Origin of the sequence: Deinococcus humi (assembly GCF_014201875.1) — a bacterium.
Classification (GTDB): domain Bacteria; phylum Deinococcota; class Deinococci; order Deinococcales; family Deinococcaceae; genus Deinococcus; species Deinococcus humi.
In genome coordinates this window covers 111,375-157,926 of record NZ_JACHFL010000010.1, presented here as the reverse complement: position 1 = coordinate 157,926, position 46,552 = coordinate 111,375, and the positions used below count along the sequence as shown (strand labels likewise).

46 protein-coding genes, 1 other RNA gene and 1 pseudogene are annotated in these 46,552 nt (G+C 63.1%); 18 read left to right on the top strand and 30 right to left on the bottom strand.

Features of this window, described 5'->3' with window-relative positions; all coding sequences use genetic code 11:
• The 3 genes from HNQ08_RS17505 to topA all read right to left on the bottom strand — a co-directional run.
• A partial coding sequence (locus tag HNQ08_RS17505; protein WP_244977198.1) for an IS5 family transposase occupies positions 1 to 648 on the bottom strand: 648 nt, incomplete at its 3' end.
• Between the two features lie 31 nt (positions 649 to 679).
• Positions 680 to 853, bottom strand: a complete 174-nt coding sequence (locus HNQ08_RS17500; protein ID WP_184134943.1) for a hypothetical protein — start codon at positions 851 to 853, stop codon at positions 680 to 682.
• 121 nt (positions 854 to 974) lie between these two features.
• A complete protein-coding gene (gene topA / locus HNQ08_RS17495) occupies positions 975 to 2,978 on the bottom strand; it encodes a type I DNA topoisomerase (RefSeq protein ID WP_184134940.1) in 2,004 nt (667 codons plus the stop codon).
• Between the two features lie 163 nt (positions 2,979 to 3,141).
• Between topA and HNQ08_RS17490 the strand changes: the two genes are divergently transcribed.
• Positions 3,142 to 3,459, top strand: coding sequence for a hypothetical protein (locus HNQ08_RS17490; protein ID WP_342355707.1), 318 nt, complete (start codon positions 3,142 to 3,144; stop codon positions 3,457 to 3,459).
• A 26-nt stretch (positions 3,460 to 3,485) separates the two neighbouring features.
• Here the strand turns inward: HNQ08_RS17490 and HNQ08_RS17485 are convergent, their stop codons facing one another.
• Positions 3,486 to 3,734, bottom strand: coding sequence for a hypothetical protein (locus HNQ08_RS17485; RefSeq protein WP_184134936.1), 249 nt, complete (start codon positions 3,732 to 3,734; stop codon positions 3,486 to 3,488).
• 880 nt (positions 3,735 to 4,614) lie between these two features.
• Here HNQ08_RS17485 and HNQ08_RS17480 point away from each other — a divergent pair.
• The 6 genes from HNQ08_RS17480 to HNQ08_RS17455 all read left to right on the top strand — a co-directional run bounded on the left by HNQ08_RS17480 (position 4,615) and on the right by HNQ08_RS17455 (position 10,675).
• Positions 4,615 to 5,163 (top strand): hypothetical protein, encoded by a 549-nt coding sequence (locus HNQ08_RS17480; protein WP_184134933.1) that lies wholly within the window; start codon positions 4,615 to 4,617, stop codon positions 5,161 to 5,163.
• 58 nt (positions 5,164 to 5,221) lie between these two features.
• Positions 5,222 to 6,016, top strand: a complete 795-nt coding sequence (locus HNQ08_RS17475; RefSeq protein WP_184134930.1) for a DUF3846 domain-containing protein — start codon at positions 5,222 to 5,224, stop codon at positions 6,014 to 6,016.
• 145 nt (positions 6,017 to 6,161) lie between these two features.
• Entirely contained in the window at positions 6,162 to 6,473 is a 312-nt protein-coding gene (locus tag HNQ08_RS17470) for a hypothetical protein (protein WP_184134928.1), read from the top strand.
• A gap of 315 nt (positions 6,474 to 6,788) precedes the next feature.
• Positions 6,789 to 7,013: an antitoxin VbhA family protein gene (locus tag HNQ08_RS17465; RefSeq protein ID WP_184134925.1), complete on the top strand. Its 225-nt coding sequence runs from the start codon at positions 6,789 to 6,791 to the stop codon at positions 7,011 to 7,013.
• A gap of 41 nt (positions 7,014 to 7,054) precedes the next feature.
• A complete protein-coding gene (locus HNQ08_RS17460; RefSeq protein WP_184134923.1) occupies positions 7,055 to 7,933 on the top strand; it encodes a Fic/DOC family protein in 879 nt (292 codons plus the stop codon).
• Between the two features lie 1,359 nt (positions 7,934 to 9,292).
• The gene (locus HNQ08_RS17455; protein ID WP_184134920.1) at positions 9,293 to 10,675 is read left to right on the top strand and encodes a replication initiator protein A; all 1,383 of its coding nucleotides are present in this window, start codon (positions 9,293 to 9,295) and stop codon (positions 10,673 to 10,675) included.
• Between the two features lie 66 nt (positions 10,676 to 10,741).
• On the opposite strand, the pseudogene HNQ08_RS27510 reads toward HNQ08_RS17455, so the two are convergent.
• A pseudogene (locus tag HNQ08_RS27510) lies at positions 10,742 to 11,065 on the bottom strand (hypothetical protein); the annotation flags it as partial.
• A gap of 148 nt (positions 11,066 to 11,213) precedes the next feature.
• On the opposite strand from HNQ08_RS27510, the gene HNQ08_RS17450 reads away from it, so the two are divergent.
• On the top strand, positions 11,214 to 11,654 hold the full coding sequence (locus tag HNQ08_RS17450) for a hypothetical protein (RefSeq protein ID WP_184134919.1): 441 nt from the start codon (positions 11,214 to 11,216) through the stop codon (positions 11,652 to 11,654).
• Between the two features lie 8 nt (positions 11,655 to 11,662).
• Positions 11,663 to 12,346, top strand: coding sequence for a hypothetical protein (locus HNQ08_RS17445; RefSeq protein WP_184134918.1), 684 nt, complete (start codon positions 11,663 to 11,665; stop codon positions 12,344 to 12,346).
• Here HNQ08_RS17445 and HNQ08_RS17440 read toward each other — a convergent pair.
• Positions 12,321 to 15,269, bottom strand: a complete 2,949-nt coding sequence (locus HNQ08_RS17440) for a MalT transcriptional regulator family protein (RefSeq protein ID WP_184134917.1) — start codon at positions 15,267 to 15,269, stop codon at positions 12,321 to 12,323. The genes HNQ08_RS17445 and HNQ08_RS17440 overlap by 26 nt on opposite strands.
• Positions 15,270 to 15,382: 113 nt before the next feature.
• Here HNQ08_RS17440 and ssrA point away from each other — a divergent pair.
• Positions 15,383 to 15,739: a transfer-messenger RNA gene (gene ssrA / locus HNQ08_RS17435) on the top strand.
• Between the two features lie 345 nt (positions 15,740 to 16,084).
• Here the strand turns inward: ssrA and HNQ08_RS17430 are convergent.
• Entirely contained in the window at positions 16,085 to 16,732 is a 648-nt protein-coding gene (locus tag HNQ08_RS17430) for a hypothetical protein (protein ID WP_184134916.1), read from the bottom strand.
• Between the two features lie 562 nt (positions 16,733 to 17,294).
• Between HNQ08_RS17430 and HNQ08_RS17425 the strand changes: the two genes are divergently transcribed.
• Positions 17,295 to 18,569: a hypothetical protein gene (locus HNQ08_RS17425; RefSeq protein WP_184134913.1), complete on the top strand. Its 1,275-nt coding sequence runs from the start codon at positions 17,295 to 17,297 to the stop codon at positions 18,567 to 18,569.
• A gap of 33 nt (positions 18,570 to 18,602) precedes the next feature.
• Positions 18,603 to 20,264, top strand: coding sequence for an MBL fold metallo-hydrolase (locus HNQ08_RS17420; RefSeq protein WP_184134911.1), 1,662 nt, complete (start codon positions 18,603 to 18,605; stop codon positions 20,262 to 20,264).
• Positions 20,265 to 20,356: 92 nt separating this feature from the next.
• Here HNQ08_RS17420 and HNQ08_RS17415 read toward each other — a convergent pair whose 3' ends face one another.
• From HNQ08_RS17415 to HNQ08_RS17400, 4 genes are all read right to left on the bottom strand, one after another.
• Positions 20,357 to 20,824, bottom strand: a complete 468-nt coding sequence (locus HNQ08_RS17415) for a putative iron-sulfur cluster-binding metallochaperone (protein WP_184134910.1) — start codon at positions 20,822 to 20,824, stop codon at positions 20,357 to 20,359.
• 33 nt (positions 20,825 to 20,857) lie between these two features.
• Positions 20,858 to 21,277 carry a MerR family DNA-binding protein gene (locus HNQ08_RS17410; RefSeq protein WP_184134909.1) on the bottom strand — a complete coding sequence of 140 codons (420 nt, stop codon included), beginning with the start codon at positions 21,275 to 21,277 and terminating at the stop codon, positions 20,858 to 20,860.
• A 281-nt stretch (positions 21,278 to 21,558) separates the two neighbouring features.
• Positions 21,559 to 22,848, bottom strand: a complete 1,290-nt coding sequence (locus HNQ08_RS17405; protein ID WP_184134908.1) for an Nramp family divalent metal transporter — start codon at positions 22,846 to 22,848, stop codon at positions 21,559 to 21,561.
• Positions 22,845 to 23,519, bottom strand: coding sequence for a metal-dependent transcriptional regulator (locus tag HNQ08_RS17400; protein WP_184134907.1), 675 nt, complete (start codon positions 23,517 to 23,519; stop codon positions 22,845 to 22,847). Before HNQ08_RS17400 ends, HNQ08_RS17405 begins: the two co-directional genes overlap by 4 nt.
• A 198-nt stretch (positions 23,520 to 23,717) precedes the next feature.
• On the opposite strand from HNQ08_RS17400, the gene HNQ08_RS17395 reads away from it, so the two are divergent.
• Positions 23,718 to 24,869: a multicopper oxidase domain-containing protein gene (locus HNQ08_RS17395; RefSeq protein WP_184134904.1), complete on the top strand. Its 1,152-nt coding sequence runs from the start codon at positions 23,718 to 23,720 to the stop codon at positions 24,867 to 24,869.
• Entirely contained in the window at positions 24,866 to 26,059 is a 1,194-nt protein-coding gene (locus HNQ08_RS17390; protein ID WP_184134896.1) for a ZIP family metal transporter, read from the top strand. Before HNQ08_RS17395 ends, HNQ08_RS17390 begins: the two co-directional genes overlap by 4 nt.
• A 149-nt stretch (positions 26,060 to 26,208) precedes the next feature.
• On the opposite strand, the gene HNQ08_RS17385 is transcribed toward HNQ08_RS17390, so the two are convergent.
• From HNQ08_RS17385 to HNQ08_RS17310, 16 genes are all read right to left on the bottom strand, one after another.
• Positions 26,209 to 26,640 carry a hypothetical protein gene (locus tag HNQ08_RS17385; RefSeq protein WP_184134893.1) on the bottom strand — a complete coding sequence of 144 codons (432 nt, stop codon included), beginning with the start codon at positions 26,638 to 26,640 and terminating at the stop codon, positions 26,209 to 26,211.
• Positions 26,627 to 26,989 (bottom strand): ArsR/SmtB family transcription factor, encoded by a 363-nt coding sequence (locus HNQ08_RS17380; RefSeq protein WP_425321357.1) that lies wholly within the window; start codon positions 26,987 to 26,989, stop codon positions 26,627 to 26,629. Before HNQ08_RS17380 ends, HNQ08_RS17385 begins: the two co-directional genes overlap by 14 nt.
• A 441-nt stretch (positions 26,990 to 27,430) precedes the next feature.
• Complete coding sequence (locus HNQ08_RS17375; RefSeq protein WP_184134890.1) at positions 27,431 to 28,084, bottom strand: SCO family protein; 654 nt, start codon at positions 28,082 to 28,084, stop codon at positions 27,431 to 27,433.
• A gap of 203 nt (positions 28,085 to 28,287) precedes the next feature.
• A complete protein-coding gene (locus HNQ08_RS17370) occupies positions 28,288 to 28,902 on the bottom strand; it encodes a DUF305 domain-containing protein (RefSeq protein WP_229790083.1) in 615 nt (204 codons plus the stop codon).
• Positions 28,899 to 29,396: a thioredoxin-like domain-containing protein gene (locus tag HNQ08_RS17365; protein WP_184134888.1), complete on the bottom strand. Its 498-nt coding sequence runs from the start codon at positions 29,394 to 29,396 to the stop codon at positions 28,899 to 28,901. The genes HNQ08_RS17370 and HNQ08_RS17365 overlap by 4 nt, the downstream gene beginning before the upstream one ends.
• Positions 29,393 to 29,644, bottom strand: a complete 252-nt coding sequence (locus HNQ08_RS17360; protein WP_184134885.1) for a hypothetical protein — start codon at positions 29,642 to 29,644, stop codon at positions 29,393 to 29,395. The genes HNQ08_RS17365 and HNQ08_RS17360 overlap by 4 nt, the downstream gene beginning before the upstream one ends.
• Before the next feature lie 86 nt (positions 29,645 to 29,730).
• Complete coding sequence (locus HNQ08_RS17355) at positions 29,731 to 30,339, bottom strand: M23 family metallopeptidase (protein WP_184134882.1); 609 nt, start codon at positions 30,337 to 30,339, stop codon at positions 29,731 to 29,733.
• A gap of 526 nt (positions 30,340 to 30,865) precedes the next feature.
• The gene (lnt, locus tag HNQ08_RS17350) at positions 30,866 to 32,203 is read right to left on the bottom strand and encodes an apolipoprotein N-acyltransferase (protein ID WP_184134880.1); all 1,338 of its coding nucleotides are present in this window, start codon (positions 32,201 to 32,203) and stop codon (positions 30,866 to 30,868) included.
• A 54-nt stretch (positions 32,204 to 32,257) separates the two neighbouring features.
• Positions 32,258 to 33,145, bottom strand: a complete 888-nt coding sequence (locus HNQ08_RS17345; RefSeq protein ID WP_184134877.1) for a cation diffusion facilitator family transporter — start codon at positions 33,143 to 33,145, stop codon at positions 32,258 to 32,260.
• A 157-nt stretch (positions 33,146 to 33,302) separates the two neighbouring features.
• Positions 33,303 to 34,199, bottom strand: coding sequence for a cation diffusion facilitator family transporter (locus tag HNQ08_RS17340; protein ID WP_184134874.1), 897 nt, complete (start codon positions 34,197 to 34,199; stop codon positions 33,303 to 33,305).
• Positions 34,192 to 34,797, bottom strand: coding sequence for a DUF305 domain-containing protein (locus HNQ08_RS17335; RefSeq protein WP_229790084.1), 606 nt, complete (start codon positions 34,795 to 34,797; stop codon positions 34,192 to 34,194). Before HNQ08_RS17335 ends, HNQ08_RS17340 begins: the two co-directional genes overlap by 8 nt.
• The gene (locus tag HNQ08_RS17330; protein ID WP_184134871.1) at positions 34,779 to 35,258 is read right to left on the bottom strand and encodes a thioredoxin-like domain-containing protein; all 480 of its coding nucleotides are present in this window, start codon (positions 35,256 to 35,258) and stop codon (positions 34,779 to 34,781) included. Before HNQ08_RS17330 ends, HNQ08_RS17335 begins: the two co-directional genes overlap by 19 nt.
• A complete protein-coding gene (locus tag HNQ08_RS17325; protein WP_221284265.1) occupies positions 35,255 to 35,785 on the bottom strand; it encodes a signal peptidase II in 531 nt (176 codons plus the stop codon). Before HNQ08_RS17325 ends, HNQ08_RS17330 begins: the two co-directional genes overlap by 4 nt.
• Positions 35,782 to 36,540, bottom strand: coding sequence for a ZIP family metal transporter (locus tag HNQ08_RS17320; RefSeq protein WP_229790085.1), 759 nt, complete (start codon positions 36,538 to 36,540; stop codon positions 35,782 to 35,784). The genes HNQ08_RS17325 and HNQ08_RS17320 overlap by 4 nt, the downstream gene beginning before the upstream one ends.
• Complete coding sequence (locus HNQ08_RS17315; protein ID WP_179164965.1) at positions 36,537 to 36,785, bottom strand: glutaredoxin family protein; 249 nt, start codon at positions 36,783 to 36,785, stop codon at positions 36,537 to 36,539. The genes HNQ08_RS17320 and HNQ08_RS17315 overlap by 4 nt, the downstream gene beginning before the upstream one ends.
• 3 nt (positions 36,786 to 36,788) lie before the next feature.
• On the bottom strand, positions 36,789 to 39,077 hold the full coding sequence (locus HNQ08_RS17310) for a heavy metal translocating P-type ATPase (protein WP_184134868.1): 2,289 nt from the start codon (positions 39,075 to 39,077) through the stop codon (positions 36,789 to 36,791).
• 100 nt (positions 39,078 to 39,177) lie between these two features.
• Here HNQ08_RS17310 and HNQ08_RS17305 point away from each other — a divergent pair, with 100 nt between their 5' ends.
• Entirely contained in the window at positions 39,178 to 39,423 is a 246-nt protein-coding gene (locus tag HNQ08_RS17305) for a DUF2171 domain-containing protein (protein WP_179164963.1), read from the top strand.
• 405 nt (positions 39,424 to 39,828) lie between these two features.
• Positions 39,829 to 40,164, top strand: a complete 336-nt coding sequence (locus HNQ08_RS17300) for a PIG-L family deacetylase (RefSeq protein ID WP_184134866.1) — start codon at positions 39,829 to 39,831, stop codon at positions 40,162 to 40,164.
• On the opposite strand, the gene HNQ08_RS17295 is transcribed toward HNQ08_RS17300, so the two are convergent.
• From HNQ08_RS17295 to HNQ08_RS17285, 3 genes are all read right to left on the bottom strand, one after another.
• Complete coding sequence (locus HNQ08_RS17295; protein WP_184134864.1) at positions 40,136 to 41,488, bottom strand: peptidoglycan D,D-transpeptidase FtsI family protein; 1,353 nt, start codon at positions 41,486 to 41,488, stop codon at positions 40,136 to 40,138. The two genes, HNQ08_RS17300 and HNQ08_RS17295, sit on opposite strands and share 29 nt — an antisense overlap.
• A gap of 659 nt (positions 41,489 to 42,147) precedes the next feature.
• Positions 42,148 to 42,717 carry a cytochrome c-type biogenesis protein gene (locus HNQ08_RS17290; protein WP_184134862.1) on the bottom strand — a complete coding sequence of 190 codons (570 nt, stop codon included), beginning with the start codon at positions 42,715 to 42,717 and terminating at the stop codon, positions 42,148 to 42,150.
• A 23-nt stretch (positions 42,718 to 42,740) separates the two neighbouring features.
• Positions 42,741 to 43,310, bottom strand: coding sequence for a TlpA family protein disulfide reductase (locus tag HNQ08_RS17285; RefSeq protein WP_179164959.1), 570 nt, complete (start codon positions 43,308 to 43,310; stop codon positions 42,741 to 42,743).
• An 842-nt stretch (positions 43,311 to 44,152) separates the two neighbouring features.
• On the opposite strand from HNQ08_RS17285, the gene lnt (HNQ08_RS17280) reads away from it, so the two are divergent.
• On the top strand, positions 44,153 to 45,616 hold the full coding sequence (gene lnt, locus HNQ08_RS17280) for an apolipoprotein N-acyltransferase (RefSeq protein ID WP_229790086.1): 1,464 nt from the start codon (positions 44,153 to 44,155) through the stop codon (positions 45,614 to 45,616).
• A 109-nt stretch (positions 45,617 to 45,725) separates the two neighbouring features.
• Complete coding sequence (locus tag HNQ08_RS17275) at positions 45,726 to 46,364, top strand: VTT domain-containing protein (protein ID WP_184134860.1); 639 nt, start codon at positions 45,726 to 45,728, stop codon at positions 46,362 to 46,364.
• The last annotated feature ends 188 nt before the right edge of the window (positions 46,365 to 46,552 follow it).

The window sequence follows — 46,552 nt, the reverse complement described above, 5'->3', positions numbered from 1 at the left end:
AGTGCATGGAGCTGTTGGTCGGCGGCTTCGCTGATCTCGATCTGTCGTGCGGGACGACCCATCCCTAATTCTACTTCTTATTCGCGATCTACTTAGTTTTCCGGTGTATCCCGCGTCAGCCCACACGTGCTGCATGCGCGGAAACACGTTAGGAAGATCCCGCAGGAGCAGGATCGCACCGGTGCGATCCTGGATGTCCGCCTCATGCACCTTGATCGCCATCACCAGTCCCAGGGTGTCGACGGGCAGATGTCGCTTCCGTCCACTGACTTTCTTGCCACCGTCGTATCCGCGAGGCCCACCAGCTGCTGTGGTCTTGACGGATTGACTGTCGATGATCGCCGCGCTGGGGGTCGCTGCGCGGCCCTCACGCTGACGCACCCATTCCCGAAGGATGGTGTGGAGTCCCTCCCAGATGCTCTGAAGTCTCCATAACCGATGGTAGTGATAGATCGTCTGCCACGGGGGAAAGTCGTGGGGCATCGCTCGCCAGGCAATCCCACAGCGGAGGACGTAGGAGATGCCATCCAGGATTTCCCGTAGCGACCACTTGCGGGGACGGCCAACCGCAGCTTCTGGAGGAAGCAGCGGGAGAAGGACATTCCATTCGGCGTCTGTGAGATCGTTTGGGTACGTAGGCCGAGTCATGGGCGCACCACCTCCGACCGATCGTGCACTTTCAATGCCCAGGGAAAACCTTCGCCAGCACGTTTTTCAGACGCGCTTTAACGCTTGCAGCGGGCTGCGTGTCGCCCAGAAGGGCCGCCGGGTCACGCTCAGTTTGCAGCGCCGTCAAAGGCGGTCCCTGCTGCCAGTTGGCCTCCCAGGCAGCGCGGGCGGGGTCTCGTGGCATGGGCCAGTCAGCTCCAGGGCTAGCCCGGCTCCGTGCCGCGCTCCCAGCAGGAGCGTGATCTGTTGCCTTACGTCCCTGGCACTTTTGCATGCCTCAACGTGTGCCGTGGACCTGCCAGCGCCTATGACGCCTTCTTCTTTCTGGCTGGACTTTTCCGGGCCTTGCCTTTGGCCGATGACGCAGGCCCGCGAGTTTCACGCGGCCTGACTGTTTGCCCCGCCATAATCCTCTCCACCACCTCAGGCGTGAGGGTGTCCGGCACCACATCCAGCCCCAGCGGTACCGCCTTGCCATCCCGGAGCATGACGATCTGCTCCTGACGCGCCGTCACCACCACCCCGGCAAACTTGCCCAGGACCAGCGCCGGAGGCCCATGCCGCGCGGCCCGAATGGTCTGCGCCAACCCGTTCGTCCAGAACTCGGTCAGGTACGCCTCCCGCTTCAACTCCCCCGCCGCAATCCGGTCCAGATCCTTCTCCATTTTGACTGTGAATGCCAGGTCCACCAGCGCCGGAAACTGGTCTTGCAGGTACGCTGCCACCACCAGCCCCAGCCACGTCACATACAACTGCCCCCCCGACAGCGCCGTGTACTGCCGGTTTTTCAGCACCTCAATGATGTTCGCGTAGGTGGAGGGCCGCCCCACCCCCGCACTCTCCAATGCCTTGATCAGCGACGCCTCAGTGAAGCGCCCCGGTGCCGGCGTCTTCTTCACTTCAGCCCTGGCGTCCTTGACGGGGAGGGACTGGCCCTCGGCGACGTTCGGCAGCTGCTGCTCGTCCTTTGTGTCGGTGTCATCGTGGTAGAGCCGGGTAAAGCCGGGGTCCAGCACCACTTTTCCCGACGCCTGCAGTCCCACACCACCGCTTTTCAGGTGCAGCACCGTCTTGCTGCCCTGAAGGTCCGTCATCTGACTGGCGACCGTCCGAGTGAAGATCAGGCGGTAGAGCGACAATTCCTCCCCCGCAAGGCCCGTCTGGTCAGGCGCGACAAAGACCTTGCCCGCAGGCCGGATGGCCTCGTGCGCTTCCTGGGCGTTCCCTTTCGCTGCGAAGGTGCGGGGGGCAGCCGGGATGCTTCCCGCATCGAACAACCCCACCGCCACCGCACGGGCGGCCTCTGTGGCCTCCTCAGACAGCGCCGGGGAGTCGGTCCGCATGTACGTGATGCGCCCCCCCTCGTAGAGCCGCTGAGCCACGTCCATCGTTCGTTTCGGCCCCATCTTCAGCGCCCGGCTCGCGGCCTGTTGCAGCGTCGAAGTGGTAAACGGTGCAGGCGGTTTGGTGGAGTACGCCGAGGTCTCTACCCGCGCCACCTTCACGCCGCGTTCCTTGAGGAAGGCCACGGTCTGCGCGGCCTGCTCGCCCGTGATCGCCAGCGCCGGGGAATCGGCTTTCAACTGCCCGTCCGCACCGAAGTCTTTGGGACCGGCCAGCGGCTGCCCCTTGATGCTGACCACCACCGCGGTAAAGGGCTGAGCGCCCTCTCCCTCCGGCATGATCTGGGCCAGCACGCGCCAGTAGTCTGCGGGGACATGGTCCATGCGCGCCCGCTCGCGGCGGGCCAGGGCGGCCAGCGCCGCCGACTGCACCCGGCCCGCGCTGAGACCCGAACCGATGCTCTGCCACAGGGCTGGAGAGACCCCATACCCGCACAGGCGGTCCAGGATGCGCCGGGATTCCTGGGCGCCCACCAGGGCATAATCCAGCGGGCGCGTGTTCTGGACGGCCTTCCGAATGGCGTCCTCGGTGATCTCGTGGAACACCATCCGCTTGAAATTCCTCTTGAGGCCCAGCGCCCGGACGAGGTGCCACGCAATGCCCTCCCCTTCCCGGTCCCCATCGGTGGCCAGCAGCACCTCGTCAGCTTCCCCGGCCAGCTTCTTCAGTTCTGCAATCACGGCCTTCTTGTCTGCGGGAATGATGTAGAGCGGTTGAAAGCCCCCCTGCACATCAATCCCCAGACGCGCCCAGGCTTCCCCCTGGTATTTCTTAGGGATGTCCTCTTTTTTGGCTGGAAGATCCCGGATATGACCGAAACTCGCCTTGACCTTGTAGCCGTTGCCAAGGTAACCCTGGATCTTCTTCCCTTTGGCGGGGGATTCAACAATAACGAGTGTTTTCATCTTTCCCCCAGATCATTGAATGATACTTGTTCTAATCCTGGAAATCGTGCCATGCTCGGCCATGGTCTACCGTAAATTGAGTGAACTCGTGATTAGCTTAGAAAGCCCACAGCAGTCTGATACGTTTGTCAAGTTATTTAAAGCGGCGGTCAGGGATGGCCGTGTGATTGCAACGGATTTGCCTGAACGGTTCACGCTGCCTAAGAACCACGTCCGCAGAGGCGCTGAGGGCACCTATCAGCGGGACACGCGCGAGATGGTGTACGAGGTCACGCCGAAGGTGGAGCAGTGGGTACAGGAAACCCAGGCAGCGCTCGCTCAGGTCCGGACCCGAACACGGAAGGTCAAACTGACGTCAGAAGCTGTCGAGGCCGGCGAGGTGGACTTCCAGGCCCTGGCTGCCGAGACCCGGCGCAAGATGCAGGCCAAGTACGAGAAAGGGCAAAAACCCAGTCAAGGGAAGAGCCGCAAGAAGAGGTAGGGGAGAGGAGAGCGGCGCAGTCAACATCAAGGGGGTTGCTGTTCTGCCCCCAAACCCTGACTTGTGGACCTGGAGAGGGAGACACACCCCACCGCCGTCTCTTTGCCCCAGACACGCCACGCCACCGTGCCAATCGCCACCGAGGCCATCAACAGCGCAAGGATGAAGGCGTTGGGATCGTCAACCATCCTGTCGTTCAGGATCAGGCCGCCGCCCGCGCAGATGCAGGTGAGGATCGCCGCCCACATCGGGGGGCGCTCAGGGCGTGGAGGCATGGCAACAGCATGGTAGATCCCAGGACGGGGTCAGGGCAGACGTTGTCCACCCTTCTGGCGACCTGTGGTCTGATGCGCCGTTGGCGCGGCCTTCCATGCGGTTTTCCCGGCCAGAAGTGCCAGGAAACCAGAAATCCAAAGACGGCGGCATTTCTCCCGTCATGCCGCTGGATTTCTGACCGCATTCCAGTCCCTTTCTGCGCTGGAAGGGGGGCAGGCCAGGTGCCGCTGGAAGGCGCAACAAAGCTGTAAGTCACCCGTTGGGTGATGCTGCCGCAGGCCGTACCATCCCCTGACGGGGCTGTGACTGCGGTCCAAAAGGTGGGCTGAAGAAGACGGAGCGGCCCAGGGGCCGCACAGCGTCTTTACCCGCCGTCCCGCTGGTCACGGCGGGGGCCGCGCCCGTCGTCGGCTTTGGGGCGGCCCGGCAGCCGAGCCGGGCGTGGAAAAACAAAGTGAGGTGTCCTCGCCGGACAGGCATTCGCCAAAGAAAAATGTCAGGTGAAGCGCGAACATTTTTCTTTGGCCTGCGGCCTCCAGGGTGGCAGGGCGCACAGAGAGCTGTCAAACCCGGCAAAGTGCGCCGGGTTGCGGCTGTGGGCCGACAAGCGGCCCAGCTTGACAGCAGCCAGAGCGAGAAGCAGGGGTGAAGGGCAGCCCCAGATGGGCGGGCTCCACGACGGCGAACGCGAACCCAGTCAAGCTGCTAGGGGCGGCACACGACGCCCGGAGAGGACGACATGTCAGGCGGGCGCGAAATGAGAGAAAAGTCGACGGGTGCGATAAAAAGCAGGTCTATCTTTTGCTCTAAAGAATTGACAATAACTAGTAAATATTATATATTGTCAATACCTCAGACAGAGGGAAAGGAGTGCTAAAAATGACCCAGACCGCCCGCACCAAAGTCACGAACTTCACCCGCACGTGGAAGGTGGACCTCTACGGCAGTTGGGGTGAAGGCCCAAGCGCGAGCCTGTGCATTGGAAGCCACATCATCACCTTGACGGCGGACCGTCACGACGACCTCACTGCGATCATTGACGGCGAGAATCAGGCCAGCATTGACCGCGCCGTGCGCTACCTCATCTGGGGCAGGGAAGCGGGCAGCCACCTGGAAGTGCTGCGTGAAGGCCCCACCGAGCCGCCCACCGCGCCCGTGTCCATCATGTTGGCGGTGCCGCGGATCGGCAAGGGCCGTGCCCACACGCTGCACAAGATCATGGGGACAGCTGGACTGCCCCGCGCCCAGCATTACAGCCTGGCCGCCGCGGCGCTGGGGGAACCGTGGCCTCTGGAGACCCTCTCGGACCTCACCGAGCAGGAGGCGGGGACCGTGTGGGCGCATCTGTGCAGCGTCTACCCCAGCGCCCGCGAGATCGCGGAGCGCGTCAGGGCAAAGGCCGCGCCCGCCCAGGCCCAGGCCGCTTAAACCGAGTGGGGCCACCGCGCCCCCCTTCCATCCCCCTCAAGACAAGGAGCGGAAGCTGATGCAACCCACCATGCGCGTGATTCACCCCGACGGACGGCAGGAGAGCCACCCCCTCACGCCGGAGACCGACACCTACGAGCTGCTGAAAAAACTGGTTGGCGGCTGGCTGGAATACGTGCCCGCGCACTATCACGCCTTGCAGGATCATGAGGCAGTCATTGACGAGGAAGGGCTGCTCAAAGCCCTGCCGCCCAACTGGGCGGGCAGCCGCCTGATTGGGCTGGACCTGACCCAGTACCCACCCTTGCACGGTCCCATCGTGATCGTTCCCCATAACCCGGAGGACGGCCCCAGCCCCGCGCAGCAGCGTCAGCACGCGGCCAGCGGAAACAATCTGGTCAGCGTGTACGTCCGTGCCCTGAAGGGAGACGCCGAAGCCCTGGCGACTCTGGGCGTCCGCAGTCCCGACGAGATCACCGTGATTGACGGCAGGATGGCGGCCCCGCGTCACCTGTATCTGATTCACCCGGACGGCCAGGCCGAGCGGTTCACGGCGGGCAGCGACGACGAGGGCCGCAGGTGGATTGAGGGCAAGCTGGGCCAGGCATACCGCTTTTCCCCGCACGAATGCGGCGTGCAGGCTTACGCCGTGATCTACAGCGCCGCGCCGACAGACCAGCGCCCCAATGGCCCAGCTCAAAAAGCCGCCGCACTTGGGGCCACCCCCTGCGGGCCGGTGGTTCTGATCCCCACGGGACAGCCGGACCCCTCGCCCACCCACCAGCGCCTGGACGAAGCCCTTAACGGCAGTGCAGCGGCCCGCGCCGAGCTGGGCTTGACCGCTGGATGGTGAGACCAACGCCCCGCCCGCTCTCATTCCACCGCCCCGGCCCCAGCAATGGGGCCACCTTAACCCAGAGGAGCGCCGCCCATGCAGGAGAGCACAACCCTGGCCACCACCCAGAGGCCCCCGCGCCGAACTGAGCACCCTGTTGGAAATGTTGCGACAGTTTGATGACGTGACCGCCGAAGACATGAAGGACGTGCGGGCCGACTCTGAAAAGCAACTGGCTGCTGAGCTGCGCCGCCGCGAAGTGCTGGCTGAGCTGTGGCCGGGCGCGCCCGCCGCATGCTGGATCTCCGCCCGTTTCGTGCGCCCGTTCAGCGAGTACGGCACGCCCCCGGCCCAGGTGCAGGCCCAGCGCCAGCAGCGCGCCGACTGGCCCGCGCAGGTGCCTCACTCCTCCCTCGGGTGCGTCGCCCCGCTGGACTTGCCCCAGGTGGAGCTGCTGCGCGGTCCTCGGATCTGAGCTGCCGGGGGCCCCCGCGCGGGGGGTCACCCTTCCAATCGCCTGAGTAGTTCGGTAATCCCCAGGAGCGCCGCCATGCCCCACAAAAGATTTCTCCACGGGCCGATGAAATCGCCTTCACCATGAGAGGGGTCTTTCGCTGCTCCAATCGCTCAAAAGATCTGGGGGATGGCCCAGTACCAGCCAGCGCCGCCGCCCATGCCCTCGCCGTCGGAGGTAGATCCGATTCAAGACCGCTCGGTCAGCTTTTGAAGGTCAGTTCTCTTTCAGGACAGCGGCATTTTCTGCTAAAATACTGTCCAGGAGGGCCACGCCATGACCACGCTTGATGAACAATTGCGCGCCCAGACCGAGGCTGGAGTGGTGGAGGCCGGAGCTCGCGAGAAGCGCCGCAAGATGGTCCGGTCGGTGGCCCACAGCAGCGCCATGGAAGGGATGCCGCTCGGTCAGGACATGCGGACCATGCTGGACGCCTACGCTGACGGCACCATGACCACCGCAGAGATTCAGGCCCGGCTGGAGGCCAAGTACCGCCGCTAACGGTGGCAGGGCTTGATCCGTACACAGACGAAAACGGAGTGATGAAGAACCGTCTCGGCATCCTTGATGCCGGGACGCTTTCACAGGCCGAGCGCGACTACAGCGCGTTGCGGGCGACAGAGATCAAGGACGGCAGCGCCCCCGCTGCCACCCGTGGCCACTTCGATGCGGACCACCTGCGCGCCATCCACCAGCACACCTTTGGGGACGTGTACGAGTGGGCCGGAACCACGCGCGGCGATCCCCTCATCCTGGAAGGCCAGCGCGAGACGCAGCCCCCGCAGCTCATCAAGGCGACGACTGCTTTTGAGGGAGCGTCCACGGTGAATGCGAAGCTGGACGGCGTGCTTGCGAGCCTGGCCGAACAGGACAGGTTGCGCGGCCTGTCCCGTGAGGCCTTCAGCCGCCAGGCCGCCGACGTGTTGAGTGACCTCAACCAGATCCACCCCTTCCGCGAAGGCAACGGCAGGACACAGCGCGAATTCATGACCCAGCTCGCGGACCAGGCGGGTCACCCGCTTCAGTTCGAGGGCGTGACCCAGCAGCGCATGACGGTGGTGAGCTTTGATGCCGCGCAGGGCGACAAGGAATCCATGCGTCGCCTGTTCGACGAGATCACCGATCCAGCCCGATCTCGGGTGCTGCAGCGCGGATTTGACACCCTGCATCAGCGGTACGGCGATCAGGTGCAGCAGGTCTACCTGACCAGCACCACGGCGGGGGAGACATACGCGGGCCAGCTTCAGCACAAAGACCGGCAGCATTTCATCATGGACTCAACGGGTGACAAGGTGGTGGGCCACCCGCAGGACTTGCCCAAAGGCAGCAGCGCTGGAGATGTGGTGAAGATCACGGCCACCCCCATCCCCAGCTTGGCGCAGGAGAAGCAGATGCAACGGGGACGGCATCTGGAGTACTGATCCAGAGAAACCAGCCACGGTGGTCTTCCGGCGGCCGCAATACGGAGGATTGAACGTCAGTCTGGTCATCAACGCGTTCATCCTTTGAACGCAAAGTACCTTGACCGGATGTTCAGTCAATTTCGCACACTGGCTCTTAAGAATGTTGTCTAACCGGCGTTATAAATCATAAAGAATACTACCTAGTCCACACCTCTCTTTCCTACCACGCCATAGCCAGAGCAAAAGCACAGAAAAGGCCCTGAGAGAAGCACCGAAGAATCTGTGTCGATTAACGCCAGTTAGATGGCAAAAGAAATGACGATGAACACAACTCAGGCGATTCAACTCCGGGGACGTTCACAGGTGCAGCACTGGGAAGTCGCTGCTCCCACCCGCTACAACAACCCAGTCAAGCAGTCTCACCAGCCCACACGACGGCGGGAACGGATTCAGCCTGGATTCAGGCCACAGAAACGCGCCCAGGCATTCCTGAATCTGCATGCCCGAATGACCAACCTTGACCAGCACGTCCAGACGACGGTTCCTGCCCACACCCAAAGAAGCCACCAGAAGTAGGCCTTTCAGACCTGGCGTGAAATCGGAGCAGGAGTGGCCTGCCCCCGGAGCAAGTTAAGGCAACACAACCCTTGAACGACACGCCAGGATTTTGTCACTGTTAAACGCCGTATGGGCTGATGCCGATGTTCCGGCTGGCGCATGCTGGAGCATGACGATCCCAAGGAAGACGCTATTCGGGGAATCTTACCAACTCATTCTGCTGATGCCCGAGACATGCGGAGTCCCATTCGAACGCGTTCTTGGCAAGTTCTAAACTTCGCTTGCGTGACGGTCCACTCCCCCACAGCTTGTTCTAGGATGGTCCACGGACACTTTGGGGAAAGGCAAGCGGACACTTTGGGGAATAAGTTGCTCGAGTGTGTCTAGCTCGGCCTTCTCCACATCCATCTTTGGTGCGGACACTTTGGGGGATTTGAGGTCTGTGCCACGGACACTTTGGGGAATTAGGAGAGGTGGGTCTTTTGAGGAACTGAGTCGTGAGGCTGGGGTGGATGATGTGCTGATCGGTTTTTCTGAGGCCATTGAGCCCTGATAGATCCTTTTGGGAACAGTGCGGACACTTTGAGGGAAATATGGGCGAAACTTACGGACATTTTGGGGGAGTAGCTAATGGTCCCACGGACACTTTGGGGGATTAGGGTAGGAAACCCACGGACACTTTGGGGGATTAGGGTAGGAAACCCACGGACACTTTGAGGGATTTGAAATTTTTTTGTCCTCCAGGAAGGGCTATTTCTGATTCCTATGTTGTTGACATCATTATTTTTCTTTCTCTTTAAAAACAAATAACATCAACACATGACCCTTGTGCCCCGGGCCTCCGAGAAACGTGCGCTGACCCGGCACATCGACGAACTGAATCTGGCGCGGTTGGGCCTGATCAGTATGCAAAGCCGAGTGGGGGCGGGCAGCACGTCCTGGGAGGACGAGTACGGCGAGGGCGACGAACGAATGAGCGTGAAGTGCATTGGCACGGCGCAATACCTCGTTCCCTTTGGGATGGACAACGACGTCATCATCGGCATTCTGTGCCTGTTCGCGGCGCAGGGGTTCCCGGCGAGCAACGCCGTGACGGGCACGGCCAATCATTTCCTGCGGGCCTCAGGACTGGACACTTCCGGGCGTTACCACAAGAACCTGCACGAATCGCTGATGCGCCTGTCGCATACCAACTTCCACATCGAGCGCGGCTGGCATGACGGCAAACGCTACCGGACGGTCATTTTCCGCCACCTGCACGAGATCATGTTCGACACGGCCCAATCCGGCGGGACCATCGATCAGGACAGCACGATCACGGTGGTGTTGCCCCCAATCATTGCCGAGAGCCTGCGCCGGGGCTTTCTCAAACCGCTGAGTTCAGGGGTGCTGGGCGAGCTGAGCCAGCCAACCGCCCGCGCCCTGTACCGCCTGCTGGACGGCCACCGCCACAACCTCACTGCACCAGACGAGCGCCTTCAGGAGTTCACGGTGGGCCTGGTGGAATGGGGCCGCAAGGCCCGCATCCTGAACCTGAGCCCCGACAAAATCCGCCGCGTGCTCGATCCAGCCCACGAGGAACTGTTGAAGGCGCACTACCTGGCGTCGGTCACGTATCACGGGCGCGGGCAGGCTCAGAGCGTGCACTACGTCTTTGAGCGGGAAGTCGTGGCCCTCGATCCCCTGTTGCTCAGCCGCCTGACCGGGCGTGGCATCGCCCCCAAAGTCGCCCGTGGCCTGATGGAGGCTCTTGGGGTCAACATCGTCCGCGAACGGCTGGATGAAGTGGAGCGGATGATCGCGGGCAAGAAAGTTCCGGGGCCGGGCTTTTTCGTGAGTTTCATTCGCTCGCCAGACGACTACCGCCCACGTCTATCCCCTGCCCAAGGTCAGCCATCGGCGAGAGCCAGGGTAACCGTGCAGCCACGTCTGCTGGAGACGGAGCCCGATCCGGATCAGGTGGCGCGCGAGCGGTTCGCCAGCTTGTCGCTCACAGAGCGCGCCCAGGAAACGGTGCGTTCCCTGAAGGTGGTGTATGGCAGCCGTCTGGACGCCGAGGAGTACCGGAAGCTTGGGGAGGTGCTGGAGGTGGGCGCCCTGGACGCCGCCGCCCTGCGCGCCGAGGCCGCCCGTGCCCTGACCACCGGGACGTGCGACAGCCAGGCCGCGCTGCTTCAAGTGCAATTGGAAAGCTTCAGATGACCTCTATGACGGGAAACATAAACGATGGAGTGCCGGTTGTGTTGCCTTAATTGGGGTTACGGCGGGCTAAGGGCAGAAATGGCCTAAACCTAAACTACAGGTCACCCCTGTGGTAACCGCTGACCACGTCTGGAACGCGTGGTTTTGATTTTGCCTTCTGGTTGATGCTGATACGGTGGTTCGCGTGTGATGGTGGAGGTTGGTGACTCCGGCGTGCAGGCTCAGAAATTCTTGAGTGCGTTTCCGCCGCTTAAATCCCTGTTGTTGTCGTCGTGTGGGCTGGTGAGCTTGCTCAACTGGGTTGTTGCAGCGTGCCGTGGAGATTACCTACTGGTGATCGACGCCATTCAGGCCTGGGATTTCCCGGATCGCCGCTCCGTAGCTTCGCAGCCCAATCGAAAAGCTGCGCCTGCTGCGTCGGTTAAAGTTCCCTCAGACTCTCTTCGCTGACGTAGCCCCCTACGTCCTGACCCGCTACCGGGAGCGGGCCTCCAACGAATCTCCCAGCCACTTCCACTTCCGCGCCCAGACCTCACCTGTGCGCCTCACGCTCCTGGCCGCCTTCTGTACCGCTCGCACCGCTGAGCTGACCGACGCCTCGGTGACGCACCTGGTGGACATAGTGCACCACATCAACGTCAAGGTCGAGCGGCGGGTCGAGCCGAACTTCGTCGTCAAGTTCCGGCGGGTTCACAACAAAGACCGCATTCTGGAGCGGCTGCTGGAGGCCGCCCTGGGCAATCCTGACGGCACGGTGCGCGAGGTGTTGTTCCCCGTGGTGGACGAACAGATTCTGTGGGACCTGCTGCGTGAGTACAAGGAAAAGGGGGCTTCCGCCAGCAGGTTCACACCATCGTGCGCGGCACCTACCGCTGGAGGTCTATCGTTCACGCAACCACCAGTTCGCCTGGAAGAGTCGCGCCCTTCTCAAGCACGAGCAGTTTGCGCTCAGCTTATGATTCACTCCTCCAGTTCATAATGCTGTCCATGGCCGTCGATTCCCCAGGCTTTCTTATCGCTGCAGATGCAGCTGCATTGGGCGGTGCAGCGGCTTATGGCGGTGTGATTGAAACTGCTGACGGCGAGCGCCGCGAGGTCAAGGGATTAATTCAACGCACCGCATTACCTGAGGTTACGGCAGCCCTTGCTGTGTTGCAGCATCTGCCACAGGACGCTGACGCCGTCCTTCAGGTGGACGCTCAACTGGCCGAGTTACAAAGCGTACTCGTGATTACGCACCCGCGAGTGGTGGTCACCCGGATTCCGAGAAACAGCAGTGAGCTCCATGCCCGCGCGCACGAGCTGGCCCGCAGTGCGTTGAGAACCGCGCCCACGGTTCCAGCTGGTGAGCATCAGCGGCAGCGGGTGGCCCTGTACTCCGTCTCTGGCGTTCAGTCACGGCCTGTCTGGGCTGTGGCCTTCGAGGTGGGAGCGGATCTGTTGACAGTGCACGGCGCAGTTCCCCTGCAAGCGACGAAAGCCCTCACCCTACAACTGCTCCACGACGCTGCGCGTTCAGCCGTCCCCGCGAGCCACTGGCTGCTCAAGGCCGGTGACGGGCAACCAAACCACCCCCGGTGTCAGGACGAAGACGCGCAGACGCTCAAACGTCTGCGCTCAGCGGCTGCGCGGGAACTGGCTCTGGCTAGTTCAGCCAACCCTGGAGCCTGACTTCGTCGCCCTGGGCCAGGGCGGCCAGCGCCTGCTCAGCGCCCTGCCGGACTGAACTGTCGCCGAGCAGAACGCTCAACTGCAGCGCTTTTTCAAAAGTGGCCACTTCCTGGTCAATGATCGCCGCGCGCATCAGCCACTTCAGCCCCTCCCGCGTGGTCCCAGCATCCTCCGCCTGCCGCTGATAAACCTTTGAGATGTGCTGATTCAGGTCCTCACGTTCCTCGTTGACCCAGTCGTGCGTCTTCCCCTGAAGAAACGGACCACCATAGAAATTATGGATTTCAGCTGCATTTGAGCTGCGGAGAATGAGGAGGGCGTCGAAGGCGATACAGACATCAGGATTGATGTGCCAGCTGGGATTGCGGCGGCCCGGACCAGAGGTGAGAATCAGATCGATGGTACGGTTGCCGGTCAGTTTACGAAAGGCCTTATTCAGCTCTCCGCGCGCCCTCTGTGCTGATCCTCTCGCTTTATAAAGGTCGGCGCCCTTCCAGATCGTTTGGGCAAGGTCATCTTGCAATGCCTGTGGGTGGAGCAAGTGAAAGATCAAAGCCTCCATTGCGGTGCCGTAGCTTGGGGCGCCTTCTAAACCATCTACACTCATGGACAATGAACCAAGGGTCACGATCTTAAGAGCGTACGCATGTTCAGGCTTTGGATTGTCGATCTCCTCTACAAGATTCAGGAAGAAATTTCTCTCAATGTTGTTCTCAATAATCTGGTCAAGAACTGGCCGAAATAGGGACCATGCAACATGAACCATGCCATGATCTTCCGGGAATTTCCTCAAGCTTTCTGCCAATGCTGCCGCAGTCCCACTTGTGATCGCACCGAAACCGTATTCCAGAAGGGATTGAACCAGGAAAACAAGGGGTTCCTTTTGATCCTTCTCCTGGGCTGCGATAGATTCAAGATTCAATTCCTGCGCCTTAGCAAAGTCGCCAGCAGCATAGTGATACAAGGCTGCATTGCCCAGATAAGATGTAAAAGAATAGCCATTGATGGCTGCAAAACTCAAAAATTCAAGTGCGAACTCCCGGGCTTTTTCTTTCAGCCCCTGACCCAGATAATGCCAGACCACAACCGTTGTGCAAGTATCTTGAATTTTGAAGTGTCCAGCCTCGCGATTGATCTGTGCGGCGTATAATGCAGTGTTCAGGGATTTATCTATCTCTCCTGCTGATCGATACGCGGAAGAAAGTACAGGCAAAAGGTATTGCTCGCACAGGGGATAGCTCTCTCTGTATTTGTCTACAAAGTCTCTTAAAAGAATGACAGCTTCTTTGACTCGATTGACACGGGTGAGGTCTATGGCATAGTTCTGAATCACAGACATCAGCCTGTGGGGACTTTCCGTTTCTTTCGCAGTTAAATAAAGCTGTTCCGAATTTCTGGCATTATCAGCGTTAGAACTGGTGTAGCGTTCCAGATGTGCGAGTAAGCTCTGGGTGGACAGCCGGAGGCTATGGTCACCGTAGAGCTTGGCCCGCTGCACGGCCTCTCTCGCAGCGCTCAATGCTTCCTGCGGCATTCTGTTCAGGTGATACCAGAGGCCTTTCGAGCGGGTGAGTTGAATCAGATCGCGCTGATCTACTGCGATTCTCAGGCCCCTATCGATATATTCGCCCATCTCATCGATTGAATTCGTGCGATTGCTTCTCAGGGCGAGCGTAAAATAGGCTGTTGCAGTTTCTTCGATGGCCAGTTGAGCTTTCGCCAGCTCCTCAGCCTTTATGCCCTCATTTGTCTCGCCGTAAGCCAGCGCCAGGATGCTTCGCAGCTCACTGGTGAGGGACGCCGCCGGGAACTGACTCAACACGTCCCGTGCGACTTGCCAGTTGGCCGTACGGTACCAACCGGGAAGGAGATCGCCCACCACCTTAAGAGCGGCGTGTGTGTCGTCTGCCGCCAGAAAATGCTTCACCGTCGTGTAGGGCTCACCCTGATGTTCTGACCAGACGCCAGCGTACCGGTGCATCTGGCGCTCGTGGTCTGGGGTCTTGGCCAGCTCTTGCCGTAGATGCAGCTTCAACACGTCATGGGGCGCGCAAGTCTGGCCGTGCGCGGTGAGCGGCAGCCCGACGCGCCGCAGCTCAGACAACCAGTTGGGCGGGAAGGTCAGGTGGAGCGCTGCGGGCGTGGCCTCAGTCCACAGGTCCATGACGCTCAGGGCCGGAAGTTGGGTTTGAATCTGCTCGTCAAGACGCTGAACCAAGGCCCGGAACAGATCTGCAGGCTCCAGGCTCAGCTGTTGGTCACGGACGTACAGGGACAGCATCATCCCTGCAGGCCACCCGCTCAGCACTCCGTGCAGCGCGGCGCTCTCACTGGCCCCAACCCTAAAACGGCTGGAGAGTGCAGAGGATTCCTCAGCGGTAAAGGTAAGGTGCCTGACACTCATTTCTTGCCCAGTTCCTCGCAGCACATACGGCGCGACTTCAAAGGGCGACGCCTCGTGCTGAAGGACGATGAAACGGTGTCCATTCAAACCGTCAACGAAGCTTGCCAGGACCGCCGCCGAGTCGGGACTGAGGTCTTCGCCCCCGTCGAGGACGAAAGTTAAGTCATCCGGCCACAGGTTGACGTCACCTAACAAGTCGTTGACCATCCGCGAAACCGGTGTGTCGCGGATCGCATGAGCGCTCCAGTTGCCAAGTGGAATTCCATGGACGCGAATGGCGTCAGCCAGCGCATGAACGAGATATTGAGCGTCACGGTCTTCCTGGGTCAGACGAATCCAGATCACGTTCGGCTGCCGCCGGGCCCACTGCGCCGCAATCACTGATTTGCCGTAGCCGCTGGGAGCAACGACGGCCGTCACCTTGAATGGGCGGTCCAGCTGCGAGAGCAGGTTGGCTCTGACCAGCTCATGGGCAACCGAGTCTGGAATGGTGTACCGCGCTGGGACTGTGCGTGTCATATCGTCCCCACACTATTTCGGCAGGTCCACCCGCCGTGCAGCGTCAGGCGCTCAAGTCTTAACGCTCAGTCAGCATGGAGCGCCGTCAGTGCGGTATACTACGGGTACCTTTTGGGGACGACCCGGTTTCGACGGTGCGTGCTGGAAGTGAAGTGGCGAGTCGAGGATGACCGTTGGCCTCGTAAATCATCGGTCAAGCCCTTTAAACGGCAACAACAGCGTTTCTTACGCATACGCAGCTTAATTGACTGCGCAGTGACCACGCAGCCCGGCCTTTGGCGTCGCGGAAACTGACATAAAAGAAGGCTAGCTGGCCGAAGTGCCCCAGTACGTCAGCGAAACTTAGGGGATAGGCGCGAAAGCAGCGTGTCCATGCGCGGCTGAGCGAGGAGAATTAAATTGTGGACTACACTCGTAGAAGCCCACCAAGGCTGTATCGGACGAGGGTTCGACTCCCTCCGTCTCCACCAAAAAAGAAGCGCCCCGCAAGGGGTGCTTCTTTTTGGTGGGTTTCACCATTTTGCATTTCAGAGGTTTTCAGAGGTGCTTGCTAGGGTTGCTCAATTCGACTCCAAGGAGGCGCTTCTTGCACGAAACTTGCAACCTCACTCTTTCCTGTCTCCAGCCTGACAAGACCCGGCGGGCACTGCTGGAGAAGCTTCTGGACGTGGCCGTGACACTGCACGCCCTCGATCTGGGAGAGCACTCTTCAGAGGCTGTGGAGCGGCAGCTCCAGCGCGTGCACCGCAAGTTGTTCTCGGAGTCCCAGCTGAGTCAGCCACACCTGGTGACGCGAAGTGGCCAGCTGTACCTCGTCACGCTAACTCCGCACGGGGTGACGTATCAGCCCCAGAAGCCGTTGGACGAGGCGCTGCAGGCCACGGCGTCAGCGAATAAAGCACAAACTTTGCCGGATCGATAGCAAGGGCGTTGGGATTTTTGGAATGCAGCATCAGCATCCCAAATTCCATCGTTTCTGTCGGAGACAGGTAGGAGTACAGATGCAACTCCCCGTATTCACCGGACTCAATCCAGTTGGAGTAGTTCCGCCTGATCACGGTACGGTTAAAGCCCCTGGCCTGAGCGAGCGCCAGGACCCTTTGACCTGCTCTGGTGTAGACGATGGAGGCTCGGCGGTGGCGTTCAACAGTTTCCACCGAATGCCCTGCCTCCACAATGTTGCGGTAAGCGTCGCGTGAGCAGACGGCATTCTCAAGATTCTCGGCGCGAGATTGGAAGGAACTGGTCAGCCCAATCATCCTGCGTCCCTTATGGGCCAGATACAGCACCGCTCCGTAATCGGTCTCCGTTGCAAGGCAAACTTTCCGGGCAACAGCCGCCTGCACAAATTCCATACTGAACATGGCTTCGGCCTCAGCCCGGTACATGCCCCCAAACCTGCCGATCTCGCGGCTGAGTGGCATGAACGCCTCGGTCAGAAAAACGGTGACGGGTCCAGTCACTTTTGAGTCTCGTGGTGTTGCAATCGAATTCGTCTCACAGCCAACGCATAGTAACCCGCGTCACCCCACATCAGATTTTCTCTGCGAAGAGATCTTAACTTTGATACAGATTTTATTGATCTTAATGCAGCTTTTTCACTGCTCGTGCTACACTCCACCGACGGAGGCTCTACCCTGACCAAAACGTAACTGCAAGCGCATCACAAAAATCAAAAACCCCGCCGGGAAGCGGGATTTAAGCTGAGACTCTTTGGTAAAGTACTTCCGTCGCAAGTTGGACTTTACCAGAGAAGGCTCCCTATTGCAAGCAGGAGACCCTGGTGAGTCCAACTTTTTTTGTCGGTTCGTGGCAGGCCAAAGCCGCTGCGATAACCCAGTGCCATAGAGCACAGCCCGCTCCGCTGTTTCAAAGCGGCGCACCTTGCCTCACTGTCACTGAAACTCTTCAGCCGCGAGGTCACAGGAGGGCTTTGAAGACATCTCCAAAGGTTTCTAGCTCGCAAGGTGCCTCTGAGGTGTTAGTTGACACCTCAGAGGCACTTCTTGAGGAGTGTGGGCCTTCATGACGGCTGCCTACTTCCGCGCCGATGCTGCCTCAAACCAGTTCACAAGGGAACAGCTCAGGCGCGAGCAACTGAATGCCCAGGCCGACGCGCTCAGGGCAGGCCATCCCGAGGCCGCGCCACGATCCGCGCCTTACTCCGCTCCGCTCACGACACGTCTTCCAGTCGATACCACCGAAGCTTTAAAGGCCGTCGGGTTGTACCGCAAGAGCATCCGCGCCAGACCGGTGTTGAGCGGCTATACACCCACCAAGACCTTCTGGCCGGTGGCCTTCCCGTACAGGGCTGGACAGCACCTCACCAAGCTCAGCCGCAGTGTCTCCCGCGACTGGCGCCTGATCCTCACCGGCATCAGCACCACCAGCCTGGCGGGCGGACGGCTCACGAGTTCCCAGGGGCTCAATCTCATCCGCATCATCGAGGAGCTGCGCAAGCACTGCTACCTGAAGGTGGGCGAGGACGGACGGCCCCTGCAGTCCCGTGAGCAGGTAGTGCAGATGGTGGGCGGGCGCTTTTGCTTTGCCCGCGAGTGTGGGATGAGTGAGGCCACCTTCTACCGGGCGCTGCAGCACCCGCTGGCGCACCTGTGGCTGAGGAGCCAGAAAGTGCAGCGCATCGACGAGGGTACCTCTGCCCGGCGCAACGTGGCTACGCTGTTCAGCGTGGCCCTGTACGAGCCGGTCATCCCGGAAAATCTGGAGGCTGCCTTCTTCGCCGAGAGCGTGCAGGGAGGAGAGATTTTTCTCGTGCCAGACTGCAACTCTCAAGGTGAGACGACTAAAGGAAGCTCAACCATTACTCAAAAACAAAGGGATTGTGGAAAACCTGATGGGGACTTTGGAGCTTCCTCAGCGGGAACAGCCAGGGAAGAGCTGTTGCGTTGCTTGGACAGCGCGGCACTGATCACCCGTGCGGGCGAGCGAGGAACGCTGCCCCCCACCCTTGATCCTTCGATCAACAGTTTGGAGAGTTGTCTAGATAGATTACGAAATGCCAATCCGCAGTTGTGGGAATTTGCCGTGCAGATCGCCATCCATCACGATGACCCGGCCACCCACGCGGTAGCGGCGATCGGGTTTTACAAGGCTTTGGTCCACCTGGGGGTGGGGGTGGTGCGGCGCTGCATTCAGCGACTGGAGAAGTGGCGGCTGAAGGGCCAGAAGATCGAGACGCCAGGGCGGCTGCTGATGCACCTGCTCAACGATAAGGCAAGAGCCGCCACTGGATTCAACATCCATGACCTGGGGACCGAGCCAGGGGGAATGTTGTCGTGATGGGATTTCACGCCATCCGCCAGAATGCCCGTCATGAGTGACCTGCATTTCCTGGGTCTGGGCGGCACCGACGAGGTGGGGGCCAGCAGCTACCTGTACCGCCTGGCCGAAGGCAACCTGCTGATCGATGCCGGGGCGCGCCCCGGCTCCATTGGGGACGCCGCCCTGCCCCAGCTGGGCCTGCTCGCTGAGCACCCACCTGCCGCGATGGTGCTGACCCACGCTCATCTGGACCACGTCGGCGCACTGCCGGTGGTCATCCGGCGCTTCCCGAAGCTCCCCATCTACTGCACCGAGGCCACCGCCCGCATCGCCACGCTGGTCCTGGGCGACACCCTCAAGGTCACCACCCTGCAGGGCCAGCCATTGTTCAACGCGGGCGACATGAAGCGCACCCTGGAACGGCTGCGGCCCATCCCGTACTTCACGCGCATCTCGGACCACGGTTTTGCCTTCACGTTGTTCCCCAGCGGCCACCTGCTGGGAGCGGCCAGTGTGCTGATCGAGAGCGGAGGACGCGCCGTGTTCCACACCGGGGACGTCAGCAACATCTCGACGCCCGTGGTGGACGCCGCCTGGCTGCCCGCCACAGTCACGCCGGTGGACGCGGTGGTGTCCGAGAGCACCTACGGCGACACGCTGCTGCCCAGCCGCAAGGACCAGGTGCGGGCGTTTGTGACCGCCATCGGGGAGACCCTGCGTGGGGGTGGGCGCGTGTTGATCCCATCCTTCGCGCTGGGCCGCGCGCAGGAGATCACCCAGATCCTGCAGACGGCCATGGCCAGCGGGCTGCTGCCCGCCGTGCCGATCCACCTGGACGGCCTGACGCGGGGGATCACCGAGGCCTACGAAGACATGCTGCCCCTGCTGCCCGAGGCGCTGCAGAACCGCACCAAGACCAGCAAGCAACGCCCCTTTCTGACGGGCACGGTGAACCTTGTTAAGGATCGGCGCGAGCGTGAGGGCATCCTGGCCTCGGAGCGCCCCGCCGTGGTGATCGCCTCGTCGGGCATGCTGCACGCGGGAGCCAGTCCGCAGTACGCCCGCGCGTGGCTGCCCCACGCGGAGAATGCGCTGTTCGTGGTGGGCTATCAGGACGCCGAGAGCCCAGGGAGACGCCTGCTCGAACTGCAGCAGGGTGGGGAGGTGATGCTGCCCGCAGCCCGTGGAGAGGGCCTGGAGCCGGTGTCGGCGTACTCGCGCGTCGAGCGCTTCTATCTGTCGGCACACGCAGACCGGGGCGGGTTGCTGGGGATGATCGCGCGCTACGCGCCGGGCAAGGTGATCCTGACCCACGGCGAGGTGCGGGCACGCGCCAATTTGGCCGGGTACCTCAACACCAAGCATGACGTGGGGCTGCCTGCTGCGGGCGAGCTGGTGCCGCTCAAGGACAGCGGCCGCCGCCGAGGGACGTTCATGAACACGGCCCCCAAGAGGCTCGAAGCCATGAAGGAGCGCCACGCCCGGACCACCGTCAGGGTGCGCTATGACCCCGAGACGCATGAGGTGCGCATCGCCTTGCCGGACACGTTGGACGGCACGCTGTTTGGGGCAGGCGACTATACGCTGGAGGTGCTGCGGGGCAAGACCAGCCGGGTCAAGTTGCGCGAGCATGATGCTGAAGCTATGGAAGGACACCGTCAGGCTGAGGAAGACCGCGCCGCCGAGGAGACGCTGACTGAACTGCTGGGCTGATGCCGTCGTGACTCTACGCGCTGACGCGGCCGTGTTCCCGCTCTCGCCATTCCCCCGCCGATCACCACGGCGTCGTGGCGCGTCGTAGCGCGTCATGCCTGCTCCTGGCTGCCGAGGGACCGCAGCACGGTCACGACGTTTCCCAGGCAGCAACTGCCCTGCGGGTTGTTGACCTCACAACCGCAGCGTCCAGCCCGGATATGTCCGCGAATGGACGCTTCCAGGGCCTGGCCTGTGTCTGAGGCGGCCACCTGGCTGAGGTCGGCACGGGTGTGTGCAAAGCAGTAGCAGACGGGCACTTCAGGGACCTGCTCCTTCTGGAAGACCGGCACCTTGAGGTCCGTCCTGCGGTAGGTCTGGGTGGGACTGAAGTACACCACATCGCAGGTGGGGTCCGGGCAGAACCGGAAGGCGTCCTCTGGCGCCAGCCGGGCCAGTGCGGGTGGGGTCAGGAGGGCCTTGAGGGTGATCAGCGGCACGCCCTTTCCGCGGGTGCCACTGACCGGGCAGGACGTGACGTCCTGCCCCTGGGCGTTGGGGACGCAGCAGGGGTCTTCCATGCCCAAGGCTAAAGTCTCCCCTGGGGGGGAGAGTCAAGGGGCAGGCAGGTTCAGGTACACGCAGCCTGCGGTTTCACACTCGGGATCGGGATGAGCGTGGGCGTAGGCCAGCCGCCCGGCGAGTTCGGCTTCCAACGCCTGAAGCTGTGCCAGCTGCTGGCGGACGGCCCGGAGATGCCCCTGCAATTCGTCACGGACCTCCGCGCAGGGCTTGTGACCCTCCGCACGGAGGCCAAGGATGCGGGCGATCTCGCCGAGGGTCAAGCCGACGTGCTGGGCGGAACGGATGAACTGCACGCGCTCGGCACTATCGGCGGGATACAGCCGGTGGCCGCTGGCTTTGCGGTCATGTTGGAGGAGGCCGAGGTCGGTCCAGTAGCGCAAGGTCTTGACCCGTTCACTGGTCTCGGTGGCCAGGTGTCCGATAGGGAGCGGAGCGGGCTGAGGGGTCACTCCCCGAGTGTCGCAACTTCGCGGGCAGAGCACCGTGGGCTGGATCCCTCCGCACCAGCCTGAGCCTTGGCTTAGCGGGAACTTCTGCTCCAACTCTAGTGTGACCCCTTCAGCAGGAATCTGACTCTGCACCTTCACGACTCGAGGATTGACACAGCGCTATCCGAATGAATTGCAAAACGCGCTTGAAGAAACGTCGGTGCTGAGTTGAAGCCCAAGGCTCCAGATTCCCAGTGGGACTCTGGCTGAGCAGGCACTGCATTGGTTCTTAGGGCTAGAAGTCATCCTCCCGCAAAGGTCTGGATGAGCAGGTAGGCGTTCAAACCAATGATCAGGGCGGCAATCAGCCAGCCCAAGACCTGCACGGTGCGGCTGCTGGTCAGTTCGCCCATGACTTCGCGGCGTCCCGTGAAGACCAGGAGCGGCACCAGCGCGAAGGGAATGCCGAAGCTGAGGACCACCTGCGACAGGATCAGCGTACTGGTCGGATCGAGACCCATCAAAATCACGGCGAACGCGGGAAGCATCGTGATGGTGCGCCGCAGCCACACCGGGATGCTGAAGCGCACGAAGCCCTGCATGACCACTTGACCTGCCATGGTGCCCACGGTGCTGCTGGACAACCCTGAAGCCAGCAGCGCCAGCGCAAACGCAATGGCCGCCGCGCCGCCAAGCAGCGGTGTCAAGGTCCGGTAGGCCACCGTCAGGTCGGCCACGTCCGAATTGCCCGTCGTATAGAAGGCCGCGGCGGCAGCAGCCAGCATGCTCAGGTTGATCAGTGCCGCCAAGCCCATGGCCACAAAAATGTCGGTGCGCGACATCCGGGCCACCTGCCGTTTTTCGGCCTGTGTCGTGGCTGGAATGCGGTTCTGTGTCAGGGCGCTGTGCAGGTAGATTACGTGCGGCATCACGGTCGCGCCAATGATCCCCACAGCCAGGTACAGGCTGTCCGGCCCCTCAAACCGGGGGATGAAGCCGCCTAGGGCACTCAGGCTGGGACGGCTCAGCACAATCTGGACGAGATAGGCCACCGCAATCACGAACACAAACCCCGTAATAGCGATCTCAATGGGACGGAACCCGCGTTTCTGAAGTGTCAGCAGGCTGAAGGTGACGATGGCGGTGAGCACGGCGCCCCAGAGCAGTGGAATGCCGAAGAGCAGTTGAAAGGCCAGCGATGCGCCCAGAAATTCGGCGAGATCGGTGGCCATCGCCACGAGCTCGGCCTGCACCCAGTAGGGCCAGGCCAACCGGGGCCAGCGCTCGCGGATCATCTCTGGCAGGTTTTTCCCAGTGGCGATGCCCAGATTGGCACTAAGGTTTTGAATCAACATGGCCATCAGGCTGGCCCCCAAGATGACCCACAACAGCAGGTAACCGAACTGCGCGCCGCCTTGAATGTTGGTGGCAAAATTGCCAGGATCCATGTACGCGACGGACGCAATAAACGCGGGGCCCAAGAAGGGCGTGAGCCGCGCGAGGCCGCGCCGTTTGGACTTGTTGGTCAAGATGGCCACCGCTTCCGCGTTGAGCCGCTCATCGAGATTGGTTGGGGTGGGGACGCTCCTCACGCAGACACCGGCGCGCCGACCCGCAGGTGTTGGGCGACGGACAAGGCGAGAATCAGGTGTTCTCCACTCTCGAGGGACTGGAGGGTCACCGTCCTGAGCGCGTCATCGCGCGAGACCAGCAAGACGGTGACTCCGGGCGTGAGGCCCCGATTCATCAGGGCCTTGAGGAGATCGGTCTTCCCCGGCACCCGCACGATCTGCGCGGCCGTCCCGGTCGGCAAATCTGTTAAACAGACTTCGTGCCGCACCGGCACAGAACCGTCCAGCGCTGGGATGGGATCTCCATGCGGGTCGAAGCTGGGCTCACCCAACCAGGCCGCCAGACGCGCTTCCAACCTTTCGCTGATGACGTGCTCTAAGCGCTCGGCTTCAGCATGAACTTCGTCCAGGGGATACCCCAGCGCCTGGTACAGGTAGAGTTCAAGCAAGCGGTGGTGACGCAGAACTTCCAGGGCCACGGTCTGGCCCGCAGCGGTCAGCGTCGCGCCTTTGTAGGCCGTATGCTCCACCAGCCCGAGGGCAGTTAAGCGGCGCAGCATGCCGGTTACGCTGGCGGGATTGACGTTCAGTGCGTCTGCGATGGCCTGGGTGTTGACCGTGCCGCTTCCCCCCAGCAGGTACAGCTGTTTGAGATAGTCCTCGATGGCGGGTGAGAAGGGACGAGCGGTCATTCCTCCATTTTAGCTCTTCCTAAAATCAATAGCACAGATCAACGAGGAAGGATAAAAACATGATCCTTAATGTCATGAGGTGCACACCCCGAATTTTAAGGCAGCAAGCGAATCAGGAGGGCAGGCCTGCTTGACTTTTTTTTAGGTATGTCTAATATAAAGCATGTCGTCCTCTCACTCTCGTTTTTGGAGTGTTCTATGAGCCGTTGGCTTCAGTCTTTGCTCTCGCGCCGGGACGTGCTGCGCGCGGGGGCAGGGAGCGCCGCGGCTTTGGTGGGTGCACAGGCGGTGGGCCAAGTGCCTCCCGCTGCCGCGATGGATCACACGAAGATGCCCCCTCCTGCCACATCCCCCAAAGGCCACGGCGAACACGGTGGCAACCTGCTGGTCGGCACGGTGGATCATGTCCGCAACGGCTTCGACCCCATGCAGCTGCTGACCGACTGGGACGGAGGCAAGGTCAGCCGACTTCCGAACGGCCAGACCCTGCGCGACTACACCATTACGGCACAGGAAAAAGAAATTGAGATTGCCCCCGGCGTGTTCTTTCCGGCCTGGACCTACAACGGGCGGGTACCCGGGCCGACCCTGCGCTGCACCGAAGGTGACCGGCTGCGCATCACCTTTTTCAACCACACTTCGCACCCGCACACCATTCACTTTCACGGCGTGCATGCTGCTGAGATGGACGGTGTGCCCGGTGCGGGTCCCGGTGAGATTCAACCCGGTGCGAGCTTTGTCTACGAGTTCGACGCCGAGCCGTTTGGCTGCCATCTCTACCACTGCCACGCCACCAGCCTCAAGCGCCACATTCACAAGGGCATGTACGGGGCTTTTATCGTCGATCCCAGAGGCGGACGGCCCCCCGCCCGCGAGTTCATGATGCTCCAGAACGCCTTCGATACCAATTTCGACGGAGCCAACGAGATTTACGCGGTGAACACCGTAGGCTTTGAGTTTGCGCGGCGGCCTATTCCGGTCAAGAAAGGTGAACTGATCCGCCTCTACCTGATCAATATTTTGGAATTCGACCTGATTAACGGTTTCCACCTGCATGCCAATTTTTTCAACTACTACGACACTGGTACGACTCTTGAGCCCACCAGCCGCATCGTGGACACCATCACGCAGGGTCAGGGCCAGCGCGGCATTCTGGAATTCCGCTATCGGTTTACAGGCCAGTTCATGTTTCACCCCCACATCAGCGAGTTCACAGAGTTGGGCTGGATGGGTCTTTTCAATGTCGTGGAAAGCGCCAATTACGCCGCCGCTTTGAAGGACGCAGGACTGGATGCTGCGTGGGATCGCCGCGCGACGCAGGGCAGTACTGTCAAGGGGCAGGGCGCGTGAGCACGAACGTTCCCAATCCTGCGAAAACCGGTACCGCCAGCAGCCTGTGGGGACTGGCCATCCTACCTGTATTGCTGCTCGGGGCTGTCCTTGCTTACCTTGTCGCAACTGGCGGCGGCCTGAAAGGATTGAGCGGCCTGCCTGTAGAACAGCTCAACATTGGCCGCATTACCCTTCCGGAGCGCGGCGTCATCACCATGCAGGTTGTGAACGACAGTCCGCAGACCATGACCATTCCGCAGGTGATGGTTGACGACGCGTTCTGGAACTTTACAGCCGATCCTCCTGGGCCCATCCCGCGGCTCGGCTCCACCACCATCACCATTCCATACCCGTGGGTCGAGGGCGAGGCGCATTCCATCACCCTGCTCAGCACTCTTGGCGCCACATTTACGGCCACTATCCCTGTCGCGACCTTGACACCGCAACTCAGCGGGAGCCTGTTCGCCCGCTTCGGGTTGGTGGGTCTGTACGTCGGTCTGGTGCCCGTGCTGCTGGGGATGCTGTGGTATCCGTGGATGCGCCGTCTGAGTGGCCGGGCCATGAACTTTATCCTCTCGCTGACGGTGGGCCTGCTGGTCTACCTTGCCATTGGGACCTGGCTGGACGCCCAGGAATTTGCGGTTGGCCTACCGGCCTTCTGGCAAGGGACCCCTGCGATTACGCTGATTGCCGTGCTGACTGTGGGTGTGCTGCTGGCCATCAGTGGCAAACGCAATGCCGACGAGCAACCGCTGGGCCTCTCCTACCGGATTGCGACTGGCATCGGCCTGCACAACCTCGGTGAGGGACTGGCCATCGGCGCAGCCTTTGCCATGGGCGAAGGCGCACTGGGCACCTTCTTGATCCTCGGATTTACCTTGCACAACATCACGGAAGGGATAGGCATTGTGGCCCCCTTGGTCAAGCGCAATCCGGGCCTGAAGCAATTTTTTCTGCTTGCCTTGATCGCGGGCGGCCCGGCCATCCTGGGCACCTGGATTGGGGGTTTTGCCTTCAATCCAGTGCTGTCGACCGTGTTTCTGGCGATTGGCCTTGGAGCTATCGTCCAGGTCGTTTGGGAAGTAGGTCAGTTGGTCGTTCGCAACACCGCGAGGTTGGGACTGCCAGTGGCAGGCTGGTCAAACTTCGGCGGCTTCACGGCAGGTGTAGCGCTGATGTACTTCACAGCATTTATGGTCAAATTCTGAACTCCAGGGGATCTGACGCCGTTGTGTGTTGGATCGGACGTAAAAGCTGGTTCGCACGCCCCCAAGCCACCAAGCTTACGTTGAATCCTTCCGTTTGGGTTTCAGGGCATACAGTCCAATCAACAGCTGGGCACTCCAGTCACAGTGCTTCACGGCCGCCCACTCAAGGTGATCAGGGTGGTGTCGCCCTGCAGACTGGCGAGGTACTGCACCTCTGGCACGCCCGCGCGGCCCAGGAACGCCGAGTAATTGCCCGGTCCGATGGGTTCATCAGTGATCTGAAGGTAGCCCCCCTGTTTCAGGGCAGGAATCAGGACGCGCGGCTGCCAGCCGGGAACGCGATACTGTTCGACGCGGCTCTGACCGCTCCGGACTTCGGCGCGGTAGCTGCGGCTTTGGGGGCACTCCCGCTGAAAGCCAGCGGGCAATGGGGCCACCCCATTCCAGACCGTCCCAGGCCGCTCAAAGCAGTACAGCGGCCCCCTGGCCTGGACCTCACGGGCCAGCCAGATGCCCAGGCCCAGCAGTGCCAGCGCCAGGCCCAGCCACTTCCCAAGCGCACGCCGTTTACTCTGCCGCATGCTCCAGCGCACTCTTGATCAGGACCGTCACGTGGTGATCGAGCAGCCGGTAATACGCGATCCGTCCAGCTTTGCGAAAGGTCACCACCCGTCCAGCCCGCAGCAGCCGCAATTGGTGGCTCACGGCACTCTCGCTCAGTCCTACCACCGCCGCGAGGTCGCACACACACAGCTCGCGCGTCTTGAGGGCGCTCAGAAGCCTCAGCCGCGTGGGATCGCCCACCAGTTTCAGAAAAGCCGTGGCACGCTCAACGCAGTTCGAGTCCGGCAGGGCGCTCCGCGCTTCTTGAACCGCTTCTGGGTGCACACAGGGCACCTCACACAGGTCTTCTTGAGACGGCATTCTCATTTCCGGAGTGTACCCGTTCTGCCGCTGTGCCGCCGTCACGAGCACCGCCAACCCTGGAAGCGTGGGGAGTGCACCTGGTCACGCTGGGAGGGTTTCCCATGGGCCCGCTTGGGCAAGCGGCCTCCAGACAGCTTGCCCCGGCTGACCTTCTGCAGGGCGCGGCCTGGCCGATTGACACTGCCTGTCTTCAGGCTGAACGGGATGAGGGCCGGGTCACACGACGTTGGCGGGGTGCGCCAGAGGGATCCGAGCAGGGCCGCCCCCGCCCTTGCCAGCGCACCCAGGATCAAACCACGGGCGTGAAGCTGGCCGCGCCTGTGGATGGAGCCTTCTGAATCAGCAGTCTGCGGCTTCATGTTGGCTCCAGATGAGCGGAGCCGCCGCCTTGATGGGCTGACACCGTCCGCTGAACGCCATGGCAAGCGGAGCAACCTGCCGGATTCACCGCATCACCTTGCGGATATCGGACACCATCCGGTCCAGTTCGTTGAGTTGGGTGTAATCCCAGACCACACGCCGCATGCCGAACTGGTCGACGAGATAAATACCCGTGGTGTGATTCACCTGGTAATCCAGTGGGCCCTTGACTTCGGTGTATTGATACCCCACGCCCCAGCTGGCCGCCGCCTGGGTGAGCTGGGGCTGAGGGATCACCATGCCATGGGCTGAGGGGCTGAAAAAGCGTACATACTCTCGTACCTTCGCCACCGTGTCCCGTTTGGGATCAACCGAGACCAGGAGGGTGGCGAACTGTTCACGCTGCCGGACGGGCAGGGCCTGCCTGACCCGTTCCAGCGCGGCGAGCGTGGTGGGACAAATATTCGGACAGTTGAGAAAGCCAAAGAAAACAGCCACCGTCTGTCCCCTGAAATCACTCAGGGCCAGCGCCTGTCCATCCTCTCCAATCCCAGAGAGGGGCGGGGCAGCCAGTTGCGGTGGATAAGAGGTGCCAAAAAAGTTCGCTGGATTGCGGAGTTTACTGTACGCCAGCACGCCACCAAGCAGGCCGCAGAGCACCAGCACGGCCAGGGTCAATGACTGTTTCCAGGAACGTGAGGGAGCCGAGGGGCCGACAGGCTCGGAAAACTGGGTCATTGGCAGCCTTGCTGCGCATGACAGGTGTTGGACAGATCAGCCCCGGCGCATGAAATCTCGATCATCAGTCTTCAGTTTCCTTTGCCAGAAACGGATCTGCAGCTGCGAGCGCGTGGGTCACCCATAACCTGATGGAAACATGCAGCGCGAAGGTCCTCCAGAGCGCCTGCCGCTGGGGCAGGTCACGCGGCGTCAGCCGAGCCTCACTGATCATGGTTCATCTCATCCATGGTCCCAGGTGTATCGGCTGGGGGGGTCAGCGCGCGCTGCTCGAGCAGGGCGTCAATGGCATTGATTTCAGCGGTCTGCGAGACCACCACCCGCTGGGCAAAGGCGCGAACCGGCTCCGCCCTGACCGTGTTCAGGGCTGACTTTGCCATGGCCACGCCGCCCAGATGGTGTTTACGCATCAACACCAGGTACCGGCTCTCGGCCACGGCGGGGGACAGGTCCTCGAGTTGTCGCACATCTGAGACGGACGCTATGCCCATTGCCTCCCGGTTCATCCCGGCCATCGGCGCGTTCAGCCCGGACAGCGGGCGGTTCCAGGCCATCAGCCAGCCGCTCATCTGACCGATCTGGGCCTGCTGGGTCAAGGCGACGTCCTGGGCCAGCACGCGGACGGCGCGGTCGTTGGCCCGCTTGAGCAGCGTGACGCTCATGTCCACCGCCTGGGCGTGGTGCGCGCTCATGTCACGGGCAAAGCGCACTTCGGGGCTGCCCTCGGCCGGGGGACGGGTGCCGGCCCAGGTGATGGCGCCGCCCACGCCCAGCCCCAGGAGCGACACACCCACCAGCGTGGGCCAGCTCAGCCTCACTGCGTGCCGTTGTATGCGTTGCTGCACGACGCGCCGATTTCCGGGGCGCTCCCCCCCTGCTCATACTTCTGAATGAACGTCTTGAGGCGGGCATCGTTCGCTTGCTGGAGCTCGAGCTGGGCGTTCCAGGCCGTCAGGACGATGGGCGCGGACTGATCGGTCCTGGGCGACAGCAGCATGTGGGTGCGGCCTGCCGCGGCCTGCCTCAAGGCTTCGAGCTGTGCTGTGGGCAGGTCAGGCTGGTAGGTGATCCACACCGCGCCGTGTTCCAGGCTATGAACCGCATACTCGTTGTACAGCGGCTGGGTGTACTCGCCGCAGTTCTGCCAGCCGGGATTGTGACTGCCACCCACGGGCAACGCTTCCTTGTACTCGATGCGCCCCTCCTTGTGGTCTCCGCCCTCGTAGGCAAAGGTCTGAACGCCCTCGATGGTGTCAGGGGCGTTGTTGCAGGCCACGAGGCCCAGCAGCAGCAGTGGCAGGAAATAGTTCATGGTTCTCCTTGATCGAGGCCCGGGGGATGGACCCATTCAGCAGGCGCGGCCCCCGGCTGGGTGCGGTTGCCCGGCAGGCTCCAGGCCATGCCGGTGTTTCGAGTGAACCCCCGGTGCAGAAGACCGGGAATGATCCCGCTGGGCGATTCAGGCCTGGCCTGAACCGTCCCGCTTTTGAGCAGCAGGGCCACACCCGAAACACCCGGGAGTGTGGCCTCCAGTCCTACCCTCACGAGAAATTGGGTCACCTCAGCACCATACCTGCATAACTGCTTAGATATTGAGTTGAAATGTCCCTACGGTCATCAGGCCACGGGGCGGCGTCGGCAGGCGGCTAAAAAAGGAGCTCGGGATTGACGGGGCGTCCCGCCTGGGCCAGGCGGAAATCCACATGTGGCCCCGTGCTGTTCCCAGTGCTGCCCACCCTGGCAATCGTCTGTCCAGCACTCACCCGCTGTCCTGGAGTCACCAGGTTGACACTGTTGTGGCTGTAGCGCGTCGTGTACCCGCCACCATGATCAATCACCACGGTCCAGCCCCAACCGTTGCGAACATCGAAGGCCGCTTCTCTGACCGTTCCCGCCATCACCGAGCGGATCGGCGTGCCGCGAGGGGCGGCCAGATCCAGACCGCCGTGAGCCGCACTAAAGGGCGTGGTTAACCGGCCCTGAAGGGGCAGCGCCGCCGGCCCACCCGTGGAGGCGGACCGCACGGTGATCCCACCGCGGGACCGGATCGGTGGACTGGGGAGTTGCAGCACCTGCCCGATCCTCAGTTCCCTGGGCCGGATGCCCGGATTGGCGTTCAGCAGGGCGCTCACGCTGGTTTTGTGGCGCAGGGCCAGCACAGATAAGGTGTCGCCTGAGCGCACCTGAACGGTGGCAGCCTCGCTCCCACCCGGCAGCGCGAGCGCCACCAGCATCAATATGGACCATCGCCTCATTCCACCCACCCTAATGGGGTCAGGTGAAGACCTAGTGAAGGAGTTTCACCCTTTGAGGAAGGGAGCAAAGGCAGGCGAATGTCGTGAGCGGCGCCTGCGCCTGCTGCAATCGGTCGTCGGGGGCCCCAGGGTCGTGAGCGGCGAGACCCGCCCGCAGCTCTTGTGACGTCATCCCAGCAACTCCATCACCGCCAGTACGGCGGGGCCTGGAGAGAAAATTGTCGTGCGACAGGTGGATGCCTGACCCCAGGCGCCGTGACAAGTCTCCGGTCCGGGGCAGGCAGCGCTCCACCCTCACCTCCTCAAGCGCAGGATCTGTTGGCGAAGGGGGAGAGCTGAGGCATCGTCCGATGAGATGATTCTTTGAACAGGTGGACAGAAATTTGGCAGCGTGGGGAGACAGTGTTCAGCCTCTGTTCCAGGGAAGCCCCGTTGGAGACCCGCCAGACCTCGGAGGGGGGCCAGCGCTAGGCCTGCCGCTTGGCTCTGAACCTGCACGTGCCCATCCCCAGCAGCACCAGCGCGCTCAGCGCCGTGGTCCACTCGCCCCACTGGACGTACGGTGTCCAGGTTCCGGCCTTTGCGAAGGATGCGGACAGCACCGCCGCGACCCCCGCGGTAGCCGGGCCGTGACCTGTCCGGAGGGCGCGACCACCGCCGTGACCCCGTCGTTGCCCGCCCGCAGGAGCCAGCGCCGGGGCTCGATGGCCCGCACCCGCCCCATCTGGAAGTGTTGCTCGGCGCCCACGGACGGCCCGAACCAGGCGTCGTTCGACACCACGGCCAGGACCTGCGCGCCCTGCCTCACCTGGGCGCGCGCGAAGGCTGGGAAGGTCGACTCGTAGCAGATCAGTGTCCCCACCCAGGTGTCACCAACGGGCAGCGGTGTCAGGGCGCGGCCGGGCACGGCGCCCGTCAATGGGGGCAGGCCCAGCGCGCGGAACACCGCCCGGTAGGCGCCGTCAAACATCACCCGGCCTGGGAAGAACTCCCCAAATGGAACCAGCCGCACCTTGTCCTGCCGGCCGGTCACCTGGCCTTGCTCAAAGGCATACACGCTGTTGCGGTACCCACCATCCTCGGTCGGGGCGCCCAGCAGGAGCGGCACCTTCAGCGCCGTCAGCGCGCGGGCCACCGCTGGGAAGGTGGGGGCGGCCGGGGCAGCCGTCTCGGGCCACACCACCAGCCCTGCCGGACCCGTGGCCAGACCCGCCCGGATCAGCGCCAGGTAGCGTTCCAGTTCATCCCCCGTACGTCCCTGGACCTTGGCCCGCGGATCGACGTTGCCTTGAACCAGGAGGGCCCGCTCGGTGGTGGGCAGGTCCGGTGGCCGGGTGAGGCCGTACACCATCCCCAGGGACAGCAGCGCCGCCACACCCAGCAGGACCCGTGGGCGACGGTCGGCGAGGGCCGCCCCCGTCAGCGCGACGAGCAATCCCACCAGCGACACGCCGCCCAGGTCCGCGAGCTGCACGAGCGGGGTGGACGCGAAGGCGTACCCCAGGCTGCCCCAGGTGAATCCGAACGGCCCCAGACTCCGCGCCGTGTCCAGCAGGACCCACGCGAAGGGCAGGGCCCAGAGGGTGGCTGGTCCCATGATGCGGCGCGTGAGGGCGGCCGTTGCGGCCCACATCACGGCCAGCCCCGCCACCAGAACGGGGTACAGCGCCGCCACACCCGGTCCGAACAGGGGCGTCAAGCTGCCGGGCAGCCACAGCAGCAGCGTTCCGAAAAATCCCAGAGCGAAAGCGAAGGTCAGGCGGAAGGCCCGGCCCGGCCTGGGCCGCGGCCCGGAACAGCCAGGCCAGGGGAAATGGCGCGAGCCAGCCCAGCGGTGAGGGCAGAAAGGCGACCAAAAGGCCAATGCCTGTGAGGAGCGCCAGCAGGAGCTGCCCTCTGCCGGACAAAACCCAGCGCATCAGAGAACAAGGACCCCACGGTGCTTGGCCGCCCCCTCCGGCTCGACGTGAATGGTGATCTCACTGTCGGGCACCTCCCGCTCGATGACCGCTTCCAGCCGGTCACAGATCGCGTGGGCCTGACCCACCGTGAAGTGTTCCGGCACCACCAGGTGGAAGTCGATAAAGGTCAGGCGGCCCGCGTGACGGGTGCGCAGGTCGTGGGCTTCCAGCGCCCCCTCGGCATGCTCGGCCACCAGGCGGCGGATCAGGGCCTGCGTCTCGGGTGGGGCCGCCTCGTCCAGCAGGCTGCGCATGGAGGAGCCCACCAGCCGCCCGCCCACCCACAGGATGTTGAGCGCCACCAGAATCGCCATGACCGGGTCCAGGATGGTCCAGCCGGTCAGTGCCACCAGGCCCAGGGCAGCGAGCACGCCCCCGCTGGTCACGACGTCCGTCATCAGGTGCTGGCCGTCGGCGACCAGGGCGGGGGACCGCAGGTGCCGCCCGGCGCGGATCAGATACGTGCCGTACCCGGCGTTCAGCAGCGTCGCGCCCAGAGAGACGAGCAGGCCCAGGCCCAGCGCTTCCAGCGGCTTCGGCGCCTGCAGGGCCTGGTAGGCGCTGTAAATGATGCTGATGGCGGCCAAAACGATCAGCACCCCTTCCAGAACGGCCGAGAAGTACTCGGCCTTGGCGTGCCCGTAGGGGTGCCCGGCGTCGGCGGGTTTGCGGGCGATGGAGAGGGCGAAGAGGGCCGCGCCGGCGGCCACCACGTTGATGATGCTCTCCAGGGCGTCGGAATACAGGGCCACGCTGCCGGTGAGCAGGTATGCGCCCGCCTTCAGCGCCAGAATCAGAAGACCGAGCAGCAGGCTGTACTGTGCCAGGCGGATGGTGCGGTCCAAGGGCGACCTCCAGCGGTCATGCGGGTGAGGGCCCACCACTCATGGTGATGAAATGTGGTCAGGCTCTGGAAGAACGGCGAGATCATGCAGGATGCGGCCCGGCGAGGCACACGGGGCGAGTGGAGAAAAAGCATGATTGCCGGATGCCCACTCTGGTTCACGGGTGAAGGTGGCGCTCATGTCCGGTGTGGGCATCCGGGGGTTCGAATTGCACCGTGCTGTGCTCAATTCCGTGGCGTTCAGCGATGGCATGCACTTGAGGCAGCAGGTCCGCCTGTGGCTGGCCGGCAGCCACCACCAGATGCGCGGTGAGGCTGTGCAGCCCGCTGGTCACGCTCCAGACGTGCAGGTCATGCACCTCCTGCACACCGGGCAGGGCCGCCAACTCCGCCCGGAGCCCACCGAGGTCCACACCTTCCGGCACCCCTTCCAGCAGCACGTTGACGCTGGAGCGCAGCAGAACCCAGGTGCGGGGCAAGACCCACAGCCCGATCAGGGCACCCAGAACGGGATCCACCCAGGCGAGGCCGGTGAAGCGAATCACCAGCGCGCCCACGATGACCGCCACCGAGCCGAGCAGGTCCGCCAGGACCTCCAAGTACGCGGACTTGACGTTCAGGCTGTGCCCACTGCCTGAGACGAGCAGGCGGGCGCTGATCAGGTTCACGATCAAGCCCAGAACGGCCACGATCAGCATGGTGGTGCTCTGCACCTCAACGGGCTCCCGCAGGCGGCGGTAGGCCTCGAAGAGGATGTACATCCCGATCGCGAAAAGGGCCCCGGCGTTCAGGGTGGCGGCCAGGATCTCGGTGCGGCGGTAGCCGTAGGTGCGTTTCCGGTCGGGGGCCCGCTGCCCGATGCGGATGGCGAACAGGGACAGGACCAATGCCATCACATCGGTCAGCATGTGCCCTGCGTCGGAGAGCAGCGCGAGACTGCCCGACACGAAGCCGTAAATCACTTCCACCACCAGAAAGGTCCCGGTCAGGGCCAGGGCGAGGCTGAGCTGCCGGGCGCTCGCGTTCGCGCCGTGGCTGTGGCCGTGTTCACTCATGCTGCGGCCCTTCCATTTCCGGGCGGGGCTGCCCGTCCGTCATGCGCTTGTTCAACAGGGCGTCGATGGCCTGAAGCTCTGTGGTCTGTGCCACCACCCGTTCGGCAAAGGCCCGGACGTCCGGCTGTCTCACGGTCTTCAGGGCCGATCTGGCCATTTCCACGTCTCCCTGATGGTGCCGCCGCATCAGCACCAGGTACCGGGTCTCCGCGATATAGACAGGGAAGCGCTGTAAGTCCCGTTCGTCCCTGGCGTCGGCCAGGCCCGTGCTGGCTCGGTCCATGCCCGCCATCGGGGATGCTCTGCCGGCCAGCGGGCGGTTCCAGGCCAGCAGCCAGCCCCTCAGCTGCCCGATCTGCGCCCGCTGCGTGAGGAGGATGTCCTGCGCAAGCAGTTTCACTGCCGGATCCGCTGCCCGCGTGAGCACCGTGACACTCAGGTCCACCGCCTGGGCGTGGTGCGCGCTCATCTCCCTGGCGAAAGTGACTTCGGCGCTTCCCTCGGCGGGCGGGCGGAGCCACATGGCCGCCGTGCCCAAGCCCATGACCGCGGCAGCCAGCACGCCGCCCGCCCACCAGCTCAGACCGTGCCGCTGCATAAGGCACCAATCTCCGGGGCTTCCCCGCCCGGCCCGTCTTTCTGGAGAAACGACTTGACGCGCGGGTCCGAGACGGCCTGCACCTCCAGTGGCTTGTTCCAGGCACTCAGGACCAGTGGGGCCAGCTGCGTCTCATGGGAGGAGAGCACCGTGTAGGGGCGCCCTTCCACCAGCTTCTTCAGCGCCTCAAGCTGGCCCGTGGGCAGGTCCAGCCGAGAGGTGAGCCACCCTGCCCCGTATTCCAGGCTGTGCACGGCGTATTCGTCGTAGAGCGGCCGGTCGTACACGCCGCAGTTCTGCCAGCCGGGGTGATGAGGTCCACCTGCCGAGGGCGTCTGAGCGTCGGTGATGCGCCCCTCCTGGTGGGTGTCCCCTTCGTTCTGGACACGCTTGACGCCCTCGATGTCGCCGTCCTCCTGGTTGCAGGCGGCGAGCAAGGCAGGCAGGATCAGGCGTTTCATGCATTCTCCTTGGTTTGGGCGGAAGCACGCTGGTCAGCGGAGGAAGCTCTAGGGCGTCGCTCCGCTTGCCAGGTGTGCAGCAGCAGCCAGAAGGTGCCCGTACACACCAGCACGTCCGACAGGTTGAAGATCGGAAAGGGACGCCCACTCAGCGGGACCGCTGCCGCGCTCAGCAGCGGCGAGGTGAGGTAATCGACTACCGCACCCCGCGCCAGGCCGTCTACCGCATTGCCAAGCGCGCCCGCTGCGATCAGCGCCAGGGCCCAGCGGCGGGTGCGGGGGAGGCGCCCGGACATGAGCGCGGCCACGATCACCAAGCCCACGATCAGGCGCAGAATTGCAAGGGGGGCCGTGAGGCCGCCCAGCAGGCCCCAGGCCATGCCGGGGTTCAGCGTGAAGCCCAGGTGCAGCAGACCCGGCAACAGGACGCGGTCCACACCTGGCGTTAAGTTTGCCGCAGCCCAGGCTTTGAGGAGCCCTTCAATCACCAGCAGGGCCGCGATCAGGAACACAGGTCTCCACCTCATGACGCCAGTTCCACCAGATACAGCGCGATGAAGCCCAGGAAGAAGGCACTGGTGATCAAAGGCGTTTCCTTGACCTCGTGGGCCTCGGTGAGCAGCTCCTCGGTCACCAGGAACAGCAGCGCCGCTGCGCCGAAGGACAGCACGATTTCCAGCGCCAGCCCGGAGAGCCCCTGAAGCAACGTGCCGCCGATCAAGCCCCCCACGATCACCAGCAGGCTCAGACCGGTGATGGTCAGGATGGTGCGGCTTTTCGTGGCCCCGCGTGCGCCCAGCGTGGCCGCCACCGACAATCCCAGAAACAGCAGTTCCAGCGTCAGGGCCACCACCAGCAGTGTTCCCACCCGCTCGCCCGCCGCAAAGCCCACGCCGATCAACAGGCCGTCGATCAGAATGTCAATGCCCACCACCGTCAGCAACCCGGTGGCGCTGCGGGATGCGGCCTCACCCGCCGGTCCCTCTTCTGCTTCTGGCGCGAGCCGTTCGGCGAGCACGCGCACGGTGAGCATGGCCCCCACACCCAGCGCAAAGCCGATGACCACGCCCAGCGGCTGATGACCCGCCGTGATCTGGGGCAGCAGTTCACCAGCCACGGCGGCGAAGACCACGCCCGCCGCGAAGTGCTGCACGAAACTGCGCAGGCGTGCGCCGGGTGGACGGAAGCTGGCGATGACGCCGCCCAGAATGGTGGCCGCCACTGGAATCAAGGTCAGCAGCAGAATCTGACTCAGCGGGGCGCTCGCGGCGCTGAGGCTCACTGCGCGCCTTCCAGCGCTGCCAGAATGCCGGGCCGCTGATCGTCGAAGAAGCCGTAAAAGACCTGACCGTCAATCACGGTCACCGGAGCGATCCGCACGTTCGCCGTTGCCTGCATTTCTGCCAGCGCTGCTGGATCTTCCCGCACGTTCTTCTCGGTGAAGGCGGCCCCCTGGCCCTTGAGCAAGCGCTTGACCGCCTCGCAATCGGCGCAGTTGGGGACGGTGTACACCGTGATGTCGGGCATGGCTCAAACGCCTCTTGAGGCGGGCAGGCCGGATGGTCCAGAAGCTCTCTGGGCGCTTCCGCCCTTCCACCCCAGCAGCCTCAGCGCGTTGGCCGTGACAATCGCGGTGGCCCCAGTGTCGGCCAGAATCGCCATCCATAGGTTGGTGTAGCCCAGCAGCGTCGTGACCAGAAAGATGGCCTTGAGGCCCAGCGCGAAGGCGATGTTCCACTTGATGTTGGTCATGGTGTCGCGCGACAGCTGGACCAAGTCAGCCACGTCGCCCACCCGTTCGCGCAGCAGGGCTGCGTCCGCTGTTTCCAGTGCCACGTCGGTGCCGCCGCCCATCGCAATGCCCACGTCGGCCTGCGCCAGCGCGGGAGCGTCGTTGATGCCGTCGCCCACCATCGCCACACCGCCCTGTCTCTTCATCTCCGAGATCAGGCGCAATTTGTCCTCGGGCAGCAGTTCCGACTGGACCTCCAGCCCCAGCCCGGAGGCGATGGCCCGGCCTGTGCGGGCGTTATCGCCCGTCAACATCACGGTGTTGACGCCCATCCCTCTCAGGCGGGCGATGGCCTCCCGGGCGTCCGCGCGCGGCTCGTCCCGGATCGCCAGGACGCCCAGCACCTCGCCTTCGCTGTGCAGCACCACCGCCGTCTTGCCTGCCTCTTCCAGCGCGGTCAACTTATTCTGGAGATCAGCAGCGACATTCAACGTGCTGGCCGCGTGCTGGGGCGAACTGATGAAGAGTTCGCGGCCCTCCACGCTGGCGCTGACGCCCTTCCCAGCGATGGCCTTGGCGTCCTGGGATGCGGGAACGGTCACCTTCGCCTTCGCTGCCTCTTTCGTGATGGCCTGGGCTAGCGGGTGCGAGCTGCCCGCTTCCACAGCAGCGGCCAGCCTGAGCACCTCGTTTTCAGACGCCCCCACCCCCAGCACATCCGTCACCCGTGGCTTGCCCGCCGTCAGCGTGCCGGTCTTGTCGAAGGCCACCGTCTTGACGGTGCCGATCGCTTCCAGCGCCGCACCGCCCTTGATCAGCAGTCCGCGCCGCGTCCCCGCGCTGATGCCGCTGGTGATCGCCGCAGGCACGCTCAGGACCAGCGCGCAGGGACAGCCGATCAGCAGCAATGTGATGCCCTTGTACAGCCACGGAGACCACTCGGCACCGAAGACAAGCGGCGGAACGAGGGCCACCAGCGCCGACACCAGCACCACTCCTGGGGTGTAGTAGCGGCTGAACCGGTCTATGAAGCGGGCGGTGGCCGCCTTGCTGCCCTCGGCCTCCTCCACCAGATGAATGATGCGGGCGATGGTGTTGTCGCTGGCCTCCCGGTCCACCTGAATGCTCAGCACGCCGTCGGTGTTGATGCTTCCCGCAAACACGGGATCGCCCACCGTTTTGCTGACCGGCATGCTCTCGCCGGTGACCGGGCTGTCGTCCAGGCTGGACGTGCCGCTCAGAATCGTGCCGTCGGCTGGAACCCGCCCGCCGGGGCGCACCTGTACGGTCTGCCCCACCTGCAGCGTGTCGGCGGGCACCTCGCGCGCGACACCATTTTCCATCAGCAGCGCTGTCTTGGGGGCCAGCGCCGACAGCGCCTGAATCCCGGCCCGCGCCCGGCCCGCCGCCACGCCCTCCAGCAGTTCCCCAATGGCGAAGAAGAAGACCACCACCGCGCCCTCCGCCGCCTGCCCGATCAGCACCGCGCCGACGGCCGCCAGTGAAACGAGCATGTTGATCGAGAACGGATCGCCCAGCCGCGCGCTCGCATACGCCTGTTTCGCCAGCGGCCAGACGCCCAGCACCGTCGCGGCAATGTAGCCGTACACCGAGAGCCCCGGCTCGATGAAGCCGAAGCCCCAGGCGAGGGCCAGCAACACACCTGAGGTGATCACCAGCTTGCCCTGCTTGCCTCTGTACCACGGCGTTCCGGCAGGCAACACTTCGTGGACGTGTCCGGCGTGGTCATGGCCCCCATGGTCCGTGTGATCGTGGCCAGCATGCTCGCTGTGATCGTGATGGTCAGAGGCGGCCCTGCTCTGCGCCGATTGCGCCGTTTCCAGTAACGACGGTGTGTACCCCAGCGCCTTCAGGTTTTTCTCCAGGACGGTGCGCGGGGTCTGGGTCTCGTCCAGTTCCAGCCTCAGCGTCTGCTTGGAGAAACTGGTTTTGACCTCTGCTGTGCCGGGCAGGCGCCCCACCATCTGTTCCACCTTCTGCACGCAACTGGCGCAGTCCATGCCGTCCACAAAATAGGTCAGCGGCGCGGCGTCACCGGTGGTAGGGGCGTTGGAAGAAGTTGTCATACGGCAGTATACCTGAATGTCTGTTCATATGTTAGTTCTGTCTAAAGCTTTTTGCCCATTGTTTTCATGGACTGCCGCGGCGAGGACAGTACGGTGAGGCATGACACAAGCGAATCAGATCAGGGAGCATATGCCAGTCAAGTGTGCCGACGGACAGGATCATGGCGTGGTCGACCGGGTGGACGGCGAATATATCAAGCTGACCCGGGACGACAGCGGTCAGCACCACTGGCTGCCGTTGAGCGCGGTGGATCATGTGGATGAACATGTCCACTTGAACCTCAGCCACGAACAGGTGCATCAGCAGTGGCTCAGTGAAGACCCTCACCCGGAACACCAGAACTGAATCCCTGTAGTTGCTCAAGCGCTCACCTATTGGGGTGGGCGCTTTATTTTGCCCACCTCTGCCTGTTCATCGTCAACGCCCCGGGGGGCCCCAGCGATGGGCTCAACGTGCGCTTGGTTCGGAGGTGTCATCGGGGGCAGTCAAGCGCAGGCCGCCCGGCGTATCAACCGGGAGGTGGAGATTATCGCTGTGGGTGACGGAACCCAAATACGGCTGGGACCGACGTGAACGGGGATCGGCCTGAGGACTCCTGGAACTGGGAAGGGCGGGGAAACGGATTGCCGGTTCGGGAGCGCGGACACGAGAGGAAATGCAGCGGAGGTGGTCTGACTCTTCTGTCCCCTGGCGCTCGCCTGCCGCCACGCACGCTCATCAGGCTGTGTGCCCCTAACCTATGTTCCTGTAATGACGCAACGCAAGGTCCTCGTGATCGTGCCTTACCCAGACGATGAGACCTTCGGTTCCGGCGGCACGTTTCTGCAGTTCCTGGCCCGGGACGAGCCGTGCGGCCTGGTGACCCTGACCCTGGGGGACGCGGGCAAGCCCCTCGGCCTGTATGAAAGCCGTGCGGAACTGGCCGAACTGCGCCGTCACGAACTCCAGACCTGCCTCACCACTTTGGGACTCCATTCCTTTGAATCAAACCACTCGCCTTACCGTACACCCTGCATTTCTTCTGTTCTTGTACTGGGCAAGAGCGTTCCTGCCTCTCTCAAGGAGAAGGAGAACGCTCGATTTTAGGGCGCATGGCGTACAAGGACAGCAGAGCTGACGTAACGTCCCGGAAGATCGGCGCGGCCAGTTGTGAACCTTGATATTCGCGCTTGGCCCCCCGCACCATCACCGCGACCGTGAACAGCGGCTGATCTGCCGGAATGAAACCAGCAAAGGTGCTGGAAAACACCTTCCCACTATACCGCCCATCCACCACCACCTGTGCCGTCCCGGTTTTCCCACCCGCATGGTATCCAGGCAGTACGGCTTTCGTCTTGATGCCCTCATCAATCACGCCGTGCAGCATCTCCCGCATGCTCGTGGCGGTGCTCTCGCCCAGCACGGTGCGGGTTTTGGCGGGCCCGCCCAGGACCAGACGCGGTGCCACATACCGCCCACCATTCGCCATCACGTTGAAGGCCGCCACGAGCTGCAAGGTCGTGACTGTCATCCCCTGACCGAATGACATGGTCGCCTGCGACAGTGGGTCCCAGCCCGCAGGATCCCGCACAAGGCCGTCCCCGGCGGGCAATCCCAGCTTCACCGGCTGCCCGAAGCCGTACGCCCTGAAGTAGCGGAAGAGGATCTCAGGCGGCACGGTCTCCACCAGTTGCGTCATGCCGACATTGCTGGAATAGCGCAGAATCTGCCGCGTACTCAAGCGGTCTGGGTGGGCCACGATATCGTTGATGGTCGCCCCCGCGACCCGGCGCCACATTGGCGTGTCATACGTCGTGTCCGGGGAAGTGCGGCCCTCATTGAGCAGCGCCGCCACCGTGAGTGCCTTGATGACACTGCCGGGCTCGTACTCGTCCAGCGCCGCGCGATTGCGCCAGCGGTCGGGCGGCACCTGCTTCCAAGAGTTGAGGTCGAAGCCCGGCATGGACGCCAGGGCCTTGAGCTTTCCCGTCCGGGTTTCCATCACGACGGTTGAAGCGAACTCGGCGTCGGTGCGCGTCAACGCCTCCAGCAGAATCTCCTCCACCGCCCCCTGTATCCGCGTATCCAAGGTGAGCGTCAACGCCTCGCCGCGCTGCAGACGGTCGTTGTAGCTGCGCTCCAGGCCTTCCAGGCCCCCGGAAGTCCCGACGAACCCCACCACCTGCGCAGCGAGTGGGCCATCAGGATACCTACGCTGTTGTAGAGATCCAGCTGCGAGGATCCGCCCATCGGCGCTCAGGATTTTCCCCCGAGGCATCACTGTGGGACGTGCCGATAAGTGCTGGGATGACGTGCTGAGTTTGGCGAACGCCACCGTCAGATACGTGAATGACAGCAGACCGAGAAGCGCGACGAGGCTCGCGCGGCGAACAAGCTGATAATCGCTGGCATGGAATAATTTATGTCGCATGATCGGGAAGTGATCTCCAGGGGTGAGAGGACGGAGGTCAGTGACCCTGGGTGCCCCAGGCGCCGGTCAGGGAATCGTGGGGGATGAGGGAATGCTCATGCTGGACATGTTCTCGTGATCCATGCCGTGCCTGGACGGCAGGCTGCGATCCATCGCCGGAGCGGTGATGAGGCCAGGGTGCTAAGGGTTCTGGCAGCTTTTACCTGATCGGAGCCGCAAAGGCCCATTCAGCGCCTTGAATCCCAGCCTACCTGGTGTAGGGCTGCCTGCCAGCGGAGCAGCGCTCCGGACTGCTGGCCTTGTCTGAAGGCGGCGATAGTGGAGTGGGTCTGGCGGTGAAGGTTCGAGACGCAGGCGTGCAGGCATCGAAATTCCCGAGTTCGCTGTCGTCGTTTGAATCCGGGCTGAGCACGTTCAGTTCACGCATCGCCGCCCCAGAGCTCCAGCGCGTGTCCGTGGGAGTCACCTCAGGAACATCGTCCCCAAGCAGACGCACGAAGAAAGTCTCCGCCAACTCGGTGTTGCAGTGGGCTTGCACGGGAAGATTCAAGATGTCGCCGTCCTCGTTGAATGCTCGCCATACGCGGCGCGGCGCAGGGGTTCAAGGACCAGCCACAGCGCCGCCCCGCCGATCATGAGCAACAGGAGCACACTGAGCATCACGCCCCACCACCGCCCGTGTCCCGGCGCACCTGATCCAGATACGCGTCGTACGGTTCATTGTCGTGCGCGGTTTCTGCCGCAGCATTCTCTGTGCCCCGGCGGCGCAGGAAGGCCCACAGCGCCGCGCCGCCGCCCGCCAGCGCCAGCAGCGGCCCGCCCCACAGCAGCAGGTTGCGCCCGGTCTTGGGTGGATCGAGCAGCACGAAGTTGCCGTAACGCTGCGAGAAGAAGGTGTAGATCTCCGAGTCGCTGCGCCCGTCGGCAATCTGCTCGCGCACCGATTCGCGCATCTTGATGCTGATGTCGCTGCGTGATTCGGCGACGGATTCCCCGGTGTCGCACAGGGGGCAGCGCAGGTTTTTCTGGATGGCGACGGCGCGCTGCTCCTGGGCGGGCGGCAGGGTCTGGGGGGCCGTGCTGGGGGCAGCGGCGTGGGCGAGCGAAATCAGAAGACAGAAGGCGGTGGAGAGGAAGCGGGAGATGCATACAGGACGGGTGCGCCCCTGAACTACCTCCGCACCCCGCTGCCTTCGAGGTTCCCTCTCCCGCCAGGAGAGAGGGGTCATGGGATCTGTTCCCATTCGCCGTGTCATATCCCCTTCACGCCGATCTTCCTCAGGCCCACATTCAGGCGTTCGCGGGTCAGGCCGCCCCGGTCCATGTACTGGACGATGCCGTCCCTGTCGATAAAAACGGTTTCAGGAATGCCGGATACGCCGTAATCGACGCCCGTATTGATGCCGGGATCTCTCAGAGTGGGGTAGGCCAGTGCAAATTCCTGAATGAAATCGCGGGCATTCTGCTCCTTGGTTTCCTGAAACAGGATGCCCAGGATCGCTGCACCGTCCGCCGACTGCGCCGCGCCCAGTTCACGGAAGAGGGGGGCTTCCTCACGGCAGGGGCCGCACCACGACGCCCAGAAGTTCAGGATGACGGGGCGGCCCTTGAGACTCGCCAGGCTGATCGGCACGCCGTCCAGACTCTGAAGGGTGAAGGCGGGCGCGGCCTTGCCGATCAGCGGACTGCCGGTGGTGGCATTCTTGGCCGGGCTGAGCAGCGTGTAGCCCAGCACCCCCACCAGCGCCGCCGCGATCAGCGGGGGAACGGCGCGCCGCCACGCAGGCGCAGGGGTGGATTTGGAGAAGGATGAATTAGTCATAGTCAACTCTCAGGTGGGGCATTTCTTCCCCTCTCCACAATGAGGAAAGGGACGCCCCGACGGTTGGCCTGGGGCTGCGGCGCCGCCGCGCTTAGGGAGGGGATAGCAGGCATCACGTGCTAATCATCTGAAAAGCCGCCCTCTTCACGCTGGTTCTCAGGAGTCTAACCGCCACGTTATTCATCATCGTTGCCTCCCGCATATTTCTGTGCCGCGATCCTCACTGCTGGCCTGATTGGTATCGTTGCCTTTACTTCAGGCGGCAGGCTCGCGCTCCCCGGTGATGCCCTTCACAAGGCAGGCATGAACGTTCGAGCGTCCCCGGCAGATCAGCCTGTCGCCTTTGCAAGCATTCTTGCTCAATCTGAGGCATGCTTGAACAGAGATTCATATATGTAGTGTAGGGGAGGATGAGGTTTTGCCTCAGGGTCAGCCGTCCCATGCCAGAGCAGAGGCACTCCCGGCCATTCAAGAGGTCAGGCGGTTGTGACAACTTCAGTCGGCTGGTGCGCTGTGACTGACCCCAAGCCCTCTCGCCACCGTGTTCCGCTGGTGGTGCGGTCCTGGCCTCCGGGCCCCTTCGCAGTGTGGTCGGTGTCCCTGCTGACCGGGGTTCATTCCAGTTGAAGCCAATTCGCTTTGCCACGTCTAGCGAGCGTCTCTCGTAGGCTAGCAGCGTCAAATGCTTCGAGAAAACGCACGCCACCGGATATTCAGTGAATGTCGCTGATGGAGGCCGGTCCCAAGGAACCTTCCTCGGAGGGCACCGCCGCCGCCTGGGCACACGAAAGTCCTACCCGCATGCCTGACCTCCTCATCCGCTTATCCCTATCATGGCCGGCGTGCCGTCTGTTCCTCCACCCCTGCTGGCCCTGCTGCTGGGTGTGTCGCTCGGTTTATGTGGCCTGCCGCTGTCCTGGAGTGTTCTGAGTGTTCTTCCCCTGGCAGGGGTGCTGGCCTATGCTGCCACGGCCCGGACAGTGGAGGGCGTGCCGGGCCGTCTGTTCTGGTCCGGCGTGGGCTACTTCGCGGTACACCTGTGGTGGCTGACTGCCTTTCTAGGCAAGATCTTCAGTTTTCCCCCGGCAGGCGTGCTGGCCTTTGCCCTGTTCGTGCTCGAAGGCCTGTTCCTGGCGGTGATGGCCTACCCGCTGGCCCGGATGGTCACGTCTCCCGTGGCCCGCGTGTGGGCATTGGCTGGCGGCTGGGTGGTGCTGGAATGGACGCGCTTCCTGGGACCGCTGGCCTTTCCCTGGCCGACGCTGGGCTACGATCTGCTGCCCAGTCCGGCCATTCAGATCGCAGATCTGGGAGGCGTGCTGCTGGGCAGCGTGCTGGTGACGGGCACGGCAGCGGCACTGGCTGGAGTGTTGCTGGGGGGCTGGGGGAGAGGCGGTCCGGTCATCCTGGCTGCCGCATGCTGGACCGCTGCCCTGGCCTACGGCCTGACCCGCACGGCAGGCGAAGGGCTTGTTCAGCCGATGCTGGTGCTGCGGACCGATTTCGATTCGTTCAGCCGGGCGACTGGGGACCTGACGCCCGAGCAACAGCTCCAGGTCCAGCGAGATGCCTCGGCGATTCGTGGGCCACATGATGTGCTGGTGTGGAGTGAAACCGCCCTGACCGCGCCAGCCTCCGAAACCGCGCTGCCTCAGTTTCCAGGGCCGGGGATCAGTGGACTGGGGGTAGCACCCACCCTGACCGAGAAACAGCAGAACACGGTGGTGGCCATTGATGCCAGTGGTCAGATCACTGCAAGGAACCGCAAGGCCAAGCTGGTGCCGTTCGGCGAGTACTTCGTACTTTACGACAGCTTTTTGCGTCCGGTTTACCGTCTGATCGAGAATGCCATTGGCTTCAGGCTGCCCGCAGTCGAGCCGGCCCGCTCCACCGCTCCCCTCACCCTGAACGGCGTGCAGTACGGCGCGTACATCTGCTATGACAGCGTGTTCCCCTGGGTGGCCCGCAGCCTGACCCGGCAGGGCGCGCAACTGCTGGTCAATCCCAGCAACGACGGCTGGTACGATGGCTGGGGCGTGCAGCAACACTTCATGATGGGCCGGGTGCGCGCCATCGAGAACCGCCGCTGGCTGGTCCGCAGTGTAAACCGGGGCATCGCTGGGGCCGTGAACGATCTGGGGCAGCCGGTGGAGATTGTCTCCATCGGAGATTCGATTCAGGCGTTGAGCGTGCAGCCCAAACTGCTGACCGGCCGCACGGTCTTCAACATGCTGGGCGATTGGCCTGCGCTGCTGCTGGCGCTGGGGATGATCGGCTATGGCCTGGGATTAGACCGGCGGTGGTGAGATTCAGCCATGACGTGGACGCTGGACTGAAGACAGTGGGGAGTGATCCAGGATCCCATCAAGATCCACTACAGTGCTCCACTGTGGGCTCAAGCTCCTGGAGGATGTGGTGAGGCGTTACGGACTGGTGTTGTTGGGCATGATGGTGGTGTTGGGGGGGATCTTCCTGCTGGTGGAAGCCCTGGGAGTTCCAGTCTTGTCCGACCCATCCCGCTGGCTGTCGGGCGGTGGAAGCAGTGCCGCGTTGCTCGGGACGGGGCTGCTGGTGGCCGATGTGGCGCTGCCCGTTCCATCGAGCGCGGTGATGGTCGCCTACGGGGCCTTGTACGGCGTGACCATCGGGACGCTGTTGTCCCTGGTGGGAAGCGTTGGGGCCTCGCTGGCTGGCTGGGCGCTGGGGCAACACGGTGGACGCTGGCTGTCGCGCCTTGTCCCGGTGAAAAGCCAGGCGGAGGCACAACGCTGGATTGCGCGGTGGGGCCTGCTGGCCGTGACCCTGTCGCGCCCGGTGCCGCTGCTGGCGGAAAGTGTGGCGATTCTGGCGGGGACTTCCGGTTTACCGTGGTGGCAGGTGGGGCTGGCGGCGGCCCTCGGCTCCCTGCCCGCAGCGGTGCTGTACGCCGTGACGGGGGCGTTCGCGGTCAGAGGATCGTGGCTCTGGCTGCCAGGCTTGCTGCTGGTGTCAATGGGCGTGATGTGGTTCATCGGCGGAGCTCTGGGGCGGCGGCTTGACGCGTCAACGCGTTGAGTCATAGGTGCACTGCCGCACCGCCGTTCCACGGCCCAGCACGACTGCTCCCCCTATCTCTGAAGAAGTTCGCCGTCCCCAACACCAGGGGGAGAAAGACCGCTCGGGGCGCAGCACAAAACGGTGTCGCGACGTCCCGATCTCAGTTCTCACGCTGGTCTACGCGACAGCTAAGGACAGCAGCAGGG

Bases quoted from the DNA above. Each gene is read 5' to 3' on its own strand.
- HNQ08_RS17470 (WP_184134928.1), top strand. From the start codon at position 6,162: ATGTTGCGACAGTTTGATGACGTGACCGCCGAAGACATGAAGGACGTG.
- HNQ08_RS17485 (WP_184134936.1), bottom strand. From the start codon at position 3,734: ATGCCTCCACGCCCTGAGCGCCCCCCGATGTGGGCGGCGATCCTCACC.
- HNQ08_RS17400 (WP_184134907.1), bottom strand. From the start codon at position 23,519: ATGACCGCTCGTCCCTTCTCACCCGCCATCGAGGACTATCTCAAACAG.
- HNQ08_RS17325 (WP_221284265.1), bottom strand. From the start codon at position 35,785: ATGAGGTGGAGACCTGTGTTCCTGATCGCGGCCCTGCTGGTGATTGAA.
- HNQ08_RS17440 (WP_184134917.1), bottom strand. From the start codon at position 15,269: ATGACACGCACAGTCCCAGCGCGGTACACCATTCCAGACTCGGTTGCC.
- HNQ08_RS17310 (WP_184134868.1), bottom strand. From the start codon at position 39,077: ATGACAACTTCTTCCAACGCCCCTACCACCGGTGACGCCGCGCCGCTG.
- HNQ08_RS17480 (WP_184134933.1), top strand. From the start codon at position 4,615: ATGACCCAGACCGCCCGCACCAAAGTCACGAACTTCACCCGCACGTGG.
- HNQ08_RS17300 (WP_184134866.1), top strand. From the start codon at position 39,829: ATGACGCAACGCAAGGTCCTCGTGATCGTGCCTTACCCAGACGATGAG.
- HNQ08_RS17355 (WP_184134882.1), bottom strand. From the start codon at position 30,339: ATGAGGCGATGGTCCATATTGATGCTGGTGGCGCTCGCGCTGCCGGGT.
- HNQ08_RS17425 (WP_184134913.1), top strand. From the start codon at position 17,295: ATGACGGCTGCCTACTTCCGCGCCGATGCTGCCTCAAACCAGTTCACA.
- HNQ08_RS17380 (WP_425321357.1), bottom strand. From the start codon at position 26,989: ATGAGAATGCCGTCTCAAGAAGACCTGTGTGAGGTGCCCTGTGTGCAC.
- HNQ08_RS17385 (WP_184134893.1), bottom strand. From the start codon at position 26,640: ATGCGGCAGAGTAAACGGCGTGCGCTTGGGAAGTGGCTGGGCCTGGCG.
- HNQ08_RS17445 (WP_184134918.1), top strand. From the start codon at position 11,663: ATGGCCGTCGATTCCCCAGGCTTTCTTATCGCTGCAGATGCAGCTGCA.
- HNQ08_RS17365 (WP_184134888.1), bottom strand. From the start codon at position 29,396: ATGAACTATTTCCTGCCACTGCTGCTGCTGGGCCTCGTGGCCTGCAAC.
- HNQ08_RS17295 (WP_184134864.1), bottom strand. From the start codon at position 41,488: ATGCGACATAAATTATTCCATGCCAGCGATTATCAGCTTGTTCGCCGC.
- HNQ08_RS17375 (WP_184134890.1), bottom strand. From the start codon at position 28,084: ATGACCCAGTTTTCCGAGCCTGTCGGCCCCTCGGCTCCCTCACGTTCC.
- HNQ08_RS17340 (WP_184134874.1), bottom strand. From the start codon at position 34,199: ATGAGTGAACACGGCCACAGCCACGGCGCGAACGCGAGCGCCCGGCAG.
- HNQ08_RS17395 (WP_184134904.1), top strand. From the start codon at position 23,718: ATGAGCCGTTGGCTTCAGTCTTTGCTCTCGCGCCGGGACGTGCTGCGC.
- HNQ08_RS17305 (WP_179164963.1), top strand. From the start codon at position 39,178: ATGACACAAGCGAATCAGATCAGGGAGCATATGCCAGTCAAGTGTGCC.
- HNQ08_RS17460 (WP_184134923.1), top strand. From the start codon at position 7,055: ATGAAGAACCGTCTCGGCATCCTTGATGCCGGGACGCTTTCACAGGCC.
- HNQ08_RS17415 (WP_184134910.1), bottom strand. From the start codon at position 20,824: ATGGAAGACCCCTGCTGCGTCCCCAACGCCCAGGGGCAGGACGTCACG.
- HNQ08_RS17500 (WP_184134943.1), bottom strand. From the start codon at position 853: ATGCCACGAGACCCCGCCCGCGCTGCCTGGGAGGCCAACTGGCAGCAG.
- HNQ08_RS17290 (WP_184134862.1), bottom strand. From the start codon at position 42,717: ATGACCCCTCTCTCCTGGCGGGAGAGGGAACCTCGAAGGCAGCGGGGT.
- topA (WP_184134940.1), bottom strand. From the start codon at position 2,978: ATGAAAACACTCGTTATTGTTGAATCCCCCGCCAAAGGGAAGAAGATC.
- HNQ08_RS17455 (WP_184134920.1), top strand. From the start codon at position 9,293: ATGACCCTTGTGCCCCGGGCCTCCGAGAAACGTGCGCTGACCCGGCAC.
- HNQ08_RS17475 (WP_184134930.1), top strand. From the start codon at position 5,222: ATGCAACCCACCATGCGCGTGATTCACCCCGACGGACGGCAGGAGAGC.
- HNQ08_RS17335 (WP_229790084.1), bottom strand. From the start codon at position 34,797: ATGCAGCGGCACGGTCTGAGCTGGTGGGCGGGCGGCGTGCTGGCTGCC.
- HNQ08_RS17465 (WP_184134925.1), top strand. From the start codon at position 6,789: ATGACCACGCTTGATGAACAATTGCGCGCCCAGACCGAGGCTGGAGTG.
- HNQ08_RS17315 (WP_179164965.1), bottom strand. From the start codon at position 36,785: ATGCCCGACATCACGGTGTACACCGTCCCCAACTGCGCCGATTGCGAG.
- HNQ08_RS17420 (WP_184134911.1), top strand. From the start codon at position 18,603: ATGAGTGACCTGCATTTCCTGGGTCTGGGCGGCACCGACGAGGTGGGG.
- HNQ08_RS17330 (WP_184134871.1), bottom strand. From the start codon at position 35,258: ATGAAACGCCTGATCCTGCCTGCCTTGCTCGCCGCCTGCAACCAGGAG.
- HNQ08_RS17285 (WP_179164959.1), bottom strand. From the start codon at position 43,310: ATGACTAATTCATCCTTCTCCAAATCCACCCCTGCGCCTGCGTGGCGG.